This is a genomic window from Actinomyces weissii (genome assembly GCF_016598775.1).
Classification (GTDB): Bacteria; Actinomycetota; Actinomycetes; order Actinomycetales; family Actinomycetaceae; genus Actinomyces; species Actinomyces weissii.
This window is the reverse complement of the sequence record NZ_CP066802.1, coordinates 2,132,835-2,190,505: the sequence shown is the minus strand read 5'-3', so window position 1 is coordinate 2,190,505 and position 57,671 is coordinate 2,132,835. Positions and strand designations below refer to the sequence as shown.

The following is a 57,671-nucleotide window of genomic DNA, read 5'->3' as shown; positions in this document are numbered from 1 at the left end:
TCGGACTCGTACCACTCGTAGCCAGGGAACACCGAGCCGCACACCCGGATCGAGGCGTCCACGCCCTGCTGGCGCAGCAGCCCGACGGCCTCCAGGGCCACGTCCACCCCCTTACGGGGAGACAGGCGACCCACCATCACCACCCGCAACGGGTCCGTGGCGGAACGCCTGCGCAGGGGGCGCGGGGGCTGCTGGGGGCCCGGCACACCGTTGTGGACCACCTGCACCCGGCGCCGTAGCAGCGGCTGGGCCTGCAGCAGGGTGTCCCGCGCCGCCCCGGAGTTGGCTACCACCCGGTCGGCGGCCAGCAGGGGGGCGTTGAGCCCCGCCCGCAGTGCCAGGGGCTGGCTGTCCTCGGCCTCGTGCACGTGCGCGAGCACCGGCACCCCGGCGGCGCGGGCCGCTGGCCCCCACCAGGGCAGGGTCACCGTGTTCACCAGCACCAGGTCGGCCCGGGCGGCACGCACCACCGAGCGCAGGCGCAGCAGCTCGCCCGGGGTGCGCGCCGCCAGCCCGGCCAGGCCGCGCGGGCTCAGCAGCGCCTTGCGCAGGACCGTGAAGGGCAGGACCGCCACCTTGGCGCCCACCGCCTCCATCTCGGCCTCCAGCGGGCCGTGCTCAGGCAGGGCCACGAGCACCCGGTGCCCGGCCTGGTGCAGGCCAGCCACCGTCTCCAGGAGCTGGCGGTCCGAGCCGTACAGGTCAGGGGAGGGGTGGGCCACCAGCACCGTGCTCATGAGCAGGCTCCCGTCCGTCGTCCAGAGGGCCGTTGGCGTCGGGGCCCGTCGGCGGCAAGCGTCTGGCACAGCTCCTCGTAGCGGTCCGTGACCTCGTCCCAGTCGTAGCGGGCCGCACGCTCCAGCGAGAGGGTGCCGCGGGCCAGCTGCCGCTCCGGGGCGGCCTCGGCGGACTCCACCAGGGCGGCGACGTCGTCGGCGTCCTGCCAGTAGCGGCCCGCCTCCTCCAGCACCTCCCGGTTGAAGGACACGTCAAAGGCGTCCACTGCCGCCCCCGCGCCGATCGCGCGCAGCAGCGAGGGGTTGGTGCCACCCACGGAGTGCCCGTGGTAGTAGACCAGGGCGTTGCCGTAGAGCTGGTCCAGCTGCTCCTGGTCCCACAGCCCGCCCAGCAGCCGCACCCGCTCGTCCGCCAGGGACTCGACCCGGGCGGTGTACTCGTTCGCGTAGGGTGCCGAGCCGACCACCACCAGGGGCAGCCGCGCCCGGGAGCGGACGTAGCCCTCCACGATGACGTCCACGTGGTTCTCCACCTCGAAGCGGGCAACCACCAGGTGGAAGCCCTGGGGCTCCAGGCCCAGCTCGGCCAGGCGGTCCGACCCGGTGCGCAGGCGGGGGGCGCCGTAGGAGATCAGCCAGGTCGGGGCCTGGAACTCCTGCGTGTAGTAGTCCGCTATGCCCTGGGCGTCCGCGATCAGCGCGTCGGACCAGCGCACGGCTGCGGCCTCGGCGGCCCGGTAGTAGCGCTGGCCGGTAGGCCCCCACTTGCCGCGCCGCCACTCCAGGCCGTCCACGTGGGTGGCCACGGGGACCCCGGCCAGTCGCAGGGCTGGCAGGAAGGGGGAGTTGGCGGCGTTGAACAGCAGGGCGACGTCGGGGTGGACCCGCCGCAGCAGGTGGGCCACGGACAGGCCCGTGTGGGAGAGGGTCTCCAGGGAGCGCCTGCGCATAGCGGGCAGCTCCACCACGCGCATACCCAGGTGCTTGCGCGGCAGTGGAGTGCTGGCATCTGGGTTGCGTGAGTAGACGAGTACCTGGTGGCCGCGCGCGGCCAGGCGCTGCCCCACCTCCTCGATCGCGGTCTCGAAGCCGCCGTAGCGGGCTGGCACCCCACGGGTGCCGATCATCGCGATTCTCAGCCGACTCGGATCGCTGCGGCGCATCCGGTACCTCCATACTCTCCTGCGGTTCTAGCTCACGGCCCTTGTCAGGGTACATGCGCGCCAGGGGTGGCGACCCTTGCAGGTCGGCAGCGCGCCAGGATGTCGCTATATCGCAGCCTGCCTGCGCTATATGCTGCCGCTTGTGAAGCGTATGTCGAAGAAGTCCGCTGTCCTGCTGGCCCTGCCTCTGTGCCTGGGGGTGCTGCTGCCCGGCTGCTCCCGTGCGCAGGCCCCTGGGGACGCCGCTGCCACCGCCTCCGCTGGTGCTGCCAGTGCCTCCGAGACCGCCTCGGCGACGCCTGGTGCCAGCGGCACCCCGCTAGGGCAGACGTCCTCCCCGGCACCTGAGGGCGGCGGCTCCGTGGGGTCCGGCGAGGACGGGAGCGGTAGCGGGGACCCGGAGGCGGAGCGGCAGCTGGCTCCCGCCCCTATCCAGGAGCCGGCGGTGCTGGAGTCGGGAGCCACGATCACCCTGGGGGAGCTGTCCAGCACCTCCCTGAGCTCGGAGGAGCCCGGTGAGGTCGCCGGTGCCGGCGTGCTGGTGCCGGTGACGGTCAGCAACCCGGGTGCGGAGGCGCTCTCCCTGGAGTCGCTGGTGGTGACCTTCTACTACGGGGCGGACAACACCCCGGCCCCGGTGCACCCCTCCGCCACGGAGCCAGCCCCTGGCAGCGTGGAGGCGGGGCAGTCCGTCAGCTTCTCCGTGGCCTTCCGGGTGCCTGCGGACTCGCGGGAGCAGGTGCGGGTCGTGGTGGACCTGGACGCCTCGCTGAAGGCCGCGGTCTTTGAGGGAGCGGCACCTTCCGCCTGAGGCTCAAGGGTTTTCCGGGGCTGTTGGGGCCGTCTGCGCCGTCGGTATATTGCAATAGCGGACCTGCAAAACCGCTTGCGGTGTCCGCAGAATGCCCGTACGGGCCGCGCAGGATGAAGGTGCGCGGCGCTTTGGCAGGTCTGTTGCATGCACATACTGAGGGCATCCAAGCGGCTGTTTTCCAGCTGTCCCCAACAACCTCCCGGAGGATTCGTGAAGCCCAACCGCCTTCGTCGTGTCGGAGCGGTGGCCGTTGCCGCCGTGTCTGTCGCCTTGGCGCCGATCATCCTGCCTGCTGTCACGCTGTCGTCCCACGCTGGCGCCGTGGAGCAGGACCTTGGGGTCGACGACCCCCACGAGACCGTGTCTGCCGACCCCCTGCCCGCCCCGTCTATCAATGGCGTTGTGTGGGACCAGGAGGTTGTTGGCAACACCGTCTACGCCGTCGGTGAGTTCACCACCGCCACCACTCCCGGTGGCTCTGCCGTGACCCGCAGGAACGCCCTCGCCTACGACATCACCACCGGCGCCCTGCTGGACTGGGCCCCCTCCGCCAACGCCGCGGTCCGCTCCGTGGTGGCCTCCCCGGACGGCTCCACCATCTACCTGGGCGGCACCTTCACCACTATCAACGGGCTGGTGGCCAACCGTGTCGCCGCCGTCGACCCGCGTAGCGGCACCCCGCGCAACCTGGGGCTGAGCCTGAACTCCGGCGTGAACGCCGTGGCCCTCTCCCCTGACGGCTCCAAGCTCTACGCCGGCGGCTACTTCTCCGAGGCCAACCGGCAGCGCCGCCAGCGCATCGTCGAGTTCGACGTCGCCAGCCGCACCGTCACCCCCTTCTCCGCGCGCGTGCCTGACTACTACGTCCACGCCGTGGCCACCGAGCCCGGCGGCACCGGCGTGGCTATCGGGGGCGCCTTCACCAGCGTCAACGGCTACCGGAACCCCGGCAACGGCCTGGCCATCCTGGAGGCGGGCACCGGCGAGCTGCGTTACAACCGGCTCTCCTCCGTGATCGGTGCCTCTGGCAAGAAGTCCGCCGTGTGGGGCATGGCCGCCGACGCGCGGGGCCTCTACACCGCCTCCTACTCCGGGGCCGGTGCCTTCGAGGGCGTGGCCCGCCTCAACTGGCAGTCTGGTGAGCTGGAGTGGATGCTCGACTGCCACGGGGACTCCTACGACGTCCACCCCGCCGGGGACGTCGTCTACATCTCCTCCCACGAGCACGACTGCTCCAACGTGGACCTGTTCCCCAACAACTGGAAGCAGCACTACAACGCCACCGCCGTCGTGAACCAGGCCGTCGGCACCGTTAGGCGCAACACCTACAGCGGCTACACGAACTTCCAGGGCCAGCCGGCCACCACGCTCCTGAGCTTCTTCCCCAGCTTCACTGCCGGGACCTACACCGGCGCGCACCAGGCCACCTGGACCGTCGAGGGCAATGACGACTACATCGTCTACGGCGGCGAGTTCACCGCCGTCAACGGCCAGCAGCAGCAGGGCCTGGTCCGCTTCGCCAAGCGCAGCATCGCGCCCAACCAGGTCTCCGCGCACGACAAGGGCGGCGCCTACAAGTTCAGTGCCCGCTCCACCCAGCCGGGTGTCGTGAGCTTTAGCTGGAAGGCCAACTGGGACAGCGACGACCGGATGCTCACCTATGAGATCTTCCGGGACACGACCAACTCCAAGCCGGTGTGGACCCGCAAGGTGGCCTCCACCTTCTGGGACCTGCCGGAGCTGACCGCCACCGACTTCGTCGACCCCGGCAGCCAGCACCGCTACCGCATCCGCGTGACCGACAAGTACGGTGCCAGCACCCAGACCGACTGGGTGACCGTCACCGCCAAGGACGGCGTCGGCCTGAACGCCCTGGGGCGCCAGGCTGCCGCTGACGGGGCCGTCAACGTGTGGAGCATGGACGAGGGCTCCGGCCGCGACGTGGCTGACAGCCTGGGCAACATCAACGCCCGCCTCTATGGCTGGGGCTGGGAGCGCGCTGGCGAGCCCGCCACCACCAGCGGCAGCTCCACCTCCTTCGGAAACGCCGCATACGCTGTCTCCCAGCAGCGGATCCACGGCCCGCAGACCTTCTCCCTGGAGACCTGGGTGCGTACCACCAGCCGCTCCGGCGGCCTGCTCCTGGGCTTCGGCTCCTCCTACCAGGCCAGGTCCTCCCAGCACGACCGCCAGCTCTACCTGCGCACCGACGGCGTCCTGGTCTACGGCCTGTACCCCGGCCGGGTTAAGACCCTGGAGAGCAGCCAGCCGATCAACGACGGCAAGTGGCACCACGTGGTGGCCACCACTTCTGAGGCGGGCTCGGTCCTCTACGTCGACGGCCAGGCCGTGTCCGAGGACACCAGCATGAACCAGGCCGAGGACTTCCAGGGCTACTGGCACATCGGTGGCGACAACCTGCGCGGCTTCCCACGCGCCCCACGCAACATCTACCTCGAGGCCGACATCGACGACGTCGTTATCTACGACAACGCCCTGGTGGCCAACCAGGTACGTGACCACTACGCGCTGGGACAGGGAAAGCCTGCCAACCAGGCCCCGCAGGCCGCGCTGACGCTCGAGGCTGCTGAGCTGGCGGTGTCCGCTGACGCCTCCGGCTCCCAGGACCCCGACGGGAAGATCGCCAGCTACAAGTGGAGCTGGGGCGACGGCACCGCTGAGGAGACCACTACCGCAGCTACCGCCAAGCACTCCTATGCCGCTGCCGGCACCTACACGGTGCGGGTCACCGTGACTGACGACGGCGGGCAGAGCGCGCAGACGGAGCAGTCCGTGACCGTGAAGGCAGCGGACAAGCAGGTCGCCCCAGCCCTGCCTGAGGGCCCCCGCGAGAACGGTCCGGCCGCCAACGACGTGCCTGTGGCCGGTGCCTTCCGGGCCACCTTCGACCAGGACGTGGCCGCTGGCTGGGGCGAGGCCGACAAGGGCGGCACCTGGAGCACCCGCTGGGGCGGCTCTGCCCTCTCCGTGGCCAACGGCACCGGGCGCATGAGCCTGGCCAAGGCCGGCAGCGGCTCCCGGGTCAGCAGCCCCGCCCTGGAGCAGGCGGACGCTGACCTGACCGCCTCCTTCCAGCTGGAGGCCCTGCCCAGCGCGGGCCGGGTCTACATCGACCAGGACCTGCGCGTCACCGACGCAGGCTCCTACCGGGTCAAGCTGCAGGTCACCCCCGAGGGCACCGGCAAGATCGAGCTGCTCAAGGTCGTGGACGGCACTGAGAAGTGGCTCTCCGAGGCCCAGCTGCCCAGCATCAAGGCGGGTGAGACCGTCAGGCTGCGCTTCTCCGCCACCGGCACCAGCACCACCACCGTCTCCGCGAAGCTGTGGACGGGGCAGGCTGAGCCCAAGGACTGGAGCGTGCTCTACAAGGACAGCGCCCAGCCGCTGACCCAGCCGGGGTCCATCTCCCTGACCGGTTACCTGAGCCGCTCTGAGACCCCCGTCACCATTGCCGTGGACGAGATCAGGGTCGGCTGACGCAGCCGGATTGCCAAGGTGGTGGGCCGCTGACCTCCGGGTCGGTGGCCCACCACCTTCTACGTAGTCACCGCCAGGAGTGCAGGTATGCTCGCATGGCAAGCGCCAGCAGGGCGAGGCCGCAACCTGAGAGGCACAGACCATGGCCCCATCTGGGCTGACCATCGCGATGCTCACCTACCGCCGCAACGGCTACCTCGCGGAGGTGCTGCCGCTGCTGGTGCGTGAGGCCGCTTCCGTCAGGAGCGGCGGTGAGGGCTACGCGCCCGTGGCCGCCCGGGTCCTGGTGGTGGACAACGATCCGGCTGCCGGGGCCCGCCAGACGGTGGTGCAGGCGGCCGCCCAGGCCCGGGAGGCTGACCCGCCGGTGGAGGTGGTCTACGCCCACGAGCCGGAGCCGGGGATCGTGGCGGGCCGTAACCGGGCCCTGGCGGAGTCCGCAGGCTCCCAGCTGCTGGCCTTCATTGACGACGACGAGCTGCCTGAGGAGGGGTGGCTGGCCGCCCTGCTGCGGATGCGGGAGGCCACCGGCGCCGACGCCGTCACCGGCCCGACCCCGCCTCGCTTTGAGCAGTCCCCCGACCAGTGGGTGCGGGCCAGCGGGGTGTTCGACTCCTGGAGCCACCCGGACGGGCAGGTCGTGGGCTCAGCGGACACCGGCAACCTGCTCCTGGACCTGGGCACTGTGCGGCGTCTGGGGCTGTCCTTTGACCCGCGCTACGGGCTGACCGGAGGGGAGGACTCCCTGTTCACCAGGCAGCTGACCCAGGGGGGCGGCAGCCTGCGCTTCGCCGCCGAGGCGGTGGTCACCAAGCGGGTGCCGCCTGCGCGGGCCAACCGCCGCTGGGCCCTGCAGCGGGCCTTCCGCTCCGGCTCCTCCTGGGCCCGGGTACGGGTGGACACCCACCCGGGCAGCCCCCTGCCCCTGCGGCTCAAGTTCGCCCTGAAGGGCCTGGTCAAGGCCGGGCTCGGGGGTGCCCTGGCGGCCACCAGCCTCCTGCGCCGGGACCTGCCCGCGCGGGCCCGCCACGAGGTGGACGGCGCCGGCGGCCTGGGGATGGTCGTGGGAGCCTTCGGCGCGGACGTGCGTGAGTACTCCCGGAAGAAGCCCGGCTCCGGGTCCTAGAGGCCTGGCCGGGCGGGAGCCGGTGCCCCGGTGCGGCTAAGCCAGCTCACGTAGCGGGCCCGTGCCGTGCACCAGCTTGGCCTGCTGGGCCAGCGGCTTCATGGCCAGCAGGGCCCCGATTGCCACGGCGATGCCCGGGGCGGAGGTGATCAGGGGACTGAAGAAGGTGTCCCACAGCGCCCCGATGCCCACGAAGAACAGCCACGGCGAGAGGTGGAAGGAACCCAGGTTACGGATCATGGACCAGCCCACCAGCACGAAGCTGAACAGCGCCAGCAGGACGCCAGGGATACCGCAGGCCGCCCACAGGTCCGAGGTGGAGGAGTGCAGCTCCACGCCGTGCCCGAAGATGTAGTTGTAGACGTAGCCGTTCTCCGGGTCGTACTCGATGCCGTTCATCTCGTACATGGCCGCGCGCTCGTCGTCGTAGCCGGGTTTGACACCCAGGCCGAAACCCGTGGGACGGTGCTTCATCAGGCCGTAGGTGGCGGCGGCCTCCGGGCGGGCTGAGAGCACCACGTTCGTGGAGGAGGATGCCTGCGCCTGGGTCCGGGCCTGTGCGGAGTCGCCCAGCAGGCCGCTGCTGGCGGCGAAGACCACCGAGACCATCACCGCCGCCATGAGCGTGCCCAGCACACCGACCTGGAAGGCCGCCAGGAAACGGGGCGTGCGGGCCTTGATGGCGAACTTCTCCGCCAGCGCCTGCCAGACCATCAGGCCCGCGATCATCACCAGGTAGCCGAGGATGGAACGGGAGTCGTTGACGGCCCACAGCACGCCCAGGCCCAGGACCGTGAGCAGCTGCACCCAGCGGGGGCTACGGTCCACCAGGGCCAGCACCAGCACCGTGGCCGGGTATCCCAGCACGTACTTCCAGGGGTTCGGGGTGGTAGGGATGTTCCGCACCCCGATGTAGGTAAGCCCCACCGAGTAGGCGGCCACCGCCCCCGGCAGGGTCAGACGCTCCGCCCCCCAGGCGATCGCAGCCGCCACGGACGGCAGGAGCGTGACCAGGAAGAAGGTGGTCACCAGCTCGGAGCGCACGAACACCGCCCACTGCAGGTTGACCATCAGCAGCACGAAGCCAGACAGCAGCGCCACCAGGGAGAGGGTGGCCAGCACCGTGAACAGACGGGAGCGGCGCACCGCCGTCCAGGTGACGGGCAGGGCCAGCACCGCCAGCACGTTGCCGAAGTTCACCCCACCGGGCAGCTTGAGCCGCAGACCGATCAGTGCCAGCAGCACCACCGCGAACCACCACTCGGAGGCGGGCACCTCCGGGCGGTTCCACCGGCGGAAGGTCTGCTGCACCCGCTGGTACGGGGAGCTGATCCCCGCCAGGGCCGAGGCCTGGAAGGTCGTCATCGTGAGGAACTGCGGCGCCCACCCAGGCGCGAGTCCAGTGCCAGGGCGATCAGGACCCCCAGGGTCGAGCCCAGCACCGCGCCCACGATCCCGTAGCGGACCTTGGAGGGGCCGACCGGCGCGGTGGGCAGGTTGGCGGTGTCCACGTCCGCCAGGGAGAGCTGGGCAGGCTGGCCTGACAGCGTCACGGACATGCTGGTGATCTGCTTGCGCATGGCCTTGACCTCGGCGTCAGCCAGCTGCTGTGCCTGGGCGGCGGTGGCGCCGTGCGCTGTCACCTCCACCATGAAGGTGGTGGTGGGGTTGGCCACCGAGATATTTCCCTTGACCTGCTCGATCGGCAGCCCGGTGTCCTGGGCGACCTGTGCCTGCAGGCTGTGGGAGGAGCCCAGCTGCACGATCGTGGGCATGATCGAGGCCACGATCAGCTGTGAGCCGGAGACGTTGCTGTCGCTCCCCTGCGAGTTGGTGACCACGATGGCGGTGGCGGAGGAGGCGAACACAGGCGTGCCAAAGGTGGCGAAGGCGATACCCGCCGCCAGCCCCACGACCACGTGCGCAACGATCAGGATGAAGCGGCGTCGCAGCGCCTCAATGATGAGTTCCGGTTCCAAAAGAGGCCTCCAAGGGAGTGGGATAACACAACGCTAGCGTTGGAGGCTGTCCGTGTGGACTAGCTGTGACAAGGCTTAGATGAGACTTTCGCCACCGGGTTTCAGGGCATCTACACTCCGCATGTGCGTCTGACCGCTCTGCTGCCACTGCTTCTGGAAGAACCTGACACCGCGGCCCTGGTGGAGGCCGCCGCCCGCTCCGCTCGCACGGACCGGACCCTGGTGGTACCTGCTGGGGCCCGCCCAGCGGTGCTGGCCGCCATGAGCCTGGGAGCCCAGGGGGTGGCCCAGGCCGCCGGTGCGCAGCCGCCCGCCCCCGCCAGCGGCACGGCTGACGGCGGCACGGCTGACGACGGCGGGGCGGGCCGGGCAGTCCCCACCGGCGCTGCCCGTACCTCCTTAAGCAGCGCCGCCTCAAGCAGCGCCGCCTCAAGCAGCGCCGACCCGGCCCGTACCGGCACCCCGTTGCTCGTGGTCACCGCAACCGGGCGGGAGGCCGACGAGCTGGCCGCCGCCTTGGGCTGCTACCTGCCTGCCGCGGAGGTCGCCGTCTTCCCCGCCTGGGAGACCCTGCCCCACGAGCGGCTCTCCCCCCGCGCCGACACCGTGGCCACCCGCCTGGCCGTGCTGCGGCGTCTGGCCCACCCGCAGGAGGACGACGGCGCCCCGGACGCGGCGGCCCGCGGCCCTGTCCGGGTCCTGGTGGTGCCGGTGCGGGCGCTCCTGGCCCCGGTGATCGCGGGGCTGGGCGAGCTCGAGCCCGTGCACCTGGCCCCCGGCGTCGCCGTCAGCCTGGAGGAGGTCACCCGCAGGCTCACCGACGCCGCCTACACGCGGGTGGACATGGTGGAGAGCCGCGGGGAGTTCGCGGTGCGCGGCGGTATCCTGGACCTGTTCCCGCCCACCAGCCCCCGGCCCGTGCGCGTGGACTTCTTCGGGGACGAGATCGAGGAGGTCTCCAGCTTCTCGGTAACCGACCAGCGCAGCATCGAGCCCCTGGCCTCAGTGACCGCCACCGCCTGCCGGGAGCTGCGGCTGACCGAGGCCGTGCGCCAGCGCGCCGCCCGGCTCGTGGACCAGGTGCCCGGGGCCGCCGACATGCTGGAGAAGATCGCCCAGGGCCAGGTGGTGGAGGGCATGGAGTCCCTGGCCCCCGTGCTGGTTGACCAGATGGTGCCGCTGCTGGACCTGGTGGGGGAGCGCCTGGTGGTCCTGTGCGAGCCGGAGCGGGTGCGTAAGCGGGCCGAGGACCTGGTGGCCACCACCAAGGAGTTCCTGGCCGCTGCCTGGACCAGCGCCGCCAGCGGCGGCTCCACCCCGGTGGACCTGTCCGCCGCCGCATTCGCCCACCTGTCTGAGGCCCGGGCCCTGGCCCTGTCCACCAACCGGGGCTGGTGGTCGCTGACCTCCCTGCAGGCCTCCCCGGAGACGGCCGTGCTGCCGCTGCGTGACCCCACCTCCTACCGGGGGCGCCTGGAGGAGGCCGTCCAGGACATCGGCCAGATGGCCCGGGAGGGGTGGAGCGTCGTCGTGGCCACCGACGGCCCCGGGCCAGGCCGCCGCATGGCCCAGCTGCTTGGCGACGGCGAGGTGCCCTCCCGCATCGTCACCGAGCTCACCCAGGCCGCCCAGCTGCGCGGCCAGGAGGGGGCCGACGGCGTCGTGCGCGTCACCCAGGCGGCCGCCGGTCACGGCTTCGTGGCCCCCGGGGTGCGTCTGGCCCTGCTGGCCGAGTCCGACTTGACCGGCCGGGCCTCCACCGGCCCCCGCGAGCGCAAGGCCGTGCCTGCCCGCCGCTCCCGCAAGAGCGTGGACCCGCTGTCGCTGCGCCCCGGCGACCTGGTGGTCCACGCCCAGCACGGGGTGGGGCGCTTCCTGGAGCTGGCCCGCCGTAGCGTGGGCTCCGCCGGGTCCGCCGCCAGCCGCGAGTACCTGGTGATCGAGTACGCCCCCTCCAAGCGCGGCCAGCCGGGGGACCGGCTGCTGGTGCCCACCGACTCACTGGACCAGGTCAGCAAGTACGTGGGAGGGCAGGACCCGGCCCTGAACAAGATGGGCGGGGCCGACTGGGCCCGCACCAAGTCCAAGGCCCGCAAGGCGGTCCGCGAGATCGCCGCCGAGCTGGTGCGCCTCTACGCCGCCCGCTCCGCCGCCACCGGGCACGCCTTCGGCCCGGACACCCCCTGGCAGGCCGAGCTGGAGGAGGCCTTCCCCTACACCGAGACCCCCGACCAGCTGGCCACCATCGAGGACGTCAAGCGGGACATGGAGTCCCCCCAGCCCATGGACCGCCTCATCTGCGGGGACGTCGGCTACGGCAAGACCGAGATCGCCGTGCGCGCCGCCTTCAAGGCCGTGCAGGACGGCAAGCAGGTGGCGGTGCTGGTGCCCACCACCCTGCTGGTCAGCCAGCACGCGGAGACCTTCTCCGAGCGCTACGCGGGCTTCCCGGTGCGCGTGGCCCAGCTCTCCCGCTTCCAGTCGGACAAGGAGTCCCAGGAGGTCCTGGACGGCCTGGCCCAGGGCAGCATCGACGTCGTGGTGGGCACCCACCGCCTGATAACCGGGCAGGTGCGCTTCAAGGACCTGGGCCTGGTGGTGATCGACGAGGAGCAGCGCTTCGGGGTGGAGCACAAGGAGACCCTCAAGGCCCTGCGCACGGACGTGGACGTGCTGTCCATGTCCGCCACCCCCATCCCCCGCACCCTGGAGATGGCGGTCACGGGCCTGCGGGAGATGTCCACCCTGGCCACGCCCCCGGAGGACCGCCACCCCATCCTCACCTACGTGGGCGCCTACGAGACCAAGCAGGTGGGGGCCGCCATCCGCCGCGAGCTGCTGCGCGACGGCCAGGTGTTCTTCGTGCACAACAAGGTGGAGGACATCGACGCCGTCGCCGCCCGCCTGTCCCAGCAGGTCCCCGAGGCGCGGGTGGCCACCGCCCACGGGCAGATGGGCGAGCACCAGCTGGAGCGGGTGATCGACGACTTCTGGCACAAGGAGATCGACGTGCTGGTGTGCACCACGATCGTGGAGACCGGCCTGGACGTGTCCAACGCCAACACCCTGATCGTGGACCGGGCCGACCGCATGGGCCTGAGCCAGCTCCACCAGCTGCGCGGGCGCGTGGGCCGGGGCCGGGAGCGGGCCTACGCCTACTTCCTGTACCCGGGTGACCGCACGCTCACGGAGACCTCCCTGGAGCGGCTGCGCACCATCGCCACCAACACGGACCTGGGGGCGGGCATGCAGGTGGCCATGAAGGACCTGGAGATCCGTGGCGCCGGGAACCTCCTGGGCGGGGAGCAGTCCGGGCACATCGCCGGGGTGGGCTTCGACCTGTACGTGCGCATGGTCTCCGAGGCGGTCAGCGCCTACAAGAAGGCGCTGCGCGTCGGGGCCGGGGAGCAGGGGGCCGACGCCGCCGCCGTGGCGGCCGGACGCGCCGAGGCGGAGATCGACGAGGAGCTGCGCGTCGAGCTGCCCGTGGACGCCACCATCCCGGAGGACTACGTGTCCCACGAGCGCCTGCGCCTGGAGGCCTACACCAAGTTCGCCTCCGCCCGCAGCCAGGAGGACGTCGCCGACGTGCTGGAGGAGCTGGCCGACCGTTACGGGCCGGTGCCGGAGGCTGTCTCCCGCCTGGCCGCCCTGGCGCGCCTGCGGGCGCTCGCGGCCAGCCTGGGGGTGCGGGAGGTGGTGGCTCAGGGCCGCTCGGTGCGCTTCGCGCCGGTGACCCTGGCGGAGTCCGGGCGGATGCGGGCCACCCGCCTGTACCCGGGCACGGTGCTCAAGCCCGCCACCCGCACCATCGTGGTGCCGGCGCCGGGGTCGGCCCGCCTGGGCGGGGGCGCCGTGGAGGGCGAGGAGCTGCTGCGCTGGGCGGAGGTGCTGCTGCGGGCCGTCGTCGCCGGGGACCCGGACTACGAGCTGGAGGCGACCAGGTACCGACGGCGCCGCTGAGGCCGGTGCTGCTGAGCCTGACGGTGCTGCTGAGGCCTACGGCGTCGCTGAGCCCGGACCCGCGCCCGTGACGGCGCTGGCTGCGCCCCGGTCGCGATAGCATGTCCCGACAGGCTGCCCTGGCTGGCGGCCACGGACCTGCACGTCTGACGGCGCCTCCGGGCGGCGTCACCCAGAGGAGAAGAGTATGGCCTCCGGTACCCGTCGTCCCGCCCTGACCCGCGCCCTCAGGCCTGTGGGGGCCTGCCTGCTGGCTGCGGGGGTCCTCTCCGGCTGCGGCGCCCACCCGGGGGTGGCCGCCATGCTCACCTACACCGACGGGGCGGGCCAGCGGGTGTCGGTCACGGTGGACGAGCAGGACGTCTCCGACGCCGTCACGGACCTGTCGGTGCTGCAGATCGACCGCCGCAGCGCGATCATCGCCATGCTGAACCGGCCCAGGCTGGAGGAGGCGCTCAAGGGAGTGGGGGTGGAGGTCTCGGACGCGGAGGTGGAGACCTTCACCAAGAACACCTTCGACACGGTGGGCAAGGAGGTGCCCAGCCTCTCCGCGGGGGCGCGTGAGGTCATGCGCGCCGCGGCCCTGGACAGCAAGCAGACCGAGCTGGACCCAGAGCTGGCCCAGAAGGTCGGTGAGGAGATGGCTGCGGCCACCCAGTCCGCGCAGATCGAGGCCTCCCCTCGCTACCGGGAGAAGCTGTGGATCGCCAACCCGGCCCAGCTCCCCGCCCAGCAGGCCCCCAGCCAGGGGCGCTGAGCCTGGCCCTGCGGTCGCTGGCGGGGGCGCTTGCGAGGTCCTCGCTCGCCCGTGGTGAACGCCGCCCAGGGACTATGGCCCTCGTGGCGGGCGCCCGGTGCCGCTAGGCTGGGACCGCAATAGGTCCGACCCAGCAAGGAGCACCAAGTGGCCCTCATTGAAGACGTTCACGCCCGCGAGATCCTCGACTCCCGTGGCAACCCCACCCTTGAGGTGGAGATCCTGCTTGAGGACGGCGCCTCGGCCCGTGCCGCGGTCCCCTCAGGCGCCTCCACCGGCGCTTTCGAGGCCGTTGAGCTGCGTGACGGCGACAAGGGCCGTTACCTGGGCAAGGGTGTCGAGAAGGCCGTGGCCAACGTGAACGAGATCATCGCCCCCGAGATCATCGGTTACGACGCCGCTGACCAGCGTGGTCTGGACCACCTGATGATCGAGCTCGACGGCACCCCCAACAAGGGCAAGCTCGGCGCCAACGCCATCCTGGGCGTCTCCCTGGCTGCTGCCGCCGCCTCTGCGGAGTCCGCTGGCCTGGACCTGTTCCAGTACGTCGGTGGCCCTGGCGCCCACGTCCTGCCCGTGCCCATGATGAACATCATGAACGGCGGCTCCCACGCCGACTCCAACGTGGACATCCAGGAGTTCATGATCGCCCCCATCGGCGCCAAGACCTTCCGTGAGGCCCTGCGCATGGGCGCTGAGGTCTACCACTCCCTCAAGGCCGTCGTGAAGGGCCGGGGCCTGTCCACCGGCCTGGGCGACGAGGGCGGCTTCGCCCCCAACCTGGACTCCAACCGTGAGGCCCTGGAGCTGATCGTCGAGGCCATCGAGAAGGCTGGCTACAAGCCCGGCGCCGACGTCGCCCTGGCCATGGACGTGGCCTCCACCGAGTTCTTCGACGAGAAGACCAAGAAGTACAACTTCGAGGGCGAGGCCCGCGACAACGCCTACATGGTGGACTACTACGAGAAGCTCATCACCGACTTCCCGATCGTCTCCATCGAGGACCCGCTCTCCGAGGACGAGTGGGAGGACTGGAAGGCCCTGACCGACAAGATCGGTGACCGCGTCCAGCTCGTCGGCGACGACTTCTTCGTCACCAACCCCGAGCGCCTGGCCAAGGGCATCGAGATGGGCGCCGCCAACGCCCTGCTGGTCAAGGTCAACCAGATCGGCTCCCTGACCGAGACCCTGGAGGCCGTGGAGATGGCCCACCGCGCGGGCTACAAGTCCATGACCTCCCACCGCTCCGGCGAGACCGAGGACGTCACCATCGCCGACCTGGCCGTGGCCACCAACTCCGGCCAGATCAAGACCGGTGCCCCTGCCCGCGGCGAGCGCATCAACAAGTACAACCAGCTCCTGCGCATCGAGGAGACCCTGGGTGAGGCCGCCGTCTACGCCGGCGCCTCTGCCTTCCCCCGCTTCAAGGCCTGAGCCTGTAAGCGCCTAGCAGCGGCCCCGGCACGGAGCCGCTGCCCGACCGGCCGGTCCCCGCAGCCCGTGGGGACCGGCCGGTCCCGTCCTACGGCTCGCGGTTACCCAGCCCACGGGGCGACGCGCCCAGGCAGCGGATGCAGGCCACCGCCGGGTGAGGCAGTATCACCTTGTGAGCCCGCGTCGCCCCGCACCAGCCCGCCCCGGCAGCCGTCCGGGCACGAGCCGGCGCGCCCGGGAGCCCAAGCCGGCTCCTGCCACGGCGGGCCGCAGCACCGCCCCCCGGGCGGACAAGACCGGCCGCCCCGACGCCGCAGCCCCCCGCTCCGCCGGGGAGGCGCCCAGGGCCAGCAGCCCCTCCAGCCTCCAGATCGGCGGCTCCACCGGCTTCGCCGTCTCCTACCGGGTCCTGGTGCTGGCCGTGGTGCTGGTCTCCAGCATCATCATCGTGGGTCCCGCCGCCCGCAGCTTCCTGCTCCAGCGGGCAGAGTACGCGGACGCCAAGAAGGAGCTGGCCCAGGCCCAGGCCACCCAGACCGCCCTGGCCCGGGAACTGGCCAACTGGGACGACGACGCCTACGCCCGCACCCAGGCCCGCCAGCGGCTCGGCTACGTCATGCCCGGCGAGACCAGCTACATCGTCATCGGGGCCCAGGAGCTCGACCGACAGGACCCGGCCGACGGCGTCGTCAACAAGCCCAGCCCGGTCCCCAGCCCCTGGTACGTGATACTCACCGGCTCCGTCCGGGAGGCCTCCCGCCCCGAGCCGGAACCCAGTGCCAGCCCGCTGCCAGGCTCCCCGAGCCCCGTACCGACCGCCCCGGCGAGCCCGCACCAGGAGAACAGCCCATGACCCAAGCCCCCGGCACGAGTCCCAGCCCCGGCCCCACCGCCAGCCCCGGCACGAGCACCGGCCCCCAGGTCTCTCCGGCTGACCTCCAGGCCCTCCAGGAGCAGCTGGGGCGGGTACCGCGCGGCGTCGTCGGTATCGCTGCCCGCTGCGTGTGCGGCCGTCCCACGGTGGTGCTGACCGCCCCCCGGCTGCCAGACGGCTCCCCCTTCCCCACCTGCTACTACCTGACCCACCCGGCTGCGGTAAAAGGCTGCTCCACCCTGGAGGCCGAGCACCTCATGGACCAGCTCAACCAGGAGCTGGCGCAGGACCCGCAGCTCGCCGCCGCCTACGCCCGCGCCCACGAGCACTACCTCAGTCAGCGCGCCCGCCTGGGCCGTCCCGCCGAGATCGAAGGGGTCAGCGCCGGGGGCATGCCCACTCGCGTCAAGTGCCTGCACGCCCTGCTGGGGCACGCCCTGGCGGCCGGGCCTGGGGTCAACCCGGTCGGGGACCGTACCCTGGAGGTGCTCAAGGAGCGGGGCCTGTGGGACCCGACCCGCTGCTCCTGCTGAGATTCCCTGTCATCCCTTAAGGAGCCCTGAATGACCCGGGTAGCTGCCATCGACTGTGGCACCAACACGATCCGCCTGCTCGTGGCTGACGCCCGCCGCACCGGGGAGGGGCAGGTGGTGCTCAGCAGCCTGGACCGCCGCAACCACATCGTGCGCCTGGGGCAGGGGGTTGACCGCACCGGGCAGCTCGACCCGGAGGCCCTGGAACGCACCCTCCAGGCGGTGGCTGGCTTCGCGCGCCGCTGTGAGGCGCTGGGGGTGGAGCACCGTCGCTTCGTGGCCACCTCAGCCACCCGCGACGCACGCAACCGTCAGGAGTTCATTGACGGGGTGCGGGAGAGCCTGGGGGTGGAGCCGGAGGTCATCAGCGGGCAGGAGGAGGCCCGGCTGTCCTTCTCCGGCTCCCTGCTCGGGGCCCTGCCCGGCCCCGGCGCCCGCCTGGTGGTGGACCTGGGGGGCGGCTCCACCGAGCTGGTGCTGGGCCAGGACCAGCCCAGCGCCGCCATCAGCCTGGACACCGGCTCGGTCCGTGTCACCGAGCGGTACCTGTCCGGGGGGGTGGGGGTCGCTGCGGAGGCGGCCGCCCGTGCCGAGGTAGGGGCGCTGCTGGACCAGGCGGAGCAGGTCGTGGACCTGAGCCAGGCCCACCAGCTGGTCGGCCTGGCGGGCACCATCACCACCGTGACCTCGCACGCCCTGGGCTGCGAGGGCTGGCAGCCGGAGCGGGTCAGCGGGGCGGTCCTGCCGGTGGAGCAGGTCCTGCGCTCCTGTGACGCCCTGCTGCGCTCCACCCCGGGGGAGCGGGAGGCCATGACCTTCCTGTCCGTGGGCAGACGCGACGTCATCGCGGCCGGTGCCCTGATCTGGAGCGAGGTGGTCAAGCGGGTCGTGGCCGCCACCGCCCCTACCGACCACCCGGTCACCCAGGCCGTCACCTCCACCCACGACATCCTGGACGGCATCGCCCTGGACCTGGCTGAGCGGGTCGTCTGAGATGACTGGGCAGCCGGAGGAGCAGGCAGGCAGCCCAGGCGACGTCGTCCCCGCCGCCGCGGTGCAACCGCCCCTGGGGGGCCACCCTGCCTGGCTGTCCCGGCTCCTGGAGGAGGCCGCGCCCCACCCGGCCCCTTGCCCCCGTCCTGCCCGCTGGGGCGACCTGGTGGTCGGGGGCCGTGACCTGGTGATCGCAGTGGCCACCACCGGCACGAACGCCGTCGCCTGCGCCCGCCAGGCCCGGGCCGCTCAGGACTCGGGCGCCGACCTGGTGGAGCTGCGGGCGGACCTGCTGGAGGCCTGCGCCACCCCCCAGGCCCCGCTGGAACAGCTCGCCCAGGAGGCGGTGGCGGCTGCGGCAGCCATGACCCAGGCCACCTCCGGCCACCTGCCGCTGCTGCTGACCTTCCGCACCGCCACGGAGGGAGGCAGCCTGGAAACCGACGACGACGCCTACACTGCGCTCCTAGGGGAGGTGCTGGACCGCCTGGCGGGCGCGGGCACCGCGGTGGCGGCGCTCGACGTCGAGCTGGAGCGCGGCTGCCTGGCCACCTTGGTGACGGGAGCCGCCGCCCAGGGCCTGGGCGTGCTCTCCTCCAGCCACGACTTCCAGGGCGTGCCCGCCGACTGCGTGCTGCTGGAGCGGCTGTGGCGCATGCAGGCCGCCGGGGCGCAGGTGGCCAAGGTCGCGGTTATGCCCGACACGGAGGGGGAGGTGCGGCGGCTGCTGGACCTGACCTCCCGGGCGCGCGCCGAGCTGGAGATCCCGGTGGTGGTGATCGGCATGGGGGCGTTAGGGGAGGTGACCCGCACCCAGGGGTGGCGCCTGGGCTCAGCCCTGAGCTTTGCGACGGCGGGGGCCGGGGCGGTGGCCTCCGCGCCCGGGCAGCTGCCGGTGGCGGTGGTCCGGGCCGCCAGCGGGCAGTGAGCAGCGTCGCGTTCAGGGTGCGGGCGCCTTCAGGTAGGCTCCTCCTGTTGCCCCGGCGAGGGACACGCGCTTGCGCGTGCATCCGTTATCGACGTGGTGGTGCCTGACAGGTGCTGCGCGTCGACGCGCAGCGGGCCCACCACACGACGCGGGGCGAGGCCCCGCCTGACCGAGGAGGACCTCATGGCCCACGAAGCCACCAAGCTCACCGCCCAGGACCGCACCGACTTCGGCAAGGGGGCCTCCCGCCAGGCCCGCCGTGACGGGCTGGTGCCCGCCGTCGTCTACGGGCACGGCTCTGAGCCCCGCCACGTCCTGCTGCCCGGCCACGCCACCTCCCTGGCCCTGCGCGGCAACGAGAACGCGCTGATCGAGCTGGACCTGGCCGGTGAGAAGCTGCTGGTCCTGACCAAGGCCGTGCAGCGCCACCCCATCCGCACCGGGGTGCAGCACGTGGACTTCCAGCTGGTGAACCGCAACGAGCGCGTCGAGGTGGAGGTGCCGGTGACCGTCGTCGGTGACGCCGAGCCGGGCACCATCCACATGATCGAGGCTGCCAACCTGCTCGTCTCCGCCCCGGCCGTGTCCATCCCCGAGGCCATTGAGGTGGACGTGACCGGCGTGGCTGGCGGCACCATCATCACCGTCGCCGACCTCAAGCTGCCCGCTGGCGTGGAGGCCCTGGGCGACGCCGAGGCCGGCGTGGTCAACGTCGCGGACGAGAACGCGGTCACCGAGGCGGTCCCCGCCGCTGACGAGGCCCCCGCCGCCGAGGCCGAGTGAGCCGCCTGAACAGGCAGGGTGCTGCTGAGGAGACGCTGTGAGTGACCCCTGGCTCGTCGTCGGGCTGGGGAACCCCGAGGCCCGGTACGCGCGGAACCGTCACAACGTCGGCCACATGGTGGTCGAGCTGCTGGCGGGGCGTGCCGGGTCTCGGCTCACCCGGCACAAGGCCCGCGCCCAGGTGGCGGAGGTGCGGCTGGGCCTGCTGCCGGGGGGCGCCCCGGGGCCACGGGTGGTGCTGGCTGAGCCAGCGGCCTTCATGAACCTGTCCGGGGGGCCGGTCAAGGCGCTGGCCCAGTTCTACGGGATCGACCCGACGGCGCGGCTGCTGGTGGTGCACGACGAGCTGGACCTGCCCGCCCACCAGCTGCGGCTCAAGCGGGGTGGTGGCGAGGGTGGGCACAACGGCCTGCGCTCCGTCTCCCAGGCCTTGGGGACCCGCGACTACGCCCGCCTGCGGGTGGGGGTGGGCCGTCCCCCGGGGCGGCAGGACCCCGCCGACTACGTGCTCTCGGACTTCCCGTCCCGGGAGCGTGAGGAGCTGGCCGTGACCCTGGAGCAGGCGGCTGACGCCGTCGAGGCCGTGGTGACGGTGGGCTTTGAGATCGTCCAGCAGCGCCTGCGCTCCGCCTGAGTCCAGTGCGTACCGGTCTCGTGGTGCATATGTCCCGGTCTCGCGGTACCGATGTCCCGGTCTCGCGAGACCGGGACATATGGCTCGCGAGTTCGGTAAGGGTGACCTTAGAAGAGACGGCCTTATAAACGATCCTGGCTGTGGAGAGCCCTGAGCCGGCGGGCCTGCGGGGCGGCGCTTGAAGACCTCGACCTGATCGCCAGTGCCCCCTGAGCCGGCGGGCCCACCGGGCGGCGGTCCTCAGGACATCAGGCCGCTCTCGTAGGCGACCACCACCGCCTGCACCCGGTCCCGCACGTTGAACTTGGCCAGCACGTTGCCCACGTGGGTCTTCACGGTGGTGGCCGAGACCACCAGCGACTCGGCGATCTCCGCGTTGGACAGCCCGTGGGCCATCAGCACCAGGATCTCCCGCTCGCGGGGCGTCAGTGCGGCCACGCGGGGGTCCTCGGCCTGGGCCACGGGCCCGGAGTCGGGCAGGCGGGAGGCGAACATCTCCAGCATCCGCCGCGTGACCCGGGGCGAGACCACCGCCTCCCCACCGGCCACCGTGCGGATCGCCTCCGCCAGGTCCGCCGGGCGGGTGTCCTTGAGCAGGAAGCCCGCCGCCCCCGCCTTGAGCCCGGCGAAGGCGTACTCGTCCAGGTCGAAGGTGGTCAGGATCAGGACCTTGGTGGCGGGGCACTGGGCGGTGATCGCCTCAGTGGCCTCAATGCCGTTCATGCCCGGCATACGCACGTCCATGAGGATCACGTCGGGGCGCAGCGCCCGGGCCTGGGCCACCGCCGAGCTGCCGTCGGAGGCCTCGCCCACGACCTCGATACCGTCCTCAGCCTCCAGCACCATGCGGAAGCCCATCCGCATCAGGGCCTGGTCGTCAGCCAGCACCACCCGGATGGGCGACGGCGTCCCGGCGTCCTGCTGCGGCCGCTCCTCCGGGCTGTCCTCGGGGCTCATGATGGTCTCTGCCATGAAGTGCTTCCTTCGTCAGTCTCGTCCCAGCGCAGTATCGCCCGGACCTGCCAGCCTTGTGCGGTTGGCCCTGCCTGCAGCTGCCCACCATAGACGGCGGCGCGCTCCCGCATCCCGATCAGGCCCTTGCCGGAGCCGTGCATGGGGGTGGAGCCGGGGGCGGCATCATTCTGCACCAGCAGCACCACCGTGCCCGTGTGCCGGTCCACCTGCACCTTCACGCTGCGGGTGGTGGGGGCGTAGCGCAGCACATTGGTCAGGGCCTCCTGGGCGATGCGGAACAGGGTCAGCTGCAGCCCCTTGTCGTCCGGCAGGGGGGCTCCGTTCCAGGTGTAGGTGACGGGCACGCCCGCCGTCTTGAAACGCTGGACCAGCACCTCCAGGTCGGCTGACTCCGGTGCGGGGGCGGTGGGGGTGCCCCCGGTGGAGGTGTCCTGGCCGGTGGTGGCGTCCGCCCGCAGGTCCGCGATCGGGGCGGAGGGCTCCACGGGGACGACGGTGCCGGGGGGCGCGAACTCGGGCACGGGCAGGTCCCGCACCTGTGGGGCGCTGGCTGGCGCTGGCCCCAGGGCGGGTGGCGGGGGAGTGGCCGTGGCCGCCCCCCGCAGGACGGTGCCGTCGTCGCCCGCCGAGCTGGCACCTGGGTCCTCCCGGAGCACCCCCACCAGACGGCGGGTGTCGGCCAGGGCTGAGCGGCCCGTCTCCGCCAGCACGCCCAGGGCCTCCTTGGCCCGCTCAGGGCTGCGGTCGATCGTGGCCGCCGCGCCGTCCGCCATGGTGATCATCACTGCCAGGGAGTGGGCGATCACGTCGTGCATCTCCCGGGCGATCCGGCTTCGCTCGGTGGCGGCCGCCAGCAGGGCACGCTGCTCGGAGGCCAGGGCAGCGCGGGCTGCGTAGGCCTTGGTGTCCTCAAGCGTCTGCCGGTGCACGCGCAGCAGGGTGCCCGTGAGCAGACCTATCAGGTTCACCAGGGCGAAGGGGAAGACGTTTGAGAACAGGTCCGGCACTCCCTTGACGGGGTAGAGGGTGCTGACGGTGGCGGTCTCCGCGGCGGTGGAGACCAGGAAGGCCAGCAGGCCCAGCCGCATGGCCCTGTGGGTGGTGACGGTGCCGACGGTCAGGGGGACGGCCAGCAGGCTGAGCGTCGGCAAGGAGGTGAACAGCTGGCGCTTCTGCTCGAAGCTGAGGTCCAGCAGCTGTTCGGACCCCAGCAGGGCGACCGGCAGCGTCAGGCTGGTCACCAGCCACACGGCCAGCGGATAACGACGGCGGAGCAGCAGCGCCGTCCCGACCACCACGATAGCCGCCACGGACACCAGTCTCGTGGCAGAGGAGTCGACGGAGGGGCCCTCATGGTCGAGCGTCTCCAGGCCCAAGGGGATGTTGAGCAGGCAGATGAGCACGGCGACGGCGGCGTCCACCAGCTGCGGGTGCGCGTCCTGCCAGGCCGCCACCCGCATGATGCGGGGCGGGACAGTCATGGCTTGCCTCGGTTCAAGGGCGTCTTCCTCAGCCTTGGTCACGGACCTATTCAAACGGAAGGAGGGCGGGCGCGGGGCCATTGGGGCCCGCGCCCGCCCTCCTTCCTGGCCAGCGGCTACCTGCTCAGGCGTCGCGCTTGATGAAGGTGACCCAGGCGGCGAGCAGCGGCACCAGGGCCCAGGCGGCGGCGACGGCCACCGTCAGCGGCTGGGAGAGGGTGTAGGAGCCCTCAGCGCCCCAGGTGTGGACCAGGCTGTGGGGGTCAGCCAGGGCCTGCACGGCGCCCCCGGGCAGCAGGTTGACCACCCAGAGGACCGACTGCCACTTCATGGCTGCCAGGCCCAGGGGGATCTGCAGCACGAAGAGCAGCACCATGCTCACGGTGATCGCGCCCGCGGTGGAGCGCAGCAGGTAGCCCAGGGCCAGGGACATCACGGTGATGACCACGAAGCTCAGGCCGGTGCCCCACACGTAGCCCAGGTAGTGGGCGTCGGCCAGGGAGCCGGCGTGCTCCCCCATGAAGGGGGCGGAGACGGCCCAGGACAGCAGCACGGAGAAGGCTCCCAGGAGGAAGGCCAGCGCGGAGACGACCAGCACCTTGGCGGCCATCAGCCGGGTGCGCTGCGGGGCGGCGGCCAGGGAGGAGCGGATCTGCCCGGAGCCGTACTCACCGGTGATCACCAGGGCTCCGAGCACGGCCACCACCAGGTGTCCGAAGGCCGAGCCGGCAGCGATCATGTGCTTGGCCTGCTCAGCCATCTCAGGGGTCTGGGAGTAGCCGATCGCCAGGCCGGCGCCCAGCAGCACGGTGATGGACACGGTCAGGGCGGCAGTGACCCAGGTGGATACCACGGAACGGACCTTGATCCACTCGGAGCGGACCAGGGTCAGGAAGCTCTGCCTGCCTTGGATGCGCAGGCGGGGGCGGGACTGGGGGGTGGACGGGGCGGTGACGGCGGTGCTCATGGTCGTTCTTCCTTCGGGTATGGCTTGGTGGTTCAGGCGGCCTGGGCCGGTGACAGGGAGGTGGTGGAGCCGGTGGTGTACTCCACCTCCCCGCTGGTCAGCTCCAGGTAGGCCTCCTCCAGGGAGGCCTTGACGGTGGTCAGCTCGTGCAGCACCACCCCGTGGGCGGCGGCGGTCTCACCGACCTGCGCGGCGCTCGCCGTCGTCGTCTCCAGCACCCCGGGGGCGGTGGCCACGGCCTGGATGCCGCGGGAGGTCAGAGCCTGCGCGAGCGCCTCCGCCTGGGGGGAGGTGACGCGCACCCGGTCCGAGGTGGCGGAGGAGATCACCTGGTCCACCGGGCCGGAGGTGAGGATGCGGCCCCGGCCGATGACCAGGAGGTGGTCGGCGGTCTGGGACATCTCGCTCATCAGGTGGGAGGAGATGAACACCGTGCGTCCCTCCGCGGCCAGGGCGCGGCAGGTCTCACGGACCCACTTGACGCCCTCGGGGTCCAGGCCGTTGACGGGCTCGTCAAAGATCAGCACCTGCGGGTCCCCCAGCAGGGCGGCGGCCATGCCCAGGCGCTGGCCCATGCCCAGGGAGAACCCCTTTACGCGCTTCTTGGCCACGCTGGTCAGGCCGGTCAGCTCCAGCACCTCATCCACCCTCCGGGTGGGGATGCCGTTGGAGACCGCCAGCTGCAGCAGGTGGGCGCGGGCGGTGCGCGAGCCGTGCAGTCCCTTGGCGTCCAGCAGCGCACCTACCTCGCACAGGGGGGCCTTCAGCTCCCGGTAGGGCTTGCCGTTGACCGTGACTGAGCCGGAGGTGGGCCGGTCCAGGCCCATGATCATGCGCATGGTGGTGGACTTGCCGGCGCCGTTGGGGCCCAGGAACCCGGTCACGGTGCCGGGCTCCACCGTGAAGGAGACGTTGTCGACGGCGAGCTTGCTGCCGTAACGCTTGCTGAGGTTGACTGCTTCGATCATGAGCGGGGCCTTTCGGTTATAGCGGCTTTCCTGCGTGATGTATCCAGGCTAGTAACCGGCGGCCCGCGCCAGATCGGCCGCTCAGAGGAAATCGCTGGCGCCCAGGTGGGTGCCTGCAGGTGGAGGCTGCTCATCCTCTGGGAGGAGGCCCCTTAGCGGTCAGGCTGGGACGCTGGGGCGGACCAGGGTGCTCTAGCCACTGTGCAGTCCTGCCCGTAGCCTCCAGGGGAATGCCTGGCACAATGGGCTTGTTGCACCAGGTGCCCCTGGTCTGACAAGGAATCGGAGAGCAGATGTCTAACCCCTTCTTCACCAAGAACCCGGCCTTCAACGGCCGCGCCGCCACCCTGACGACGCCCGCTGGATACCCGACCATGCCGGGCTACCAGGTGGGGCAGCGCGGGCAGGGCCTCCCGGCAGACCAGTACGCGTCGAGCGGGCCTTACGGCTACGGGGCCGGTTACGGCGCCCCCACCTCGCAGCGGCCCGCCAGCGGCTACGGCGACGTGAGCCCGCAGCAGCTCAGCCACCTGGAGCAGCAGTACGCGGCGCCGTCGGCCACCAACGTGGACCGGGGCCGGATGACCTACGACGACGTCGTCATGCGCACCGCCGGGATCTTCGCGGTGATCCTGGCTACCGGGGCGGTGACCTGGGGGATGGTGTCCTCCACGGACGCCAGGCTCGGGGCGCTCGGGCTGGGGGCCCTGGCGATCGGGGCCGTCGGCGCGCTGGTCCTGGGCCTGGTCAACACCTTCAAGCGTGAGCCCAGCCCGCTGCTGATCATGGCCTACGCCGTGTTCGAGGGGGCCATGCTGGGCGGCTTCTCCGGGATCATGGAGAACCTCTACCCCGGTATCGTGCTGCAGGCGGTGCTGGCCAGCGCGGCCACCTTCGGCGTGATGCTGCTGGCCTACACCCGGGCCGGGTTCCGCCTGTCCGCCAAGGCCAGCAAGGTCCTGCTGATCGCCATGGGCGGCTACCTGGTGTTCTCCCTGGTGAACTTCGGGCTGATGGTCACCGGCGTAGTCTCCGACCCGTGGGGGCTGCGGGGCGTGACGGTCGCTGGTATCCCGCTCGGACTGGTGATCGGCCTGCTCGCGGTGGTCATGGCGGCCCTGAGCCTGGTGCTGGACTTCGAGGCCATCCAGCAGGGCGTGGAGCAGGGGCTGCCCACCCGCTACGCCTGGGCTGGCGCCTTCGGCCTGGTGGTCACCCTGGTGTGGATGTACGTGGAGTTCCTGCGGATCCTGGCGATCCTGCGCGAGAACTGAGTCCTGCGGGCTGACGCCTGGCCGGGGCTGAGACGCCCGGCCACTGACCTAGCGCCTGCCACCACCGTGGAGCAGAGCTGGAACCGCGGTGGTGGCAGGCGCTTGTCCTCCCGTAGCCTGGGGCCATGATCAACACGAGCATGCCCACCGTCGAGGGGGCCAAAGGCACCAAGCCCGTCCTGAGCTTTCCTGGCGAGGAGGCCCCTGAGGGCCTGCAGGTCCAGGTCCTCGACGCCGGTACCGGCCAGCAGGTGGAGGCCGGGGACACCATCGTCTGCCACTACCTGGGCCAGTCCTGGAACGGCGAGGTCTTTGACAACTCCTACGACCGCGGCCAGCCGCTGAGCTTCCAGATCGGCGTCGGCATGGTCATCCGCGGCTGGGACGACGGCCTGGTGGGCCAGCGCGTCGGCTCCCGTGTGCTGCTGTCCATCCCCTCCGAACTGGGCTACGGCGACCGCGGCGTGCCCCAGGCCGGTATCAAGGGCGGCGCCACCCTGGTCTTCGTCACCGAGATCCTGGGGGTCATGTGACCAGCGGCTGCTGAGCCGCCAGGCTGGCCCCGGTGCCCCCGTCGTCGTGCGCCCCGACGGGGGCACCGCTGTGCCTGCAGGAGACGGCCCCTTGGGCTCCTTGAGGGAACGAGCCTGCGCAGCTGCTTGGCTGCTGCTTTAGGACGGGGCCGCAGAAGGTGGTCGCGACGCCTGCCGCCCGCCGTCGTCAATCCGCAGGTGCTGCCCAGCTGGTGCGTGACCGTCCCCTCCTCTGCCGGGGGCACAGGCAGCCCGGGGTCCGCGTGATGACACCCACGGCTGCACGGCACGGCCAGCGCACTACCCTGGCCCCAGGTTTCGCACACCGTGTCGCCCATACCCCAGGAGCCCCCATGCCGCAGTACCGCAGCGCCACCTCCACCTCCGGCCGCAACATGGCGGGGGCCCGCGCCCTGTGGCGCGCCACCGGCGTCAAGGACGAGGACTTCGGCAAGCCGATCATCGCGGTCGCCAACTCCTTCACCCAGTTCGTGCCCGGGCACGTCGGCCTGCGTGACGTGGGCCGCCTGGTGGCCGAGCAGATCGAGGCCGCAGGCGGCATCGCCAAGGAGTTCAACACCATCGCCGTGGACGACGGCATCGCCATGGGGCACGACGGCATGCTCTACTCCCTGCCCAGCCGCGACCTGATCGCTGACTCCGTGGAGTACATGGCCGCCGCCCACTGCGCCGACGCCCTGGTGTGCATCTCCAACTGCGACAAGATCACCCCCGGCATGCTCATGGCCGCCCTGCGCCTGAACATCCCCACGGTCTTCGTCTCCGGCGGCCCCATGGAGTCCGGCCGCACCACCGCCGCCGACGGCACCAGCCGCAAGCTGGACCTGATCGACGCCATGATGGACGCCGCCGACCCCACCGTGAGCGAGGAGACCATCAGCGCCATCGAGCGCCTGGCCTGCCCCACCTGCGGCTCCTGCTCCGGCATGTTCACCGCCAACTCCATGAACTGCCTGACCGAGGCCCTGGGCCTGGCCCTGCCCATGAACGGCACCCTGCTAGCCACCCACGCCGACCGGGGCGAGCTGTTCCGGGCCGCTGGCCGCCAGGTAGTGGCCATCACCAAGGCCTACTACGAGCAGGACGACGAGACCGTCCTGCCTCGCGCCATCGCCACCAAGGCGGCCTTCGAGAACGCCATGTGCCTGGACATCGCCATGGGAGGCTCCACCAACACCGTGCTGCACCTGCTGGCCGCCGCCCAGGAGGCCGGGGTGGACTTCCGCATGGCCGACATAGACCGGCTCTCCCGCGTGGTACCGCACCTTTGCAAGGTGGCCCCCTCCACCAGCCTGGTGCACATCGAGGACGTGCACCGGGCGGGCGGCGTCATGGGGATCCTGGGCGAGCTGGACCGCTGCGGGCTGCTGGACACCCAGGTACGCAACGTCATGCAGGGCACCCTGGCGCAGGCGCTGGCCGCCTACGACATTGCCCGCCCCGGCCCCGACGGCGTGCCCGGCTCCGCCCTGAGCCAGGAGGTCCGCACCGGCTACCTGGCCGCCCCCGCCGGGGTGCGCACCACCGAGATGTTCTCCCAGGCCTCCCGCTGGGAGTCGCTGGACACCGACCGTGCGGCCGGGGTGGTCCGCGACCGGGAGCACGCCTTCTCCGCCGACGGCGGCCTGGCCGTGCTCTTCGGCAACGTCGCCGAGAAGGGCTGCATCGTCAAGACTGCCGGGGTGGACCCCTCCATCCTGGTGTTCTCCGGGAGCGCCGTGGTCTTCGAGTCCCAGGAGGACGCGGTAGCGGGGATCCTCGGGGGGCGGGTCCGGGCGGGCGACGTCGTCGTCATCAGCCATGAGGGGCCACGCGGCGGGCCGGGCATGCAGGAGATGCTGTACCCCACCACCTACATCAAGTCGATGCACCTGGGTAAGGAGTGCGCCCTGCTCACGGACGGGCGCTTCTCGGGCGGGACCTCCGGGCTGTCTATCGGGCACGTCTCCCCGGAGGCGGCGGCGGGCGGGCTGATCGGGCTGGTGCGTGACGGCGACCGGATCGAGATCGACATCCCGGCCCGGCGGATCGAGCTGATGGTGGACGAGGCGGAGGTCGCGCGGCGCCGGGCGGCTGAGGAGGCCCGGGGGCAGGCGGCGTGGAGCCCGCACGTGGAGCGGCCCCGCCAGGTCAGCGCCGCCCTGCGCGCATACGCCATGCTGGCCACCAGCGCCGACCAGGGGGCCGTGCGCGACCTGGACCGGCTGCCGCGTCTGTGACCCGCGGGAAGCAGGGGGCTGGCGGCAGGCTCCAGACGGGGCGGGCTGCACGCACGGGAATGCTGACGTAAACCACTGTGTGACTGCTTTTACTTGGAATTGCGCGGAGCAGCTGTTCTGCTGGGGGCGGTCGGTGAGACCGTTACGGCCGGGATAATGTGCAAGTCGGAGGCTGTTGCGCGCCTGACGCGCTCTACTTCTTCGGGCAGGTCCTAGAAATGTTGGAATCTCAAGGATCTCTTGGGTCGCGTATCCGCTAGTGCGTGCAAGACCAGGGGCGGGGTCGTCCACCCGCCACCGGGTGCGCAGAGCGTGCAGGCAGACGGCCGCGCCGTCGGAGTTATCCACAGGGCGTACCGGTCTCGCGGTCCATATGTCCCGGTCTCGCGGAGGCGGGGCGGTGGCAGGGGGTCCGGCGGGGGTGGTGGCTCCTCTAGTCTGGGGCCGTGACACAGACTGCCTCCACGCTCCCCGAGACCTGGGACAAGGCCACCTACCTGCGGGCCGTCCTGCGCGCCCCCGTCTACGAGGCCGCCGAGCACACCCCGCTGGAGGTCATGGACTCCCTCTCCACCCGGCTGGGGAACACGGTCGAGGTCAAGCGGGAGGACCTGCAGCCAGTCCACTCCTTCAAGATCCGCGGCGCCTACAACGCCATGCGCTCCCTGCCCGAGGAGGTCCGTGCCCGCGGCGTCGTCACCGCCTCCGCCGGGAACCACGCCCAGGGGGTGGCCCGCTCCGCCGCGATCCTGGGGGTGCGCTCGCTGATCGTCATGCCCACCGTCACCCCCCAGATCAAGGTAGACGCCGTGCGGGCCCTCGGCGGGGAGGTCCTGCTGCAGGGGGAGAACTTCGACGCCGCCAAGGCCGAGGCCCTGCGCCTGGCCGAGGAGTGCGCCCTGACCTACATCGCCCCCTTCGACGACCCCCGGGTGATCGCCGGGCAGGGCACCATCGGCCTGGAGATGATCCAGCAGGACGCCGAGCTGGACCGGGTCTTCGTGCCCGTGGGCGGAGGCGGCCTGGTGGCCGGGATCGCCGTGCTCATCAAGCAGCTCATGCCGCAGGTACAGGTCGTGGGCGTTGAGCACGAGGAGTCCGCCTGCCTGGCCGCCGCGCTCCAGGCCGGGCGGCCCGTCACCCTGGAACGGGTGGGGCTCTTCGCGGAGGGGGTCGCGGTGCGCCGCATCGGTGACGAGACCTTCCGCCTGTGCGCCGGGCTGCTGGACGACGTCGTCACCGTCTCCTCCGACGAGACCAGCGCGGCCGTGCGCGACCTCTTTGAGGACCTGCGGGCGGTGCCCGAGCCCAGCGGCGCGATCGCGCTCGCGGGCCTGAAGAAGTACGTGGCGGCCCACGGGCTGCGGGGGGAGCGCCTGGCCTGCGTGCTGTCCGGCGCCAATCTGAACTTCCACCAGCTGCGCTACATCTCGGAGCGCTCCGAGATCGGTGAGCAGCGGGAGGCGATCCTGGGGGTCACGATCCCCGAGGTGCAGGGCGAGTTCCTACGCTTCGCGCGCGTGCTGGGCGGTCGGGCCGTCACGGAGTTCAACTACCGCGTCTCGGCCTCCGCCGCGCCGGGGGCGCCGGCGCGGATCTTCGTGGGCGTGCGGCTCACCCGGGGCCGGGAGGAGCGCCGGGAGATCGTGGCGGACCTGGAGGCGGCGGGCTACGGCGTCGTGGACCTGACGGAGGACGAGCTCGCCAAGGTGCACGTGCGCTCCATGATCGGTGGTCGGGCCCCGGAGGGGTTGGGGGAGCGGCTCTTCAGCCTGGAGTTCCCAGAGTTCCCGGGGGCGCTGACCCGTTTCCTGGAGGTGCTGGGGACGCGCTGGAACGTGACCCTGTTCCACTACCGCACCGACGGGGCCGACTACGGGCGCATCCTGGCGGGCTTCGAGGTCCGTGACGGGGAGGCTGAGGGGGAGCTCACCGAGCACATGGACCGCCTCGGCTACGTCTACCGGGAGGAGACGGGCGACCCTTCGGCGCAGTTCTTCCTGGCGCGCTGAGGGTCTGTCCTGGTTTGCCGCCGACGGCGTGGGGCGGTCCGTGCCACGGTCGGCGGCAGGGGGCTGCGTCGTGCTGACGGGGCGGTGGTGGTGCAGGCGAGGCCCGCTCCCCGGTGCGGGCCGCCTTGGGCTGTTGTGACTCTGAGGTACAGCAGGCACGTGCGTGAGGTGGGCCGTGGTCTGGCCGTGGTCTGGCCGCGTGCGGGCCGTGGGAGGGGCCTGGGCTGGTCACCCGCCTTCGGCTTAGGGTGACCTTACCGGTCTCGTGAGCCATATGTCCCGGTCTCGCGAGAGAGGGGGTGTGTTGGGGGTCACGGGTGCGGGTGCTGGCGTGGCGGACCTCCTCGGCCCTAATGTAGTTAACGAATCAAGTAAATTCGCCAGCGTCCCCGCAAGGAGAGCACATGACCAAGATCGCCGTCGTCCTCGGCTCCATCCGCCCCAACCGCGCCGGTGCCGGCGTCGCCGAGTGGGTGGCCGCCAAGGCCAACACCGTTGAGGGCGTTGAGGCCCAGGTCCTCGACATCGCCGCCTTCAACCTGCCCCTCTTCGTCGAGGAGGCTGCCCCGGCCTTCGCCCCCGCCAAGGACCCGGCTGCCGTGGCCTGGAACGAGGCCCTGGCTGGTTTCGACGCCTTCATCTTCGTCAGCCCCGAGTACAACCGCTCCGTGCCCGGCGCCCTGAAGAACGCCATCGACTTCATCACCCCCTCCGTCCTGGACAACCGCGCTGTCGGCCTGGTGGGCTACTCCTTCTCCTCCGGCCACCGTCAGACCGGCCACCTGCGCGACATACTGGCCAACTTCACCACCGGTGTCGTGCGTCCGGAGGTCAACCTGCACCTGGCCAGCGACTTCGAGAACATGAGCGTCTTCAAGCCCGCCGCCTTCCACGACGGTGAGGTGCCCGCCATGGTCGAGGCCATCCTCGCCCAGGACAAGGCCCTCTCCGCCCTGCGCTGAGCCCAGTGCCCAGGCGGTAGACGGGACCAGCCCGCCTACGACGCAGACCCGCCCCCTCCCTAGCAGGAGAGGGCGGGTCTGTCGTCGTCCACGGGCACGCGCCGCTACTGGTGCGGGTACGGTGGTGCTGAGGCCGCCGCACCCGCCCCCCGCCAGAACCAGGACGGCCTGCGGGGGTCAGGCCAGCTCTAGGCGCCGGTAGCGGTTGACGGCTGCCGCCACGTCCACCGCGCGAGGCCGCACCAGGAAGGCCGGGCGGCGCCCGCCCAGGGCGTCCAGGCCCTCCTCGTCCAGCAGCTCCTCCAGGTCCTCCAGGCACTCAGCCAAGGGCGAGACACCGTCGAAACGCTGCTCCAGCAAGGCCCGCAGCGCGTGGGCCAGAGCCTCTGCCTGGCCCGGGTCCACCACGCCCGCCACGTCACTGACGTCCACCTCGTCGCGGTCCAGCACCAGGGCCACGGTGCCGCGCGAGCGGGTGCGCACCGGCCCACGGGTGCGTCGCTCCTCCGCTGGCAGGGGCCTGCGTGGCTCCGCCGCCGGGAACCCCTCTATCTGCGTGACCTCACGGGGCAGCGCCGCCGCCACCTGCCGGGCCCGCCCGGTCGCGTCCAGCAGCCGGTAGGAGTCCAGCAGCAGCACCCGGTCAGCCACGTCCAGGTAGTCACCCGAGCCGCCCATCACCAGCACGGTAGACACTCCCCGCTGCCGGTACAGGGCCCCGATACGGTCCACCAGGGGAGTGATCGGCTCCCGCTCGTCAGCCACCAGGGCGCGCATGCGCGAGTCGCGGATCAGCAGGTTGGTGGCACAGGTGTCCTCGTCCAGCAGCAGCGCCGAGGCCCCCGCCTCCACCGACTCCACGATGCTGGCCGCCTGGGAGGTCGAGCCGGAGGCGTTGGCGGTGGTGAAGCTGTGCGTGTCCCGCCCCCCGGGCAGGTGGGAGATGAAGGGGCTCAGGTCCACCCCGGTCACGCTGCGCCCGTCCGCGGCCCGTACCTTGACGGCGTCCGGCACCGTCGCCACCAGCTCCCGGCCGTCACCGGGCACGTGCGGGTAGACGCCGCGGGTGATCGCCCCCAGCAGCGTGGACTTGCCGTGGTAGCCGCCCCCGACGACCAAGGTCACCCCCTGGCCGATAGCGGTGCCGCGCACCCGGCCCGCGTGGGGCAGGGACACGGTCGCCGCCAGCGTCTCCGGGGCCTCCAAGGGGATGGCGCCCGCGCGCATAGGCTCGTCCGAGACCCCGGAGCGGCGGGGCAGCAGGGCGCCGTCCGCCAGGAAGGCCACCCAGCCCTTCTCCTGCAAGGCCGCCGTCAGGGCCCGGTGGTCCTCCAGGGCGGCTACGTGCCGCCGCAGCCGCTCCAGGCGCTCCCCGGTCAGGTCCAGGGCGGCCTCCAGCTCCCGCACCAGGTCCCGGCCCACTATGCGGGCGGCCTCGTGCCCCTGGATGGCGCGCCCCTGGGCGGGCAGGGAGAGGCGCAGGCGCACCTCCAGGACCGGGTCCGTGGGATCCTCAGCATGCCGCAGCACCACCGCCGAGCGCTCCAGGATCTCCTGCCCCGGTGCGGCGACGGACAAGGCGGTGCCCTTGAAACCGGCGTGCAGCTCCCGCACCAGGAAGTCCCGCACCGCCACCTGCCGGTCCAGGGTCCCCAGCAGCTCCTCCTCCACCAGGGCGGCCAGCCGGGGCGAGCGCGCGGGGTCCACCGGCACGTCCACGTGCGCGGCAGTTGGCGGGGCGTAGGGGTCGGGCTGGACCCGGTCGATGTGCAGCGTCCAGCCGCCCGGGGCCCGGTAGCGGCCCACCACCGCCTTGTAGGCCGCGTAGGAGCGGCCGTCCAGGGCGTGCAGGTGCCCCACCAGGTCAGCCAGGAAACCGTCACGCGGCTCGTCGTCGTAGTCCCGCCGGGGCCGGTAGGAGCCGCTGCCTCCCCGGTCTGCGCCGTAGCCGCCGCGCTGGCCGCCGTAGCCGCCGCGCTCCCGGCCCCGCAGGCCGCCTCCGTAGCCTCCCCGGTAGCCTCGTTCCCTGCCCGCTGACCGCTGCTCCTGCTCGCTCATGGGCTGATCCTGGCACAATCCAGGTAGCGCGGGCTCGGACGACGGACAGCCGGTCAGCGCAGACGCCGCAGCAGGCAGACTGTGCCTGTGCAAGAGATGACGCTTTCCCTGCCCGAGTCCCGCTCGCCCTCGCCCTCCACCTGGTGGGTGCGGGCCTGGCAGCCCTTCTGGGTGCTGCCCATGCTGCTGGTGACCGCCTGCTTCCTGCTGGGCGTCCTGCTGCCCCTGTTCGACGACGCCGTGGCCTGGTACCTGCCGCTAGGCTTCACCGCCGGTCCGGAGGGGGCCCGTAGCGTGCTGGGGGCGGTAGCCGCCGCCACCATCTCCGTGGTCGGGGTGGTGTTCTCCACCACCCTGGTGGTGGTGCAGCTGGCCTCCAGCCAGTTCTCCCCGCTGGTACTGCAGACCTTCCTGCACCTGCGGATGAGCAAGGTCACCCTGGGGATCTTCCTGGGCACCTTCGTCTACTCCCTGACCGTGCTGCGCACCATCCGCAGCAACGACCTCACCTTCGTGCCCCAGGTGTCCCTGCTGGTGGCCTTCCTGCTCACCCTGGCCTGCGTGGTGTGCTTCGTGGCCTTCATCCACCACGTGACCACCTCCGTGCAGGTCTCCTGGATCATCGGCTACCTGGGTGACGTCGCCCGGCGCGTGCTGGACCGCCAGCTGGAACCTGCCGGGGACGGGCCGGAGGAGTACCCGGTGGTGCAGGCCGAGCCCTGGGACGGGCAGGCCCCGCAGGAGGCCCGGCTGGTACGTGCGAGCGTGCGGGGCGTGGTGGGCTCGATCCGCCTGAACGAGCTGATGTCCCAGGCGGTGACGGCAGGGGGCACCCTCTACGTGCTGGCCCAGGTGGGACAGTTCTGCCCCTCAGGGACCCCGCTGGTCGCCTGGGTGCCTGAGGCGGGCGAGGCCCACGACGGCGGCCCGGTGGAGGGACCGGACGAGGACCGGCTGCGTGCCGCCTTTGAGCTACGAGGCACCCGCACCAACGAGTTCGACCCGGCCTACGTGCTGCGCCAGGTCTCGGACATCTGTGTGCGGGCCCTGTCCCCAGGCACCAATGACCCGACCACGGCGGTGCAGGGGGTCAACGAGATCCACGAGGTCCTGCGTCAGGCGGTGCAGCGCCGTGACCTGGCGCCTTTCTTCAAGGACGACGACGGCGTGGCCCGCCTGTGGTGGCGCCCCCAGACGGTCAGCCAGCTGCTGTCCGTGGGGCTGGACGGTCCGATACACCACGGGGCTGAGGCGCCTGACGTGCGGCGGGTGCTGCTGGAGACCCTGGACGACCTGCTCCAGGTGGCGCGCCCCGAGCACCAGGAGGCCGTCAAGGAGCTGCTGCGCGGGATGGGAGGCACGCGCCAGGAGATCGAGCCCGCCCAGGCCTTCTGAGCGCCCACGGCCCTGGCCCCGGTAGCGGCGGACCACGGAGCCGCGCCAGCCGCGGCTAAGCAGGACCGGGACCTACCTGTCCGGTAGGTCCCGGTCCTGTCCGGGTAGACGCGTCCTGGCGAGTAGGCTGCCCCGCCCTGCTCAAGGGCCCTCAGGGCTGCGGCAGCCGGGCGGGCGGCAGCACCTCGGTCTGTGCGGGCAGGTTGGTGATCCCCACCGGGCAGGTGACCCCGTTCGGCCCGTGGTTGCAGTAACCGCGCGGGTGCTTGTGCAGGTAGGCCTGGTGGTAGTCCTCCGCCAGGTAGAAGGGGCCACCGAACTCCGCGTAGGCGGTGGCGGCGTCGTCAACAGTGGTCACGCAGGTGCCCCGGCCCAGGCGCGTCAGCTCACCCTGGAAGGCGGCACGGATGGCGCGGGCGGCCGCCGCCTGCTCCGGCGTCGTCGTCCACACCGCGGAGCGGTACTGGGTGCCGATGTCGTTGCCGTGCCGGTTCAGGTGGGTGGAGTCGTGGTTCTCCCAGAAGACCCGCAGCAGGGCCTCCCCACCCGGTCCTGCCACGGCCGGGTCGAATACCACGCGCACGGCCTCGGCGTGGCCGGTGGCCCCCGTGCACACCTCCTCGTAGGAGGGGTTGGGGGTGTTGCCACCCATGTAGCCCACCGCCGTGCTGATGACACCGTCCTGCCGCCACAGGATCCGCTCCACGCCCCAGAAGCATCCTGCTGCCAGGTAGATGACCTGGGAGCCCTCGGGCCAGGGGCCGTCCAGCGGGGTGCCCAGCACCGGGTGGGTACCGGGAGCCGGCAGGCGGCTGGAGGTGATGCCGGGCAGGGTCGTGCTGCGCTGCGGGCGGGAGGCTGCTGAGGTGGTGTCCATGGCGGCAGACGCTACCGGCTGGTCTGGGTGCCCAGGCGCGGCTCAGCCAGCAGCGAGAAGGGAATAAGCCCCGAGTAGCCCCTAGTTGCTCAGACCCGCTTGACCTGCAGGATCTCCGCCGTGAGCCGTTTGCCGTTAGGGGCCTCATAGCTGACCTTCTGGCCTGCGCGGTGCCCCATGAGCGCCCGTCCCAGGGGGGCGTCCGGGGAGAACACCTTGACCCCCTCGGGTACGTCCTCGGTGATCTCCTGGCCTCCCAGGGCGAATACCTGCTCCTTGCCGTTGATCTTGGCGGTGACGATCGTGCCTGCGGACACGGAGCCGTCGGCCGCCGCCTCGCCGATCTGCGCCGTCTCCAGCAGGGCCTCCAGCTGGCTGATGCGGGCCTCGTTGAGCCCCGCCTCCTCCCGGGCGGCGTGGTAGCCGGCGTTCTCCCGCAGGTCACCCTCCTGGCGGGCGTCCTCCACCCGCTGGGCGATCTCCCTGCGGCCGGTGGTCTTGCGCCGCTCCAGCTCGGCGGTCAGACGGTCGAAAGCGTCCTGGGTGAGCCAGGTGCCGTGCTGTTCCAGCTGGTCGGTGTGCTCAGTAGCCATTAATGGAATCCTCCTGGGACATCGTCGGCCTGACCGACGTCCTTTCCCGGTTGACGGGCTTGCGTACTTGCCGTCGCAAGTCGCCATCATTGGTGACCTGCGGCCATATGGAGCGGGAGTCTACCGGCGGGGACGGCTGCGCCAAGGAGGTGCGGGCTCTCTCCGCTGCCAGTGGACTGGGTTGCGCTTCCCGCCCAAGCCTGCAACGGGACCGGAGGTGATGGCCTGTGAATGCCCTAAGGGTGGAGAACGGCCAGGTAGCAGGCGGTGCAGTGGCAGGCCCAGGCCACCACGGTCAGTACGTGGAAGATCTCGTGGAAGCCGAAGACCAGGGGGAAGGGGTCGGGCTCCTGCCGGGCGAAGACCAGCGCCCCCAGCGTGTACAGCGCTCCTCCAGCCAGCAGCAGCAGCACGACGGCGGGGCCGCCGGTCCGCCAGAAGGCCGGCAGGAAGGCCAGGGACAGCCAGCCCATGCTCACGTAGATCACCGCTCCGAGCCAGCGGGGGGTACGGGGCCAGACGAAGCGCGCCGTGATGCCCGCCAGTACCCCGGTCCACATCACCACCAGCAGCACGGTGGCCCACAGGGGGCTCAGCAGGGCGACGGCGAAGGGCGTGTAGGTCCCGCCGATCAGCAGGTAGATATTGGCGTGGTCTATGTGCTGGAGCACGTCCGTGAAGGCCTTGGGGGTGCGCCCCTTGCACAGGTGGTAGACGCCGGAGTTGATGAACAGCAGGGCCGAGCAGGTCAGGTAGATGGCGCAGGCCCAGGCCAGGCCGGGGCCACGCTGCTGGTAGGCCGTCACTGTCAGCACCGTGCAGGCGGCCACTGCCGGCGGAGCGGCCAGGGTGTGCACCCAGCCGCGCAGCCTGGGGCGGGTGAAGCCGGGAGGTTTTGGTGCGGTCCTCAGGAAGCTCGGTGGCTCACCGGAGAACAGGGCGTTGATCGTCATCTCGCTCCTCTGTGCGTGCCCAGCACGCCAGGGCAGGAATGCGGGTGCCTGGTCACGTTATCGCGGCTGCCTGGGTGTAGCCAGGGGGCCGCCGTCCGTGCGCTGGTGGCCTGAGTCACCTGCTGCCGCTGCGTCGTCGCCATCCCGGTGCGGCTTTTGGTGCTGGCGGGCCTGCTGGGCGCTACCGTTGACCGGGAACCGTCGTCAGCCGCCGCTTGCAGGTGCCGCAGGCTCCGCCCGGCCGCAGCAGGACGACGGCGCGGACCACGAGCAGAACGGAGGGGCTATGGCTGGTGACAGGCTCATATATGACCTCTACGAGCGCCGCCTGGCCGCCCAGCTTGACCCGGGCAGGGTGCCGCGCCACGTGGGGGTGATCCTGGACGGGAACCGCCGCTGGGCCCGCTCCGTGGGCATGGGGGCCTCGCAGGGGCACCAGCGTGGGGCGGACAAGATCGCGGAGTTCCTGGGCTGGGCGGAGGCCGCCGGGGTGCGCATCGTCACCCTGTGGCTGCTGAGCACCGACAACCTCTCCCGGGACCCCGCCGAGCTCGCCCCCCTGCTGGGGATCATCACCGACGCCGTGGACGACCTGGCTGGCTCCGGGCGGTGGCGCCTGCGCATCGTGGGGGCTACCGAGCTGCTGCCCGACGACGTCGCCTCCCGCCTGGCCCGGGCCGCCAGCAGCACCGAGCTCGTGACCACCGCGCCGGACGGTACGGAGGACGGACGGGTGCGCGTCAACATCGCCGTCGGCTACGGGGGCCGCCAGGAGATCGCGGACGCGGTGCGGGACCTGCTGCGTGAGCGGGCCGCCCAGGGGCACGACCTGCAGCAGGTGGCAGACAGCCTCAGCGAGGAGGACATCACCTCCCACCTCTACACCAAGGGCCAGCCTGACCCGGACCTGGTGATCCGCACCTCGGGGGAGCAACGGCTCTCCGGCTTCCTGCTGTGGCAGTCGGTGCACTCCGAGTTCTACTTCTGTGAGGTCAACTGGCCCGCCTTCCGCCGGGTGGACTTCCTGCGGGCGCTGCGCGACTACGGGCGGCGGGACCGGCGTCTAGGCCGCTGAGACCGGTGCCCTGCGGCAGTCCGTCAGCGGGCTCGGGCCAGGGCGCGGCCCCACGCACGACCCGGCTACCGGTCACCCGTACGCTCGTGCGCCCGGTAGCAGGACGAGGGCGGGGCTCCGGGCAGCGGCAAACCCGGTTCCGGGGCCGCAGGACGCGGGGCCGGCATGTGCGTCACAGACCGGTCCCTGGTGTCTGAGGCGGTGCGCTAGCCCGGCTGCGGCTCGCTAGTCCTGCTGCGGGGCGCGGGCGTCCAGGTGCTCCTCCAGCCAGCGGGGCATCCAGGAGGCTGAGGAGGGGCGGAAGGCGTATACGCAGGCCAGGCGCAGGGCGGCGGCCCGGGTGTAGAGGGCCAGGCGGCTGGGGCTGGCCCCCAGGTCCGCCGCCAGGTCCCGCAGCCGTGGCCGGAGCTCCTGGGCCAGGGCGGCGGGCAGCATCCCCTGCAGCACCCGCAGGCGCAGGTGGGCCAGGAGGTTACCCAGGTCCAGGGCGGCCTCGCCGCGCGCAGCGGTGTCCATGTCCAGGACGCTCAGGGTGCGGCCGTCCCACAGGAGCTGCTTGTCGTGCAGGTCCCGGTGCAGCAGGACGTAAGGATCAGCCCGTCCTTCCAGCAGCTCCTGGCGCACCTGGTTGACCTGCTGGCCCAGGGCCTCCACCGGTTCTAGGGCGCCGTGCTCACGTACCAGGGACAGCCAGTGCTCCAGCACCTGGGCCTCCTGGGCGGGGCCGTGCGCGGACAGGCTGGTGTCCTCCTGGCTGGCCAGCGTGGGCCAGCGCTCCAGCAGCACCTCCCAGCCGGGGCGGCCAGCCGCCCCCAGGTCGTGCAGGGTCCGTCCGGGCAGTAGCGTGGTGCTCAGGGTGTCGGGGGTGGCTGACACCACCTGGGCGGCCCCTAGCCCGGCGGCGGCGCAGCGCTGGGCTAGGGCTGCGGTGACCTCGGCGACGGCGGGAGCCCGGCCCGGGCGCAGGATCTTGACGGCCCGCTCGGGCTCCAGCACCACGGCCCGTCGCCCCAGGCGGTGGACCACCAGCTCACCGCGGGCGGGGGGCTCCAGGGCTGGCAGGCGCGGGTCGGTGGCGAAGCCCACCATGGTGACGGTCCCGTCCGGCGCGATCTGGCCCGCGCGCAGCCGCCCCTGGTCGTCGTGCCGCTCCAGGACCAGCTCACCGTGCTTGCCGGGCCAGGCGCGGCGCACCCCAGGCAGGTCCCGCAGGGCCTGCAGGGCGGCGCTGGGGGCGCTCACGGCCGCTCCCCGATGCGGATCTCGTCTGAGGCGCGCCCGGAGGCGGTGACCCAGTCACGGAACTCCTGGCTGGTGGCCAGCAGGTCGTGGGGGCTGCCGTCCAGCAGGATCCGTCCGTCCTGCACCCACACCACGCGGGTGGCGCGCAGCGCCATCTCGACGTCGTGGGTGACTGCCAAGGTGGTGCGGCCCTCCACCAGGCGGGCGATCGCGTCCATGACCAGCCCGGCGGACTCGGGGTCCAGCCCGGTGGTGGCCTCGTCCAGCACCACCACCGGCGAGCTGCGCAGCAGGGCGCGGGCGATCGCCACCCGCTGCCGCTGGCCGCCTGACAAGGTGCCGCCGCGCTCACCCACCACCGTGTCGTAGCCCTCGGGCAGACGGGTGATGAAGTCGTGGGCGTGAGCGGCCCGGGCGGCCTCCTCGACCTCGGTGTCGGTGGCGTCCTGGCGGCCCAGGCGGATGTTGTCGCGGATGGTCCCGGTGAACAGGACCGCCTCCTGGTGCAGCAGGGACACGTTGGCACGCAGCTGGGTCAGGTCCAGGTCCCGCAGGTCGTGCCCGTCCAGGGTGACTACGCCGCTGGTGGGGTCCTGGGCCCGCACCAGCAGGGACACCAGGGTGGACTTGCCGGAGCCGGAGGGGCCGATGAAGGCCACGTTCTCCCCGGGGCCGACGGTCAGGTTCACGCCGCGCAGCACCTCGTGCCCGTCGTACTGGGTGCGCACGCCCTGGAAGCCGATCCAGCCCACCACCTCGTCCGGGCGTACCGGGTCGTCGGGGTTGACCACCTCTGAGGTGATCTCCATCAGGTCCGCCACCCGCTCGCCGGAGGCCGAGGCCCGCGCGATACGGCCGGTGTACTTGGCCATGTCGCGCATGGGCTTCATGGTGGTGGACAGGTAGGTGGCAAAGAGCACCAGGTCCCCCGGGGTCATGGCGCCGTCGAGCACCCGCAGACCGCCACCCACCATGACCAGGGCGGTGGCCAGGCCCACGATCACGTCGGTGGAGCGCTCCAGGCGGGCGGCCAGGCGGCGCGAGCGCACCCCCGCCCGCAGGGAGGTCTGGTTGGCGGAGACGAAGCGTCCCTCAATGTGCTCCTCCAGGCCGTAGGCCTGCACCACCTTGATGGCGGAGAGGGACTCCTGGGCGGTGTTGGCCAGCTGGCCCTCACCCTTACGGGTCTTGCGGGAGGCGACGGCGATCTTCTGGGAGGTGCCGGTGGAGCTGAGGATGAACAGGCCCAGTGCCACCACGACCACCAGCGAGAGCACCGGGTCCAGCACCACCATGACGCAGAGCATCACCAGCAGGGTGATGACGTTGGCCAGCAGCGGCAGGCCCGCGGTCACCGCCACCTCCTGCATGCGGGCGACGTCGGAGACGATCCGCTGCACGGTGTCGGCGCTGCGGTTGCGAGCGTGGAACTGCAGGGACAGGCGCTGCACGTGCCGGAACACGCGGGCCCGCAGCAGGGTGGCGGTGCGGGAGCCGGCCAGGGCGAAGGCCACGGTAGCCAGGTAGTTGGTCAGGGCGCGCAGGGCCACCACGGCCACCTGGGCCGCGCCGCACAGCAGCAGCAGCCCCAGGGTGGCCGGGGCCTGGGAGACGTTGGCCCCCAGGGAGGCCGAGACCGCGTCGATAACGACCTTCATGGGCCAGGGCTCCAGGACGCGGAACACGACCTCCAGGAGCAGGGCCACGGTGCCCCCGGCGATCAGCCCGCGCTGCTGGCGCAGGTCGGGGCGTACCAGCCGCAGGCTGCGACGCAGGGCCCGGCCCTCCACCTTTCCAGGTTTCTCAGTCACGGCTGTCACCTGCCTCCGCCAGCTCCAGGATCTGTCCTACCACCCCGGACCAGGAGTGCTTCTCCTGGGCCAGCTTGCGGGCCTGCGCCCCGGCCTGCGCGCGCAGCCGCGGGTCGGCGGCCAGGTGGTCCAGGGCGCTGGCCAGGGCCTGCGGGTCGGAGGGCGGGGTCAGGGCGCCGGTGGCGGTGCTGCGGAAGCCGGTGCCGGTGCCCTCCTGGGCGGGGCCGAGGATCTGGGGGATCTGGCCGACTGCCGAGGCCACCACGGGCAGCCCGGCGGCCAGGTACTCGTAGACCTTCAGGGGGGAGAAGTACTGGGCCTGCTCCGAGCCCAGGTCCGGGTAGGGGGCCACGCCGACGGCGGAGCCAGCCAGGTGCGCAGGTACCTGCTCAGGGCTGACGGCCCCCCGGAAGTCCACCTCCAGGCCGAGCTCCTGGGCCTGGGCCAGCAAGGCGTCCCGCTGGGGGCCGTCGCCGATGACGCGCAGCCGCCAGGGCTGGCGGGCCAGCGCGGCGGCCTGCAGCAGGTCCCCGACCCCGTGCCAGGGCTTGAGCGTGCCTACGAAGGTGACCACGGGGGCGCCCGGCTCCTCCGGCTGCGGGAAGATCCGGGTCACGCTCACCCCGTTGGCCACGGCGTGGACCCGGCCGCCTGCGGTGTGCTCCAGCACCCACTGGCGCACCGGCTCGGAGACGCAGACGGTAGCCGCGGCGGCCGCGACCTGGGCACGCAGGGCCTCCTGGGCCCCGGCCTCGTCCAGCAGCACCCGGTGCTCACGCTGCTCGTCGATCAGGGGCGCGTTGACCTCCAGCACGCCCGTGGTGCCCTCCGCGGCGTGCAGCCCGGCCAGGGCGGTGCTGAACAGGGAGTAGCGCTCGTAGACCAGGTCCACCCCGGTGCCCAGCAGCATCTGGACCACCTGCTGGGAGGCCTCCTGCTGCGCCTTCTCACGGGCGGCGGGGTCCTTGGTGCCCACCGGGAGGTCCACCACCTCCAGGTCCTCCAGGTCCGCGGGCACCTCCTGGCCGCGGCGGGTGGCGTAGACGGTGACCTCGTGCCCGCGGCTGCGCAGCTCGCGCACCACCTCCTGTATGTGCACGGAGGCGCCCTTGGTGCCGAATACCGGGATCCCGGGGTCGATACAGATGTAGGCGACACGCATCAGTGGCCTCCCTTGTGGTCGTCGTAGTGGCGGCTGTGGACGTCAGACTGCCAGGCCGAGAGGGTGGCCGCCTGCTTGCGGCTGTCGAACTGCTCCTCGATCAGGGCCCGGGCGTTGCGGGAGAAGCGCAGCAGGTCCACCTCGCCCGCCGCGACCCGCTCCAGGGTGGCCGCCAGGGCCTCGACGTCGCCGGGCTCCAGCAGGACGCCGGTGTCGCCGTCGCGGACCACCTCCGGCAGGCCGGAGACGGCGGTGGCTACCACCGGGGTGCCGCAGGCCATGGCCTCCAGCACCACAGTGGGCAGGCCGTCGATGTTGCCGCCCTCTCCGGTCACGCAGGGGGCGGCGAACAGGTGGGAGCTGGTTATCAGCTCCCGCAGCTCGGCCTGGTTGCGGGGGCCGATCAGCTTGAAGTAGTCGCTGATTCCCAGCTGGTGGATCTGGTCCTCCAGGGCGGCGCGCAGGCCCCCTTCGCCAGCCAGGCGTACTCTCACGTCCAGGCCCCGGCTGCGGGCCAGGGCCACGGCGGAGACGAGGTCCGCGAAGCCCTTCTTGGGCACCAGGCGGCCTACGGCGGCCACCTGCAGCGGGCTGCTCAGGGGGATCGGCTCCTGGTAGGGGAAGCGGTCCAGCTCCAGCGCGTTGTACTGCAGGCTCACATTGGCCTTGGTACGGGCCAGCACGCCTCGCAGGTAGTCCTCGTTGAAGCGGCTGATGGCGATCACGCGCTCGGCGTCGTTGCAGATACGGCGCAGCCACACCGGGTCCACGGACTCGTGGTAGATGTCCTTGGCGTGGGTGGTGACCGTGTAGGGCACCCCGGTCAGGCGGGAGGCTATCCAGGCCATGCGCCCCGCCAGGGAGGCGAAGTGCGCGTGCAGGTGGGTGATGCCGTCGTCCAGCACCGCCTTGGCCAGGGCCACGCCCTGGGCCACCTCGTCACCGGGCAGGGTGGAGAGCTCGGGCAGCAGGTGGGCGAAGTTGTCCCGTAGCCGCGGGTGGTGGATGGCCTGGGACATCTGCTCCCAGGAGGTGATGGCCCCGTAGGGGCGGAACATCCACTTGGCCTCGGCCTTGACCCGGGAGATCTCCGGGTGGAACCGGGTGTCGCTGGTGGGGCGCATGGCGTAGATGCGCAGGTCGTCTCCCAGGGCCTCCCGGGCCAGGATCTCGGTGACCACGAAGGTCTCGGAGAAGCGGGGGTAGACCTTCAGGACGTAGCCGATGCGGGGCTCCACCTGGCCGCGCTCGGGGGCGGGGGCCCAGGCGGCCTGGGTGAGCTCGGCGGCGTAGCGGGAGACGGTGCGCAGCCCGTCAAGGTCCAGGTGGGAGCGGTCCACCTGGCGGCCCACGGCCCCCGCCACCCACTGGCTCAGGGCGTCGGTGCTCAAGTCCTGCTGGCGCAGCAGGTCCAGGGCGCCCACCTCCTGCAGGGAGCTGGCACGGATGAGCTGCTCGGTGCGGGGCTCCTCGCGGGGGACCACCAGGGCCGGGGTGGTGGTGGCCAGCACCTCGCACACGGAGTTGTAGCCGCCCATGGTGATGACTGCGGCCGCGGCGTCGATCTGCTGGCCCAGGCCCTTGACGGAGCGCAGCACCTGGGTGCGGGGGCCAGCGGCGGCACGTACGGACTCCAGCTCGTTCTCGTCCAGCTGGGGGCCGGTGACCAGGATGTGGCGGTGGCCCTCGGGGACGGTCAGGCCGGCGGCGGCCCGCATGAGGGCGTAGCCGTCGGAGCCGCCTCCGGCGGTGGTCAGGATGAAGGGCTCCTCGGACAGGGGGGTGGCGTGGTCGGCGTGGCCCCGGCCCTCGGCCAGGTAGCCGGTGAAGCGGGTGCGGTCGCCCAGGGTGATGGGGGCCTCCCCGGTGGCCACTGGGTCGTGCACCTGCTGATCTCCGTAGACCCACACCTCGTCCACCACCGCGCGCAGCTTGCCGGGGTCTCCCAGGTTGCGCCACTCCTTGACGGCGACGGCGGGGTCGTCCAGGACCTCCCGCAGCCCCAGCACCACCTTGGTGTCGGGCAGGAGGGTGCGCAGGCGGTGCAGGGGCTCGCGCAGCTCCTTCCACACCCCGTAGATGTGCCGGTCGATGATGACCAGGTCGGGGCCGAAGCCCAGCAGGGTGGACTCCAGCAGCACGGAGCGCAGGTTCATGAGCCGGGCGGCGGGCCCGGCCAGGTTGCGGGGCTCGTACCCGCCCAGGCCCTTGGTGACCCCGGGGATGGTGAGCCAGTCGAAGCCCTTGGGCAGGGGGAAGCTGTCGGCGTGGGAGACGCCGGAGACCAGCAGCCCGGAGACCTGGCAGCCGGTCAGGGCGGGGAGCTCCTCTGCCAGGTGGTGGGCGATAGCCAGGTTACGGCGTACGTGGCCCAGGCCCTGGGCGTCGTGGCTGTACAGGAGGATGCGGATGGTGGTGTCGTCCATGGTCTCTCTCGTCTAGGACCGTGGAGCGCGCGCCGGGTGCCGTCTCGGCCGGAGGAGTCCGGGCCAGGCGACGGCGTGGTCGTCTGCGGGCGTTCCTGGGGTCGTGGTGGTACGTGGTGCGTTTTGCGGTCTATAGGGACCAGCAAATACAAATTGATGTCGGCTATCTATCGCGGCGCAACATGTGATGTAAATGATGAAACTGATTCTGTCCTAACTGGGCGGCCGGTGTCACGGTCTTGGCTCGTAAATGTGACCTTCCTCCCTGGAAGCGGCTTGCCGGGGGAGGGGGTAGTTGCGAAGGGGCGGGCACTGCCACCCCCTCAAGGGTATAGTGTGACAGGAAGCACATCAGGGTTTTTTGTGGTCTGGTCCTGTCCCAGTCCTGCCCAGTCTCTTCCGGAAGGCAAAGATGCGCACCTACGTCCTGGACACCTCCGTACTACTGTCTGACCCCCACGCCATGCTGCGCTTCGACGAGCACGCCGTCGTGCTGCCGGTGGTGGTGGTCACCGAGCTCGAGGGCAAGCGGCACCACCCGGAGCTGGGCTACTTCGCCCGCTCGGCCCTGCGCCTGCTGGACCGCCTGCGGGCGGAGCACGGGCGCCTGGACCGCCCCATCAAGCTCAACGAGGCGGGTGGCACCCTGCGGGTGGAGCTCAACGGCTCAGACGACAAGGTCCTGCCCGTGGGCATGCGCATGGGCGACAACGATACCCGCATCCTGTCCGTGGCCGTCACGCTGGCCAACAGCGGCGCGCAGGTCACCGTCGTCTCCAAGGACCTGCCCATGCGCATCAAGGCGGCCTCCGTGGGCCTGCCTGCGGACGAGTACCGCCATGAGCTGGCCAGCGAGGAGGTCTACACCGGCATGGTCAGGGCCGCCCTCACCGAGGAGGAGATGTCCGCCCTGTGGCGTGACGAGCGCCTGGAGGTCAGCGGCCTGCTCACCCCGGAGTCGGTGACCGCCCTGAGCGACCAGCCCGCCCACACCGGGGCCGTGCTCACCTCCCCGCGCGGCTCGGCCCTGGCCACGCTGGTCAGCGGTGAGCTGCGGCTGGTGGCCCCGGACCGGGAGGTCTTCGGGGTGCGGGGGCGCAGCGCCGAGCAGCGCGTGGCCATCGACCACCTGCTCAACCCCGACGTCGGCATCGTCTCCCTGGGTGGGCGCGCGGGCACCGGCAAGTCCGCCCTGGCCCTGGCCGCGGGGCTCGACGCCGTAGTCACCCGCCGCGAGCAGCGCAAGGTCATGGTCTTCCGGCCCCTGTACGCGGTGGGCGGGCAGACCCTCGGCTTCCTGCCCGGGGACACCGAGGAGAAGATGCAGCCCTGGGCGGAGGCCGTGTTCGACACCCTGAACTCGGTGGTGCCCGCCGAGCGGGTGGAGCGCGTGGTCAACCTGGGCCAGCTGGAGGTACTGCCCCTGACCCACATCCGGGGGCGCTCCCTGCACGACGCCTTCGTGATCGTGGACGAGGCCCAGTCCCTGGAGCGCGGCGTGCTGCTCACAGTGCTCTCACGCGTCGGCCACAACGCCAAGGTGGTGCTAACCCACGATGTCGCCCAGCGGGACAACCTGCGGGTAGGGCGCTGGGACGGCGTGGCCAGCGTGGTGGAGTCCCTCAAGGGCGAGGGGCTGTTCGCCCACATCGACCTGGTGCGCACCGAGCGCTCGCAGATCGCCGAGCTGGTCACCAAGATGCTGGACGAGGTGCCCCAGTACTGACCGGCCCGCAACAGGACCGGCCCGCACGGCCCCAGGGCCTGTGCGGAGCGTGCCGTCATACGGGGCCGGAGCAAGGGGGTGACCTGCCTATGGCTCCTGCATGGGTGTCTGCGGCGGGTCAGGTCCGGTGCAGGCCAGCTCGGTGTGGGCTGGTTCGGCCCGGGCTGGTTGGGTGTGGGTCGGTCTGGTTCAGGCCAGCTCGGCGCGGGTGGGCGGGTTGGCGCCCTTGCGTGAGACCGTGACGTCCGCGACCGCGGAGGCGTGCCGCACCACCCGCTCCAGGGTGGCGGCGTCGATCGCCCGCAGGGCCGCGCGCTGCGAGGCCCCGACCAGGCCCTCGGACCACAGGCCGTCCTCCAGGCCGCCCATGAAGGAGTCCCCGGCACCCACCGTGTCCACCACCACCACGCTGGGGTCGGCGGGCACCTCCACCCGGGCCCCGGAGGCGGACAGGGCCAGGGCCCCCCGCTTGCCGCGGGTCACCACCACGACGGCGGGGCCGTCCTGCAGCCACTGGCGCAGGACCGTCTCGACGGCGTCGTCGTCACTGCGGTCCAGGCCGTAGAACCAGGCCAGGTCCTCGTCCGAGCACTTGACCAGGTCCGAGAGGGCCACCAGGCGCTCCACCGTGGCGCGGGCCTGCGCGGCGGTGCCCATGAGCTGGGGGCGTGCGTTGGGGTCGTAGCAGGTGGTGGAGGTGTCCCGGTAGGCGCGCAGCACCTGCTCCACGGTGGCGCATCCGGGCTCCAGGACCGCGGCGATCGAGCCTGTGTGCACCAGCAGCGGGGCGCTGCCGGGAACCGGGTCGGGGAAGGGCGGGGCCCACTCCAGGTCAAAGCTGTAGGTGGCGGCCCGGTCCGCCCCGATAACCGCCTGGGCAGTGCTGGTGCGCTGGGCGCCGTCAGCCCCCGGGCTCAGACGGACCCCGGCGGACTCCAGGTGGTGCCGTACGGCCTGGCCGCGCTCGTCCTGGCCGATCCAGCAGGACAGCTCCACCTCCCGGCCCAGACGGGCCAGCCCCAGGGCCACGTTGGCCGGGGAGCCGCCCGGGATCTCCTGTGGCTGCGCTCCCGGGGCGACGACGACGTCTACCAGGGCCTCACCGATGACTAGGGCGCGTCCTGCGGGGCCGGGTGCTGGGGTCATGAGGGGCTCCTTTGCTGGCGAGGGCGCGTCCTGCGGCGCCGGGTACTGAGGTTATGAGAGGGCTTCTTTGCTGGCTAGGGCTGTGCGGGCCGTATGGGCTGGGTGGGTTGCTTGGCCGGGTGGCTGCGGAGTGGGTGAGGGGCGGGTCTGCCGGGCTGGGTGTCAGCTGCCGGATACTGGGCCTGCCGGACTGGGTCTGCCGGGCTGGGTGTCAGCTGCCGGGTGCCGGGCCTGCCGGGCTGGGTGCCAGCTGCCGGGTGCCGGGCCTGCCGGGCTGGGTGCCAGCCGCCGGGTGCCGGGCCTGCCTGGCTCCGGGGGCGCGGCGTGAGCGTCCCGTCGGGAACGGTTCAGACGTCGGCGGGAGCACTGTCCTGGGCCACGGCCTCCAGGCGGGCGCGGGCCTGGTCCAGCCAGCCCTGGCAGCGGGCGGCCAGGGCCTCGCCCCGTTCCCACAGGGCCAGGGACTCCTCCAGGGGGACCTGCCCGGCCTCTAGCCGCTGGACCACGCCAACCAGCTCCTCCCGGGCTCGCTCATAGCTCATGGTGGCGACGTCGTCGTTGGCGGAGCCGTCAGCGGCGTTGCTGAGGCCCGCCGGAGGTGTCTGAGGGGTCTGTGCACTCATGCCCATATTGTCCCACGCGCCTGCCCGCCCCACCCACTTGTGCATTTCGGCTCGACTTGTGCCGAATTCCGGCACAAGTCGAGCCGAAATGCACAAGTCAGGCACGAGTCCCGGTGGGCCCGGTAGGCCCGGTGGTCCCGGTAGGCGTGGGGGGCTTGGTGGCCCCCACCACCTGGGCCACCAGGCGGCCTGAGGCCAGCACCCCTTCCAGCAGGTCCCCCTTCTTCACGTCCTGCGCGCTCCTTAGGATCTTCCTGCCGGGCAGGCGCAGGATCGCGTAGCCCCGGTCCAGCACTGCCTGGGGGGACAAGGCCGTGAGCCGCGCCTGCTCCGCCGCCAGCTGGGCCCGGGCCAGGCTGATCCTGTTGTCCAGGGCGCGGCTCAGACGCTCCCGCTGCTGCGCGAGCTCGGTGAAGCGGTCGCGCAGCATCAGTGAAGGCTCGGTCATGACCGGGCGGGCCCGCAGCTGGTCGAGCTGGCGCTGCTCGGCCTCTAGGCGCGCATTCAGGTTGGCGCGCAGGCGCTCGCGGGCCGAGTCCAGGCGCTCGGTCTCCTCGGCCAGGTCCGGCACGATCCGGCGGGCGGCGTCGGTGGGGGTGGAGGCCCGGTAGTCGGCCACCAGGTCCAGCAGCGGGCAGTCGGTCTCGTGCCCGATTGCGGAGACCAGCGGCGTGCGGCACTGGGCGGCGGTGCGCACCAGGCCCTCGTCGGAGAAGGGCAGCAGGTCCTCCACCGCGCCCCCGCCCCGGGTCACCACGATCACGTCCACCGTGGGGTCGGCGTCCAGCTCCCGGATAGCGGCACTGACCTCGTGGACGGCGGCCGTGCCCTGCACCGCCACCTCCCGCACATGGAAGGGCAGCCCGGGCCAGCGCAGGCGGGCGTTGACGAGCACGTCGTCCTTGGCCTTGGCATTGCGGCCGCACACCAGACCCACCTGGCGGGGCAGGAAGGGCAGGGGCCGCTTGCGCTCGGCGTCGAACAGGCCCTCGGCGGCCAGCACCCGCCGCAGCTGCTCGATACGGGCCAGCAGGTCGCCCACGCCTACCGGGCGGATGTCGTCAGCGCGCAGGTCCAGGCTGCCGCGCCGCGTCCAGAAGCGGGGCCTGGCGTGCACGACCACCCGGGCACCCTGCTGCAGCGGCGCCCCCGTGCGCTGCTCGATGGCCGCCAGCTCACGGGTGAACAGGGACACGGACATGGACATGTCCTCCTCCGGGTCCCGCAGGGTCAGGTACTGCATGCCGGAGCCGGGCCGCCGGTTGAACTGCACCACCTGGCCCTCCACCCACACGCCGGTCATCTTGTCCACGTACTCGCCGATCTTGGTGGACAGCACGCGCAGTGGCCAGGGGTGCTCCGCGGTGGTGTCCCGGGCGAGCCGCGGCAGGGCCGGGCCGTTGGCTGGGGGCGTTGGGCTGGTGGCTGTCACGGGGAACACTGTGCCACGGCAGTGAGCCAGGCTCGCGCCCTGTGGCACAGTGGGGGTGTGAGTGAAGCTGTCTCAGTCGAGAACGACGCCGTAGGCCCGGCCGCAGGTAGCGGCAAGAAGCTGCTGCTGGCGGCGCCGCGCGGCTACTGCGCCGGCGTGGACCGGGCGGTGGACGCCGTGGAGCAGGCCCTGGCCCACTACGGCGCCCCCATCTACGTGCGCAAGGAGATCGTCCACAACAAGTACGTGGTGGAGGCCCTCTCCAAGCGCGGGGCCGTGTTCGTCTCGGAGACCGACGAGGTGCCGGAGGGGGAGCGGGTGGTCTTCTCCGCCCACGGTGTCTCCCCGGCCGTGCACGAGCAGGCGGCGGCCAGGCGGCTGGCCACGATTGACGCGACCTGCCCCCTGGTCACCAAGGTGCACAAGCAGGCGGTGCGTTTCGCCAAGGAGGACTACGACATCATCCTGGTGGGGCACACCGGCCATGAGGAGGTGGAGGGCACCCAGGGGGAGGCCCCGGACCACATCCAGGTGGTCAACGGGCCCCATGAGGTGGACCAGGTGACTGTGCGTGACCCGCACAAGGTCGTGTGGATCAGCCAGACCACCTTGAGCGTGGACGAGACCTTGGAGACGGTGCGGCTGCTGCGAGAGCGCTTCCCGCACCTGACCGACCCGCCCGGTGACGACATCTGCTACGCCACCCAGAACCGCCAGGCGGCGGTGAAGGTGCTGGCACCCCGCTGCGACGTGGTGATCGTGGTGGGCTCCGGCAACTCCTCCAACTCGGTGCGCCTCAAGGAGGTCGCCTTGGAGGCGGGGGCGGGGGCCGCCCATCGGGTGGACTACGCCAGCGAGATCGACCCGGCCTGGCTGGAGGGGGCCCGCACGGTGGGGCTGACCAGCGGCGCCTCGGTGCCGGAGATCCTGGTGCGTGAGGTCGTTGAGAGGTTGGGTGAGCTGGGCTTCACTGATGTGGAGGAGGTGGTGACGGCCACCGAGAAGATCGCCTTCTCCCTGCCTAAGAACCTGCGGGCGGACCTGATGGCCGCCTCCGGGGGTGTGGCCCCTGAGCACGGTCGCCGGGAGGTGCGGGCGGACCACACCTGCTGAGCGGTACCTGCTGAGCGGGGCTGCTCTGCGGCGCCGCTGCCTTGTGCGTGGGGTCCGCGGGGTGGCCTTGCATGCTTCTTCTGCGAGGGCGGCGTCTTCGTGACGAGGTGGCCTCCCCGGGGTGGCGCTGCATGGTGGGTGTGGTGCTCTGGTGCGCGGTTGCAGAGGCTGCTGTACGTGTGGACGGCGCAGGTGGGTGAGTCTTGCGGGACGTCCTGGGCTCCGGGGTGGTTGGCGTCCGCCTCCGGTTACAGGCTAGTCGGCACCCGGGACGTCCGGGGCACCTGGGCGGTTGGCGTGCTTGACGCGCTGAGGCCGTCGGTACCTGTTGCGGTGTGCCGACGGCCTCAGTAGTTAGGTAGTGCGTCTACCTGGTCTGCGCCTACTTGTTGATCAGGGAGATCAGGCGGCGCGGGTCCGCGCAGACCCGCTCGAAGGGCACGACCCAGACCGGCCCCTCAGGGGAGTGGACCTGGGTGACCAGGCCCTCGGCCTGCAGGCACTCCAGGCGGGAGGCGGTGTCGTCCCCCTGGGTCTGCCACGCGGGCTCGTGCTCCGGGATGACGTAGCCCCCCAGCGCCGGGGTGGCCCAACGTAGCAGGAGCACGCGGGCTCCCTCACGGCCGGTCACGTCCGGGTTGGTGGCCAGGGAGGAGGCCACGCCCTTGGCGGAGCCGATGCCGACGGCGTCGGCGAGGGCGCCGTAGGTGGTGCACATGGGGGGCTCGTGAGAGACCAGGCCAGCAACAGCCTGGGCGACGCGCTCACGGGCGGAGGAGGTGGCGGCGGCGTCAGCGATGGCGCGCACGCGGGCTCCCGTGAGATGTGATGTGTTGGCCAGCTCAGAAGAGCTGACGCCGAAGGACAGTCCCTTGAGGATCAGCCGGTCACGCTCGTTGCGCAGGATCTGCAGCGCGTCCTGGAGGCGCTGCTGCTCACTTGCCAGGGACCGAAGACGGTCTAGAACGGAGCGGGTCTCCGTGGGGGCCTCAGGGGCGGACTTGCCGAACATGCCTGACCGGGGTGTCCGGTCGAGGGTCGGTGCGCTAACAGACATATGCCCTGAACCTCCTAATCAGTGGTTGCCAATGTGTTACACACTAGTTCCCGGCTGCCTCCGTACCTACCGCTTATCAACCGTAATGCTGGAAAGGTGCGGTTCTAGGTTGGGCTGAACTGGGAGGAACGCTGATATAACAAAGAAGTCTCAGTTTCCTGTGTGCGGGTAGCATGCGGCGCAATGCGGACTTGTGGGTCATGCGGGGTGCTGCACGCGGGCCGCATGCGTGCTGTGGCGGAGGGCTGTCCTGCGATCCGCGGTATGCGGCCTGAATCCAGGCGTCTGGTGGGCTGGGGCGCGGGCGCGGTGGCTCCTGGTATCCCACTACGCATCTGACTGCTGGTAGGTAGTAGGGAGGGCTAGGCTAGCGGGATGGTAGCAATCCGTATGGGACCTAGGGGGCGGCCTGCCGCAGGCTGGCTGGCTTGCAGGGTGAGTGCGGGGCCGTCAAGCCCTCCAAGCCTGGTCCAAGCCCAGCTCGGGGCTGGAGAGCTGGCGCAGCTGGGCGCTGTCTGGGTCTATGGGCTGGACCTCCGGCAGCTCCTGCGCCAGTGAGGTGAAGGACCGGGCGGTGACCAGCAGCCGGGACTCCACCGAGCCAGCGAGCCGGTTGTAGGCGTGCACGCTACGCTGCAAGGCTGAACCAAGCTGGTCAATATGCTTAGCAACCACTGAGAGCCGTTCGTAGAGCGTGCGGCCTAGCTCCAGCAGGGCGGCGGCGTCGTCGTTGACGGCGGCCCGGGCCCAGGCGGTGGCGCAGGTGCGCAGGAGCGCCAGCAGAGAGGCGGGTGAGGTCAGGGCCACGCCCTTGCCCAGGGAGTGCTCCAGCAGCGTCGGGTCGGCCTCCAGGGCGGCGGCCAGCACCGGCTCGGCGGGCACGAAGAGCACCACCAGCTCGGGGGCGGAGGGTAGGGAGCGGTCGTACCGCCGGGCAGCCAGCTCGTCCACGTGCCGGCGCAGGGCCTTGGCGTGCGCCTGCAGCAGCTCCTGCCGACGGGCCTCCGCCTCGGTGGCGGTGGGGCCTGCGGGGCTGGCGCTGGCCTGTAGGTAGGAGTCCAGGGGGACCTTGGCGTCCAGGGCCAGGTGTGCGCCCCCGGGCAGGCGCACGACCACGTCCGGACGGGACAGTCCCGTCTCCGGGCCGGGAGCGCCGACGGCCTTCTGCTCCAGGAAGTCGATGTGCGGCAGCATGCCGGAGGCCTCCAGGATCCGCGCCAGCTCCACCTCTCCCCACAGGCCGCGGGCAGAGCGTGACCGCAGGGCACCTTCCAGCCGGGTGGTGGCCCGGGACAGCTCCCGCTCCGCGCTGGCGGCCGAGCGCAGCTGCTCGGAGAGGCTGGCGTGCTGCTCCGCGCGCGAGCGCTCCATCTGCTCCACCTTGGCCCCCACCTGCTCCAGCTGGGCGCGCACGGGTGCCAGGACGCGCAGTACCGCGCCGTCGCGCTCATTGCGCTCCTCCGCCAGCTGGGCGCGCTCCTCCAGCTCCTCCGCCCGGGCCTGCCAGGCGGCGGCGTCGGCGCGCAGGGTGGCGACCTCGTCACGCCAGTGCACGCGGGCGGTGCTGGCGCGGGCGGCTGCCAGGGCGTAACCCAGCAGCACCCCCACCACCGTGCCCAGCAGGAGCAGCACATAGGGGAAGACCGTGTGTGTGGAGTACATGTATCCACCGTGCCACAGGGGTACGACACTAACTGCGGCAGGAGCTTCGTGCGGTGCGCGGCGCGGGCGCCTTCGATGGGCTGGCCTGTCATCCTCTGGGCGGTGCGTGGTGGCGGTGAGTGGAGCTGTGGCATGGTCCCGGAGAGAGGGGCTAGAGAACCGGCGGGAGGAAGGTGTCAGAGGCTGCGTCTAGACTCGGCACGTGGCTCTTACCATCGGAATCGTCGGACTGCCCAACGTCGGCAAGTCCACCTTGTTCAACGCCCTCACCCGCGCGACCGTGCTCGCGGCGAACTACCCCTTCGCCACCATCGAGCCGAATGTCGGCATCGTGCCGCTGCCGGACCCCCGGCTGGACCAGCTGGCCGAGCTCTTCCACTCGGTCCGCACGGTGCCCGCGACGGTCTCCTTCGTGGACATCGCCGGGATCGTGCGCGGCGCCAGCGAGGGGGAGGGGCTGGGCAACCAGTTCCTGGCCAACATCCGGGAGGCGGACGCGATCTGCATGGTCACGCGCGCTTTTGACGACCCCGACGTCGTGCACGTGGACGGCAAGGTCGAGCCCGCCAGCGACATCGAGACCATCGCGACCGAGCTGGTGCTGGCGGATATCCAGACCCTGGAGAAGGCCCTGCCGCGCCTGGAGAAGGAGGTGCGCGGCAAGAAGACCGACCCCGCGGTGCTGGAGACCGCCAGGGCGGCGCTGGCGGTCCTGGAGGAGGGCACGCTGCTGTCCGCCGTGGCGGAGCGCAAGGGGCTGGACGCGGAGGTGCTGCGCTCCTTCCAGCTGATGACCACCAAGCCCTTTATCTACGTGTTCAACATGGACGACGCCGGTATGAACGACTCCGCCAAGCAGGCCCGGCTGCGTGAGCTGGTGGCCCCGGCGGAGGCAATCTTCCTGGACGCCCAGTTCGAGGCCGAGCTGGTGGAGCTGGAGCCGCAGGAGGCGGCGGAGATGCTGCACGAGAACGGGCAGGAGGAGTCGGGCCTGGACAAGCTGGCGCGGGTCGGTTTCGACACGCTGGGCCTGCAGACCTACCTGACGGCGGGGGAGAAGGAGGCGCGCGCCTGGACGATCCGCAAGGGCTGGACCGCCCCCCAGGCTGCGGGCGTGATCCACACCGACTTTGAGCGGGGCTTCATCAAGGCGGAGGTTATCGGCTTTGACGAGCTCATGGAGCAGGGTGGCATCGCGCAGGCCCGCGCCCACGGCAAGATGCGCATGGAGGGCAAGGACTACGTCATGCAGGACGGCGACGTCGTGGAGTTCAGAAGCGGGCTTACGTCTGGGGGCAAGAAATGACCGGGGCTGTATCGAGTACCGACATGGAGCAACTTCCAGGTGCAGTGTGCGATCCGCAGGTGGTGTTCCCCTCTGGTTACAAGTATGGCGTCACACGCTATGCTGACCTGATTCTACGCGACGCGTTCCCTCAAAAGTATGTCGACATCGTAGGTAATCTGGAGGACTTTTATATTGACTACGCAGAGGACATCAAAGCGGGTGGCGGCTCTCGTGCACGGCACACCGCACGCCACGATGATGGGCTAACGCAACGCGGGTGGTCTAAGCACAATGTGACGATAGAAAAGCTCGTCGATGGTGTGCCTGTATATCGTGTACGCAACCACGAGATTGACGTCTTTACCATGGGGGATGATGGGGGTTATCCCGGCATCGCCGACGAGATGGAGTGGAATAACAAGGATCCATTTTTTCATAGAGACCTCAACAACTTTCAGGCGTTACACCGGGAAGGTGTCATTGCTGTCGGGGTCATCGTAACGAGGGGGCCTCGTTTGCAGGAGCTTCTGGAGTTCCTGGGTGCTGCTGGTGAGTATCCAAAGACGAAGTACGGTAAGGCAACGACTCACTGGAACAAGTTGACGCCCATGATTGACATGGGTGGTGGTGGAGAGTGTCCACTGCTGTGTGTAGGCATTGAACCCGAGAAGGTGCGCGGACTTCCGATGGATATTCTAAAAGGATTTACATTTTCTGACGGCACGCAACTTCAGTCGACTAGTGAGGCTTGACACTGTCAAAGTGGATCTCACATGAGATCTACTTATGATATGATTTAGATATGACCTTTCCTGCTGAACCACTGCGCGATAACTTTGATGTAGCGCCCCTTCCTCATGTTGATGGCGGTTTCAAGACCGTCCTGGCGGACCCCCCGTGGCGTTTTCAAAACCGCACAGGGAAGGTTGCTCCCGAGCATCGTCGCCTTGATCGCTACTCAACTATGAGCCTGGAAGAGATTAAGGCGCTCCCTGTTGCGGATGTGACAACTAAAAATGCTCACCTCTACCTCTGGGTTCCGAACGCGCTGCTTCCCGAGGGGCTGGCTGTTATGGAGGCTTGGGGTTTCCGATATGTCTCAAACCTAGTTTGGGCGAAGCGTCGAAAAGATGGGGGTCCTGATGGCCGCGGGGTGGGCTTCTATTTCCGTAACGTCACCGAACTAATCCTTTTTGGGGTGCGGGGTTCTATGCGCACACTTGCTCCAGCGCGTCGTCAAGTCAATATGATCGAAACGCGAAAACGTGAGCACTCGCGTAAGCCAGACGAGCAATACGGCCTCATTGAATCCTGTTCTCCCGGCCCATTTCTTGAAATGTTTGCGCGCCACCCACGTGAAGGTTGGTCGGTCTGGGGGGATGAGTCTGCAGAGGATGTTGTGCCGCGCGGAAAGACTTATCGGGGTTACGCGGGGGGGCCGCTTCTCGTACCGGCATTGAAGCCGCATGAGCGCCTGACTCCTGAGAATCAAGTGGTTATCGGCAACAAGCTGCGTGCAGAGTATGAGGCTGGTGCCAGCATTCGTGAGATCAGCGATCAAACCGGATATTCGATCACGCGTGTACGCACTCTTCTTAGTGGTGTGGGGGTTGAGTTTCGAGAGGCTGGTAAGCACTGAGGGGACGGGGTGTTTAGCCTCATATATGAGGACCTCTCACACCCGAGTTCCGGCCGAGCGTGTGAAGGTGTTATGGGTGTCTCCGTCCCACCGTTTGATGAGCCGACGGAGGGGCCCGGTCGGCTGGAGCGGTCTTGACCTTGCGTAGAAATGGACTTACGCCCGCCGCCCTACCCCGCCTTAGTCCTGGCTCCTGGCACGTTAGTGGGCCAGGTCGGAGTCGAGCACGGCGATTACACCTCCAGCACGCCCCTCCACCCGCGGGAGGCGTAGTACGAGTCTGCGCCGTTGTGATAGATGAACACCCGCCCGTAGCGTCGGTCACCGAACAGTGCCCCACCCAGCGTCCGCACTGCCGGGGGAGTGGCGAGCCACGTCGAGGTCCTCAGGTCGAACTCGCCTAGGCGCTGCAGGTGGTGGTACTCGTCTTCTCCCATGAGTCGCACCCCGGCTGCCGTAGCCTCGCCAGCAGCGCTGCCCCGAGGCGGGTTTCGCTTTCTCCCGCGCAGGGCCTCCTCGTCGAGGCACAGGCTCCGTCTGCCCGCAGGCGACTCCACCGAGCAGTCATAGAAGGTGAGGACGCCGGACTGCTCGTCAATGCCGACGACGTCGGGCTCACCGCCGGAGGCCTCTAGACGCTCCAAGGAGCGCAGCGCCTCGGGATGCTCCGCCAGGCGTTCTGCCACCTGCTCCCACCGCACTCCGACGTGACGGTGCGGGTGGGCGACGAAACGTGTGCGCAGGACGTCAATCATGTCTCTTCCT

Annotated in this window: 46 protein-coding genes and 1 pseudogene (1 of these 47 only partly in view); 24 read left to right on the top strand and 23 right to left on the bottom strand. The window is 71.0% G+C overall.

Annotated features, from left to right (window positions below):
• Positions 1 to 737: the 5' portion of a glycosyltransferase family 4 protein gene (locus JG540_RS08860; protein WP_200275442.1), read on the bottom strand. Its footprint begins 412 nt before the window's first position; the window shows 737 of its 1,149 coding nt (coding positions 1-737); its start codon is at positions 735 to 737; its stop codon lies beyond the left edge, outside the window.
• Positions 734 to 1,864 (bottom strand): DUF1972 domain-containing protein, encoded by a 1,131-nt coding sequence (locus tag JG540_RS08855; protein ID WP_234042773.1) that lies wholly within the window; start codon positions 1,862 to 1,864, stop codon positions 734 to 736. Before JG540_RS08855 ends, JG540_RS08860 begins: the two co-directional genes overlap by 4 nt.
• Before the next feature lie 178 nt (positions 1,865 to 2,042).
• On the opposite strand from JG540_RS08855, the gene JG540_RS08850 reads away from it, so the two are divergent.
• From JG540_RS08850 to JG540_RS08840, 3 genes are all read left to right on the top strand, one after another.
• Positions 2,043 to 2,711: a hypothetical protein gene (locus JG540_RS08850; RefSeq protein ID WP_200275438.1), complete on the top strand. Its 669-nt coding sequence runs from the start codon at positions 2,043 to 2,045 to the stop codon at positions 2,709 to 2,711.
• A 213-nt stretch (positions 2,712 to 2,924) separates the two neighbouring features.
• The gene (locus tag JG540_RS08845; RefSeq protein WP_200275436.1) at positions 2,925 to 6,212 is read left to right on the top strand and encodes a LamG-like jellyroll fold domain-containing protein; all 3,288 of its coding nucleotides are present in this window, start codon (positions 2,925 to 2,927) and stop codon (positions 6,210 to 6,212) included.
• 142 nt (positions 6,213 to 6,354) lie between these two features.
• Positions 6,355 to 7,338, top strand: coding sequence for a glycosyltransferase family 2 protein (locus JG540_RS08840; protein WP_200275434.1), 984 nt, complete (start codon positions 6,355 to 6,357; stop codon positions 7,336 to 7,338).
• Between the two features lie 36 nt (positions 7,339 to 7,374).
• Here the strand turns inward: JG540_RS08840 and JG540_RS08835 are convergent, their stop codons facing one another.
• Positions 7,375 to 8,703, bottom strand: coding sequence for a sugar ABC transporter permease (locus JG540_RS08835; protein ID WP_200275432.1), 1,329 nt, complete (start codon positions 8,701 to 8,703; stop codon positions 7,375 to 7,377).
• The gene (locus JG540_RS08830) at positions 8,700 to 9,317 is read right to left on the bottom strand and encodes a YveK family protein (RefSeq protein ID WP_200275431.1); all 618 of its coding nucleotides are present in this window, start codon (positions 9,315 to 9,317) and stop codon (positions 8,700 to 8,702) included. Before JG540_RS08830 ends, JG540_RS08835 begins: the two co-directional genes overlap by 4 nt.
• Positions 9,318 to 9,440: 123 nt before the next feature.
• Between JG540_RS08830 and mfd the strand changes: the two genes are divergently transcribed.
• The 9 genes from mfd (at position 9,441) to pth (ending at position 20,216) form a co-directional block, all read left to right on the top strand.
• A complete protein-coding gene (mfd, locus tag JG540_RS08825) occupies positions 9,441 to 13,280 on the top strand; it encodes a transcription-repair coupling factor (RefSeq protein WP_200275429.1) in 3,840 nt (1,279 codons plus the stop codon).
• A gap of 187 nt (positions 13,281 to 13,467) precedes the next feature.
• Positions 13,468 to 14,037, top strand: a complete 570-nt coding sequence (locus JG540_RS08820; RefSeq protein WP_200275427.1) for a hypothetical protein — start codon at positions 13,468 to 13,470, stop codon at positions 14,035 to 14,037.
• Between the two features lie 147 nt (positions 14,038 to 14,184).
• The gene (gene eno / locus JG540_RS08815) at positions 14,185 to 15,471 is read left to right on the top strand and encodes a phosphopyruvate hydratase (protein WP_200275425.1); all 1,287 of its coding nucleotides are present in this window, start codon (positions 14,185 to 14,187) and stop codon (positions 15,469 to 15,471) included.
• 172 nt (positions 15,472 to 15,643) lie between these two features.
• On the top strand, positions 15,644 to 16,324 hold the full coding sequence (locus JG540_RS08810) for an FtsB family cell division protein (RefSeq protein ID WP_200275423.1): 681 nt from the start codon (positions 15,644 to 15,646) through the stop codon (positions 16,322 to 16,324).
• Entirely contained in the window at positions 16,321 to 16,878 is a 558-nt protein-coding gene (locus tag JG540_RS08805) for a DUF501 domain-containing protein (protein WP_200275421.1), read from the top strand. Before JG540_RS08810 ends, JG540_RS08805 begins: the two co-directional genes overlap by 4 nt.
• A 30-nt stretch (positions 16,879 to 16,908) precedes the next feature.
• Positions 16,909 to 17,871, top strand: a complete 963-nt coding sequence (locus JG540_RS08800) for a Ppx/GppA phosphatase family protein (protein ID WP_200275419.1) — start codon at positions 16,909 to 16,911, stop codon at positions 17,869 to 17,871.
• 1 nt (position 17,872) lies between these two features.
• Complete coding sequence (locus JG540_RS08795) at positions 17,873 to 18,799, top strand: type I 3-dehydroquinate dehydratase (RefSeq protein WP_200275417.1); 927 nt, start codon at positions 17,873 to 17,875, stop codon at positions 18,797 to 18,799.
• Between the two features lie 183 nt (positions 18,800 to 18,982).
• Positions 18,983 to 19,582, top strand: a complete 600-nt coding sequence (locus tag JG540_RS08790) for a 50S ribosomal protein L25/general stress protein Ctc (protein WP_200275415.1) — start codon at positions 18,983 to 18,985, stop codon at positions 19,580 to 19,582.
• 37 nt (positions 19,583 to 19,619) lie between these two features.
• A complete protein-coding gene (pth, locus tag JG540_RS08785; protein ID WP_200275413.1) occupies positions 19,620 to 20,216 on the top strand; it encodes an aminoacyl-tRNA hydrolase in 597 nt (198 codons plus the stop codon).
• Positions 20,217 to 20,456: 240 nt separating this feature from the next.
• Here the strand turns inward: pth and JG540_RS08780 are convergent, their stop codons facing one another.
• The 4 genes from JG540_RS08780 to JG540_RS08765 form a co-directional block, all read right to left on the bottom strand.
• Positions 20,457 to 21,173: a response regulator gene (locus tag JG540_RS08780; RefSeq protein WP_407648364.1), complete on the bottom strand. Its 717-nt coding sequence runs from the start codon at positions 21,171 to 21,173 to the stop codon at positions 20,457 to 20,459.
• On the bottom strand, positions 21,170 to 22,672 hold the full coding sequence (locus tag JG540_RS08775; protein WP_200275411.1) for a sensor histidine kinase: 1,503 nt from the start codon (positions 22,670 to 22,672) through the stop codon (positions 21,170 to 21,172). The genes JG540_RS08780 and JG540_RS08775 overlap by 4 nt, the downstream gene beginning before the upstream one ends.
• Positions 22,673 to 22,796: 124 nt before the next feature.
• Complete coding sequence (locus JG540_RS08770; protein ID WP_200275410.1) at positions 22,797 to 23,639, bottom strand: ABC transporter permease; 843 nt, start codon at positions 23,637 to 23,639, stop codon at positions 22,797 to 22,799.
• Positions 23,640 to 23,671: 32 nt separating this feature from the next.
• Entirely contained in the window at positions 23,672 to 24,607 is a 936-nt protein-coding gene (locus JG540_RS08765) for an ABC transporter ATP-binding protein (protein WP_200275409.1), read from the bottom strand.
• Between the two features lie 293 nt (positions 24,608 to 24,900).
• Between JG540_RS08765 and JG540_RS08760 the strand changes: the two genes are divergently transcribed.
• The 5 genes from JG540_RS08760 (at position 24,901) to JG540_RS08740 (ending at position 31,628) form a co-directional block, all read left to right on the top strand.
• Positions 24,901 to 25,881 carry a Bax inhibitor-1/YccA family protein gene (locus tag JG540_RS08760; protein ID WP_200275408.1) on the top strand — a complete coding sequence of 327 codons (981 nt, stop codon included), beginning with the start codon at positions 24,901 to 24,903 and terminating at the stop codon, positions 25,879 to 25,881.
• Positions 25,882 to 26,006: 125 nt separating this feature from the next.
• On the top strand, positions 26,007 to 26,414 hold the full coding sequence (locus tag JG540_RS08755) for an FKBP-type peptidyl-prolyl cis-trans isomerase (protein ID WP_200275407.1): 408 nt from the start codon (positions 26,007 to 26,009) through the stop codon (positions 26,412 to 26,414).
• Positions 26,415 to 26,767: 353 nt separating this feature from the next.
• Entirely contained in the window at positions 26,768 to 28,654 is a 1,887-nt protein-coding gene (gene ilvD / locus JG540_RS08750; RefSeq protein ID WP_200275405.1) for a dihydroxy-acid dehydratase, read from the top strand.
• A gap of 446 nt (positions 28,655 to 29,100) precedes the next feature.
• Complete coding sequence (gene ilvA, locus JG540_RS08745) at positions 29,101 to 30,666, top strand: threonine ammonia-lyase, biosynthetic (RefSeq protein WP_200275403.1); 1,566 nt, start codon at positions 29,101 to 29,103, stop codon at positions 30,664 to 30,666.
• 404 nt (positions 30,667 to 31,070) lie between these two features.
• A complete protein-coding gene (locus JG540_RS08740) occupies positions 31,071 to 31,628 on the top strand; it encodes an NADPH-dependent FMN reductase (RefSeq protein WP_200275401.1) in 558 nt (185 codons plus the stop codon).
• A gap of 177 nt (positions 31,629 to 31,805) precedes the next feature.
• Here JG540_RS08740 and JG540_RS08735 read toward each other — a convergent pair whose 3' ends face one another.
• Positions 31,806 to 33,686 carry an ABC-ATPase domain-containing protein gene (locus JG540_RS08735; RefSeq protein ID WP_200275399.1) on the bottom strand — a complete coding sequence of 627 codons (1,881 nt, stop codon included), beginning with the start codon at positions 33,684 to 33,686 and terminating at the stop codon, positions 31,806 to 31,808.
• Positions 33,687 to 33,782: 96 nt separating this feature from the next.
• Here JG540_RS08735 and JG540_RS08730 point away from each other — a divergent pair, with 96 nt between their 5' ends.
• A complete protein-coding gene (locus JG540_RS08730) occupies positions 33,783 to 35,081 on the top strand; it encodes a DUF2254 domain-containing protein (protein WP_234043008.1) in 1,299 nt (432 codons plus the stop codon).
• Between the two features lie 151 nt (positions 35,082 to 35,232).
• Here the strand turns inward: JG540_RS08730 and msrA are convergent, their stop codons facing one another.
• The 3 genes from msrA to trhA all read right to left on the bottom strand — a co-directional run bounded on the left by msrA (position 35,233) and on the right by trhA (position 37,504).
• The gene (gene msrA / locus JG540_RS08725; protein ID WP_200275395.1) at positions 35,233 to 35,958 is read right to left on the bottom strand and encodes a peptide-methionine (S)-S-oxide reductase MsrA; all 726 of its coding nucleotides are present in this window, start codon (positions 35,956 to 35,958) and stop codon (positions 35,233 to 35,235) included.
• 89 nt (positions 35,959 to 36,047) lie between these two features.
• On the bottom strand, positions 36,048 to 36,551 hold the full coding sequence (locus JG540_RS08720; RefSeq protein WP_200275393.1) for a GreA/GreB family elongation factor: 504 nt from the start codon (positions 36,549 to 36,551) through the stop codon (positions 36,048 to 36,050).
• Positions 36,552 to 36,787: 236 nt separating this feature from the next.
• Positions 36,788 to 37,504 (bottom strand): PAQR family membrane homeostasis protein TrhA, encoded by a 717-nt coding sequence (gene trhA, locus JG540_RS08715; protein ID WP_200275391.1) that lies wholly within the window; start codon positions 37,502 to 37,504, stop codon positions 36,788 to 36,790.
• A 286-nt stretch (positions 37,505 to 37,790) separates the two neighbouring features.
• Here trhA and JG540_RS08710 point away from each other — a divergent pair, with 286 nt between their 5' ends.
• On the top strand, positions 37,791 to 38,579 hold the full coding sequence (locus JG540_RS08710) for an isoprenyl transferase (protein ID WP_200278316.1): 789 nt from the start codon (positions 37,791 to 37,793) through the stop codon (positions 38,577 to 38,579).
• A gap of 225 nt (positions 38,580 to 38,804) precedes the next feature.
• On the opposite strand, the gene JG540_RS08705 is transcribed toward JG540_RS08710, so the two are convergent.
• The 5 genes and pseudogenes from JG540_RS08705 to JG540_RS10435 form a co-directional block, all read right to left on the bottom strand.
• On the bottom strand, positions 38,805 to 39,821 hold the full coding sequence (locus JG540_RS08705; protein WP_200275389.1) for a phosphotransferase: 1,017 nt from the start codon (positions 39,819 to 39,821) through the stop codon (positions 38,805 to 38,807).
• The gene (locus tag JG540_RS08700; protein ID WP_200278314.1) at positions 39,818 to 41,596 is read right to left on the bottom strand and encodes an ABC transporter ATP-binding protein; all 1,779 of its coding nucleotides are present in this window, start codon (positions 41,594 to 41,596) and stop codon (positions 39,818 to 39,820) included. Before JG540_RS08700 ends, JG540_RS08705 begins: the two co-directional genes overlap by 4 nt.
• 28 nt (positions 41,597 to 41,624) lie before the next feature.
• Complete coding sequence (locus tag JG540_RS08695) at positions 41,625 to 42,794, bottom strand: glycosyltransferase family 4 protein (RefSeq protein ID WP_200275387.1); 1,170 nt, start codon at positions 42,792 to 42,794, stop codon at positions 41,625 to 41,627.
• Complete coding sequence (locus JG540_RS08690) at positions 42,794 to 44,032, bottom strand: glycosyltransferase (protein WP_234043007.1); 1,239 nt, start codon at positions 44,030 to 44,032, stop codon at positions 42,794 to 42,796. Before JG540_RS08690 ends, JG540_RS08695 begins: the two co-directional genes overlap by 1 nt.
• 138 nt (positions 44,033 to 44,170) lie before the next feature.
• Positions 44,171 to 44,512: pseudogene (locus JG540_RS10435) on the bottom strand (glycosyltransferase); the annotation flags it as partial.
• 1,120 nt (positions 44,513 to 45,632) lie between these two features.
• Between JG540_RS10435 and JG540_RS08685 the strand changes: the two are divergent.
• Positions 45,633 to 46,946 (top strand): PhoH family protein, encoded by a 1,314-nt coding sequence (locus JG540_RS08685; RefSeq protein ID WP_200275385.1) that lies wholly within the window; start codon positions 45,633 to 45,635, stop codon positions 46,944 to 46,946.
• Between the two features lie 189 nt (positions 46,947 to 47,135).
• On the opposite strand, the gene JG540_RS08680 is transcribed toward JG540_RS08685, so the two are convergent.
• From JG540_RS08680 to xseA, 3 genes are all read right to left on the bottom strand, one after another.
• Entirely contained in the window at positions 47,136 to 48,092 is a 957-nt protein-coding gene (locus JG540_RS08680) for a carbohydrate kinase family protein (protein ID WP_200275383.1), read from the bottom strand.
• A gap of 347 nt (positions 48,093 to 48,439) precedes the next feature.
• The gene (locus JG540_RS08675; RefSeq protein WP_200278310.1) at positions 48,440 to 48,721 is read right to left on the bottom strand and encodes an exodeoxyribonuclease VII small subunit; all 282 of its coding nucleotides are present in this window, start codon (positions 48,719 to 48,721) and stop codon (positions 48,440 to 48,442) included.
• Positions 48,722 to 48,812: 91 nt separating this feature from the next.
• A complete protein-coding gene (gene xseA / locus JG540_RS08670; RefSeq protein ID WP_407648319.1) occupies positions 48,813 to 50,147 on the bottom strand; it encodes an exodeoxyribonuclease VII large subunit in 1,335 nt (444 codons plus the stop codon).
• A gap of 57 nt (positions 50,148 to 50,204) precedes the next feature.
• On the opposite strand from xseA, the gene JG540_RS08665 reads away from it, so the two are divergent.
• Positions 50,205 to 51,260: a 4-hydroxy-3-methylbut-2-enyl diphosphate reductase gene (locus tag JG540_RS08665; RefSeq protein ID WP_200275381.1), complete on the top strand. Its 1,056-nt coding sequence runs from the start codon at positions 50,205 to 50,207 to the stop codon at positions 51,258 to 51,260.
• A 382-nt stretch (positions 51,261 to 51,642) separates the two neighbouring features.
• Here the strand turns inward: JG540_RS08665 and JG540_RS08660 are convergent, their stop codons facing one another.
• Positions 51,643 to 52,317, bottom strand: a complete 675-nt coding sequence (locus tag JG540_RS08660) for a hypothetical protein (RefSeq protein ID WP_234042771.1) — start codon at positions 52,315 to 52,317, stop codon at positions 51,643 to 51,645.
• Between the two features lie 450 nt (positions 52,318 to 52,767).
• Positions 52,768 to 53,979, bottom strand: coding sequence for a DNA recombination protein RmuC (locus JG540_RS08655; protein ID WP_200275380.1), 1,212 nt, complete (start codon positions 53,977 to 53,979; stop codon positions 52,768 to 52,770).
• Positions 53,980 to 54,181: 202 nt separating this feature from the next.
• On the opposite strand from JG540_RS08655, the gene ychF reads away from it, so the two are divergent.
• Genes ychF through JG540_RS08640 form a run of 3 tightly spaced genes read left to right on the top strand, consistent with a single transcriptional unit; the run spans position 54,182 to position 56,906 of the window.
• On the top strand, positions 54,182 to 55,285 hold the full coding sequence (ychF, locus tag JG540_RS08650) for a redox-regulated ATPase YchF (RefSeq protein WP_200275379.1): 1,104 nt from the start codon (positions 54,182 to 54,184) through the stop codon (positions 55,283 to 55,285).
• Positions 55,282 to 56,019 carry a BglII/BstYI family type II restriction endonuclease gene (locus JG540_RS08645; protein ID WP_200275378.1) on the top strand — a complete coding sequence of 246 codons (738 nt, stop codon included), beginning with the start codon at positions 55,282 to 55,284 and terminating at the stop codon, positions 56,017 to 56,019. The genes ychF and JG540_RS08645 overlap by 4 nt, the downstream gene beginning before the upstream one ends.
• A gap of 50 nt (positions 56,020 to 56,069) precedes the next feature.
• Positions 56,070 to 56,906 carry an MT-A70 family methyltransferase gene (locus tag JG540_RS08640; protein WP_200275377.1) on the top strand — a complete coding sequence of 279 codons (837 nt, stop codon included), beginning with the start codon at positions 56,070 to 56,072 and terminating at the stop codon, positions 56,904 to 56,906.
• A 233-nt stretch (positions 56,907 to 57,139) separates the two neighbouring features.
• Here the strand turns inward: JG540_RS08640 and JG540_RS08635 are convergent, their stop codons facing one another.
• Positions 57,140 to 57,661 carry a DUF4256 domain-containing protein gene (locus tag JG540_RS08635; protein WP_200275376.1) on the bottom strand — a complete coding sequence of 174 codons (522 nt, stop codon included), beginning with the start codon at positions 57,659 to 57,661 and terminating at the stop codon, positions 57,140 to 57,142.
• Positions 57,662 to 57,671: the final 10 nt, after the last annotated feature.

Coding starts and splice junctions, on each gene's coding strand:
- JG540_RS08855 (WP_234042773.1), bottom strand. CDS start 1,864: ATGATCGGCACCCGTGGGGTGCCAGCCCGCTACGGCGGCTTCGAGACC.
- JG540_RS08840 (WP_200275434.1), top strand. CDS start 6,355: ATGGCCCCATCTGGGCTGACCATCGCGATGCTCACCTACCGCCGCAAC.
- JG540_RS08835 (WP_200275432.1), bottom strand. CDS start 8,703: ATGACGACCTTCCAGGCCTCGGCCCTGGCGGGGATCAGCTCCCCGTAC.
- JG540_RS08820 (WP_200275427.1), top strand. CDS start 13,468: ATGGCCTCCGGTACCCGTCGTCCCGCCCTGACCCGCGCCCTCAGGCCT.
- JG540_RS08805 (WP_200275421.1), top strand. CDS start 16,321: ATGACCCAAGCCCCCGGCACGAGTCCCAGCCCCGGCCCCACCGCCAGC.
- JG540_RS08800 (WP_200275419.1), top strand. CDS start 16,909: ATGACCCGGGTAGCTGCCATCGACTGTGGCACCAACACGATCCGCCTG.
- JG540_RS08795 (WP_200275417.1), top strand. CDS start 17,873: ATGACTGGGCAGCCGGAGGAGCAGGCAGGCAGCCCAGGCGACGTCGTC.
- JG540_RS08790 (WP_200275415.1), top strand. CDS start 18,983: ATGGCCCACGAAGCCACCAAGCTCACCGCCCAGGACCGCACCGACTTC.
- JG540_RS08780 (WP_407648364.1), bottom strand. CDS start 21,173: ATGAGCCCCGAGGACAGCCCGGAGGAGCGGCCGCAGCAGGACGCCGGG.
- JG540_RS08775 (WP_200275411.1), bottom strand. CDS start 22,672: ATGACTGTCCCGCCCCGCATCATGCGGGTGGCGGCCTGGCAGGACGCG.
- JG540_RS08770 (WP_200275410.1), bottom strand. CDS start 23,639: ATGAGCACCGCCGTCACCGCCCCGTCCACCCCCCAGTCCCGCCCCCGC.
- JG540_RS08765 (WP_200275409.1), bottom strand. CDS start 24,607: ATGATCGAAGCAGTCAACCTCAGCAAGCGTTACGGCAGCAAGCTCGCC.
- JG540_RS08760 (WP_200275408.1), top strand. CDS start 24,901: ATGTCTAACCCCTTCTTCACCAAGAACCCGGCCTTCAACGGCCGCGCC.
- JG540_RS08755 (WP_200275407.1), top strand. CDS start 26,007: ATGATCAACACGAGCATGCCCACCGTCGAGGGGGCCAAAGGCACCAAG.
- ilvD (WP_200275405.1), top strand. CDS start 26,768: ATGCCGCAGTACCGCAGCGCCACCTCCACCTCCGGCCGCAACATGGCG.
- JG540_RS08740 (WP_200275401.1), top strand. CDS start 31,071: ATGACCAAGATCGCCGTCGTCCTCGGCTCCATCCGCCCCAACCGCGCC.
- JG540_RS08735 (WP_200275399.1), bottom strand. CDS start 33,686: ATGAGCGAGCAGGAGCAGCGGTCAGCGGGCAGGGAACGAGGCTACCGG.
- JG540_RS08730 (WP_234043008.1), top strand. CDS start 33,783: ATGACGCTTTCCCTGCCCGAGTCCCGCTCGCCCTCGCCCTCCACCTGG.
- msrA (WP_200275395.1), bottom strand. CDS start 35,958: ATGGACACCACCTCAGCAGCCTCCCGCCCGCAGCGCAGCACGACCCTG.
- JG540_RS08720 (WP_200275393.1), bottom strand. CDS start 36,551: ATGGCTACTGAGCACACCGACCAGCTGGAACAGCACGGCACCTGGCTC.
- trhA (WP_200275391.1), bottom strand. CDS start 37,504: ATGACGATCAACGCCCTGTTCTCCGGTGAGCCACCGAGCTTCCTGAGG.
- JG540_RS08710 (WP_200278316.1), top strand. CDS start 37,791: ATGGCTGGTGACAGGCTCATATATGACCTCTACGAGCGCCGCCTGGCC.
- JG540_RS08695 (WP_200275387.1), bottom strand. CDS start 42,794: ATGCGTGTCGCCTACATCTGTATCGACCCCGGGATCCCGGTATTCGGC.
- JG540_RS08685 (WP_200275385.1), top strand. CDS start 45,633: ATGCGCACCTACGTCCTGGACACCTCCGTACTACTGTCTGACCCCCAC.
- JG540_RS08680 (WP_200275383.1), bottom strand. CDS start 48,092: ATGACCCCAGCACCCGGCCCCGCAGGACGCGCCCTAGTCATCGGTGAG.
- JG540_RS08675 (WP_200278310.1), bottom strand. CDS start 48,721: ATGGGCATGAGTGCACAGACCCCTCAGACACCTCCGGCGGGCCTCAGC.
- JG540_RS08660 (WP_234042771.1), bottom strand. CDS start 52,317: ATGTCTGTTAGCGCACCGACCCTCGACCGGACACCCCGGTCAGGCATG.
- JG540_RS08655 (WP_200275380.1), bottom strand. CDS start 53,979: ATGTACTCCACACACACGGTCTTCCCCTATGTGCTGCTCCTGCTGGGC.
- JG540_RS08645 (WP_200275378.1), top strand. CDS start 55,282: ATGACCGGGGCTGTATCGAGTACCGACATGGAGCAACTTCCAGGTGCA.
- JG540_RS08640 (WP_200275377.1), top strand. CDS start 56,070: ATGACCTTTCCTGCTGAACCACTGCGCGATAACTTTGATGTAGCGCCC.
- JG540_RS08635 (WP_200275376.1), bottom strand. CDS start 57,661: ATGATTGACGTCCTGCGCACACGTTTCGTCGCCCACCCGCACCGTCAC.